Origin of the sequence: Pelagovum pacificum (assembly GCF_016134045.1) — a bacterium.
Classification (GTDB): Bacteria; Pseudomonadota; Alphaproteobacteria; order Rhodobacterales; family Rhodobacteraceae; genus Oceanicola; species Oceanicola pacificus_A.
In genome coordinates, this window is record NZ_CP065915.1 from 329,400 (window position 1) to 383,786 (window position 54,387).

Consider the following 54,387-nt stretch of genomic DNA (forward strand, 5'->3'; position numbering starts at 1 on the left):
GCTCAGCTCTTGGCCTCGTCCGCGTCGTAGGCCTCGATGATTGCGGCGACCAGCGGGTGACGCACGACGTCCTTCGAGGTGAAGTAGTTGAAGCTGATCTTCGGGATGTGACCCAGCAACCGTTCCGCGTCTGCAAGACCGGAGGACACGCCGCGCGGCAGGTCGACCTGGCTGCGGTCACCGGTGATGACCATGCGGCTCCCCTCGCCGAGACGGGTGAGGAACATCTTCATCTGCATGGTCGTCGCGTTCTGCGCCTCGTCCAGCACGACGAACGCCCGGCTCAACGTGCGACCCCGCATGAAGGCGAGCGGCGCGATTTCGATCTGTTTCTCCTCCATCAGCTTCGCGGCCTGCTTGCCGGGGAGGAAGTCGTTCAGCGCGTCGTAGAGCGGCTGCATGTAGGGATCGACCTTGTCCTTCATGTCACCCGGCAGGAAGCCGAGTCGCTCACCCGCCTCGACGGCGGGGCGGGACAGGATGATCTTGTCGACCTTGCCCTGGATGAACATGTTCACTCCGACCGCGACGGCAAGATAGGTCTTGCCGGTGCCGGCGGGACCGATCCCGAAGGCGAGCTCTTTTTCGTAGAGCGATTTCACATAGGCCTTCTGGGCGTCAGTGCGGGGCTCCACCATCTTCTTGCGAGTCTTGATCTCGACCCGGCCGCCCTGGAACATCTCGATCTGTTCCTCGCTCTCGGCCTGCGCCGGGTCCGGCGCCATCCGAAGCTCCCTCTCGATATCGGCCGGCTCGACGGAGCGACCGGACTCGAGCCGGGTGTAGAGCGACTGGAGAAGCTCCGCCGCCGCGGCGCGGCTGTCAGGCTCCCCAAGCAGCGAAAGCTGGTTACCGCGCCTCAGGATCTGGACGGACAGCCGGCTCTCTATGTCGGTGAGATTGCGATCATACTCTCCGCAGAGATCGATCAGCAGAAAGTTGTCTGGAAATTCCAGCACCGTCTCTTCGAGAGGCGGGGCGGCGGTCGGGGGCAGCGTGGTCGTGGCCAATCGGTACTCCTGGCTGGGGGGACCCTGTAGTGATGATTGCAACTGCGGTGGGCAGGTGCAAGCGGCGCCTCGTCATTGTCACGGACCTGAAACGAAAAAGGCCGCGACGTCGGTCGCGGCCCTCTCGGGATTGTCATCTGCCAGCCGGCGGATCAGAGCGGATCCGGGATCGGCGAGCCGGACTGGAACGGGCCAACGACCGTGGTCGGGGCGCCGACACCGGAGCAGACCGGCGTCCCGTCGGGCTGAAGCCGTTCGGACAGGTAGCCTTCGACGCCGTCGTCGATGATCCAGTGGTCACATCCGTTCGGATCAACCCAGACACCTGCCACCATGGTGGAGAGGTCGTGGCTGTTGATGCCGCGGTCGATGGACTTGTCCGGACCCGTGTCGCAGGCCGCGAGGCCAAGCGCCGCGCCGGCGAATACGAGATACTTGATACCGTTCATGTTCGGTCCCTTTCCGTCAGCGCAGGCAGTAGATTTCGACGCGGCGGTTCTGCTGCCACGCCGTTTCGTTGCTGCCCTGCGCGCGGGGCTGAAGTTCGCTGAAGCCCTTCACGTCCACGACGCGGGCACCGACGGACGCCGCGACCTGCGCGACCGCGCGGGCGCGGTTCTCGCTCAGGCGGACGTTGTACTCGTAGGAAGCACGTTCGTCCGTGTGGCCGTAGATGATGTAGCCGAAAGCATTCGCCTGCTGGAAGAAGGAGGCCAGCCGCTGACGGTTCGCACCGCTGATCTGGTAGGAGTCCGTGGCGAACAGCTGTTCGTTCGGCATGACGCCGCAAATTTCCTGACGGTGGCAGACGGGCCGGCCGTCACGCGTGCGGTGCGGGCTCATGTAGCCTTCCGCGCCGTCGTCCATCGCCCAGTGCTCGCACCCGTCAGGGTCGATCCAGATGCCCGGCCGGTAGACCTGCTGGGCTTCAGCCATGGTTCCGAAAGTGGACAGGCCGACGACCATGGCGGACGCCACCGCCCCCAAAGCCGCAACTGCCTTGTTGAGTGTGATTCTGGCCAATGCTTCGTCCTTTGCCTTTTCCCCCGCCGCGCCGATCGCTGGCTCAGCCAGGCATTTTTCGCCGCATAACATTAAAAAGCTTAGCAAATTTCTGACGCAAGGGAAGTGCTTTCCGCCAGATATTGTGGAGCAAGGGGAAACAATGGGGTTTATCTTGACGCCCCAGGCTGTGGACAAGTCAAATTATGAAAACACCGGTTGTATTTGTGGTCTGATGTTAACCTGATCTACACCAATTGTCCGGTCAGCGAATGCGGTGCCGCAGAAGTGATTCGCACGCGAGCGATCTGCCCAGCGAGCTCTTCCGGAGCGTCGGCATGTACCGCGAAAAGGTGATCGGACTTGCCGATCATCTGGCCCGGCAACCGCCCCTTCTTCTCGAACAGCACGCCGACTTCGCGGCCCACCATCGCCTCCTGCGCTTCGGTCTGCTGGCGCGACAGCAGCGCCTGTAGCCGGGCGAGGCGTTCGGCCTTCACGTCCTCGTCGACCTGTGCGCGCTCCGCCGCCGGGGTGCCCGGGCGTGTCGAATATTTGAACGAGTAGGCCTGCGCGTAGCGAACCTCTTCCACCAGATCGAGCGTGGCCTGGAAGTCCTCTTCCGTCTCACCCGGGAAGCCGACGATGAAGTCACCCGACATTGCTATGTCGGGCCGCGCAGCGCGCAGCCGCTCGATCAGCCGGAGGTAGGATTCCGCGTCGTGCTTGCGGTTCATCGCCTTCAGGATGCGATCCGATCCGGCCTGCACCGGCAAGTGCAGGTAGGGCATCAGTTTCTCGCAGTCCCCGTGTGCGGCGATCAGCGCGTCGTCCATGTCGTTGGGGTGACTGGTCGTGTAACGTATGCGGTCGAGCCCGTCGATTTTCGCGAGCTCCCCGACAAGGCCGGCAAGGCCGCCGTCGTGTCCGTGGTAGGCGTTCACGTTCTGGCCAAGCAGCGTCACCTCGCGCACGCCCGCTTCCACCAGCGCCTGCGCTTCTGCAAGCACACGGTCGGAAGGACGGGAGACTTCGGCGCCCCGTGTGTAGGGCACGACGCAGAAGGCGCAGAACTTGTCGCAGCCTTCCTGGACAGTGAGGAACGCGGTCGGTGCGCGGCGCATTTTCGGGCGCTGCTTCAGATCGTCGAATTTGCTCTCGAGCGGAAAGTCCGTATCGACCTGCCGCCCGTCCTTCAGTCGCCGCTCCATCTCGGGCAGGCGGTGGTAGCTCTGCGGTCCGACGACGAGGTCGACCATCGGCTGCCGCCGCATGATCTCTTCGCCTTCCGCTTGCGCGACGCAGCCGGCCACGCCGATCCGCAGGTCGGGCTTCGCCGCCTTCAGCGGCTTCATCCGTCCGAGCTCGGAATAGACCTTCTCCGCCGCCTTTTCGCGGATGTGACAGGTGTTCAGCAGGATCATGTCGGCATCTTCGGCCGAGTCAGTCTGAACATAGCCTTCGCCGCCCATGGCCTCGGCCATGCGCTCGCTGTCATAGACGTTCATCTGGCACCCGTAGGTCTTGATGAACAGCTTCTTCGGTGCATCAGTCATGCGTGCGGCCTTAGCAGAGTTCAGCGGGCCTTGGAACGGGGGAAGACCACGGGACAGCTGTCCGAGAGCGTGTTCGGCAGCGACCCAGGAGAGTTGGCCTGAATCGCAGCGAGGCGGTGCCGCGCATCTCTGAACCCGTCGCCGCCGCGGAGTGAGGCGCGCTTGCCAACTCGGGCGACAGGCGGCACATCTGGGATGAAGCGAGGGAGCGGACCATGCGCCATGCCAGCCTGAAGGCCTTCATCGATTCCGGTGCGCTCGCGCGGGGGCCGGTCGCGCTGATCTTCGCCGAAGACGATGTCGAGGTGCTCAGCACGCTGCGCCATCACCTTGAACGCGGTTTCAAGGTCCTCGTCTTGCTCGCCCCGCGTGAGCTCAGCGTTCCCCCCGAGATCGAGAAGCAGATCCATTTCATCGCTTGTGACACCCTCGCCGACGGGATCCTGACGCGGGTCGTGAACGACTGCATCGCGGCGGCGCCGAACGTCTGGTTCTACTACGGCTACAACGCCGAATACTTGTTCTATCCGTTCTGCGAGTATCGCTCGGTTGCGGAGGTGACGGCCTTCGCCGCGGAGGAACGGCGTGACTCGATCCTCACGTACGTCGTCGACCTCTACGCCGCCGACCTGTGGGAGCATCCCACCGCCGTTTCGATCGACAACGCGCATCTGGACAAGTCGGGTTACTACGCGCTGAACCGCAAGGACCGCTGGAACAATGACAAGGACCGGCAGATGGACTTTTTCGGCGGCCTGCGCTGGCGGTTCGAAGAGCATATCCCCGTTCCGCGCCGCCGGATCGACCGGGTCGGCCTGTTCAAGGCCGCGAAGGGGCTGGAACTGCGCCCGGATCACACGTTCAACGTCGAGGAGTACAACACCTATGCCTGTCCCTGGCACAACAGCCTGACGGCGACGGTCTGTTCCTTCCGCACCGCCAAGGCGCTGAAGCGCAATCCGGGCTCGACCTTCGACATCCCGACCTTCTGGTGGCACAACTCGACCTCCTTCGATTGGCACAGCCAGCAATTGCTGGACCTCGGCCTGATGGAGCCGGGGCAATGGTTCTGACCGGACGCCGGGAATGATCCTGTCCCGAGCGCGGCGCTACCTCTTCGTCCACATCCCCAAGACCGGCGGCACCGCTATGGCGCTCGCACTGGAAGAGCGCGCGATGGCGGACGACCTGATGGTCGGAGACACGCCGAAGGCGAAGCGCCGCAAAGGCCGCCTGAAAGGGGTGGAGACGCGGGGACGTCTCTGGAAGCATTCGACGGTCGCCGATGCCGAAGGGCTGTACGAGAGGGAAGAGCTCGACGGGCTCTTCATCTTCACTTTGGTTCGCAATCCCTGGGACCGGCTGGTGAGCTATTACCACTGGCTTCGGGTGCAGCAATTCGACCATCCCGCCGTCACGCTGGCCCGGACTTTGTCGTTCTCCGACTTCCTGTCGCACCCGCAGACGAGGTCCTCCGTCGCTGCGTCCGACTGTGCCAGCTACCTTCGGGATTCCGCCGGGCAGGAGCGCACAGCGCATTTCATCCGGCTGGAACAGCTTGCATCCGACCTCGTCCCGCTTGAGGCGCACCTCGGGTTCGGCCTGAGACTTCCCATCGCGAATGCCAGCGACCGCCCGCGCGACTGGCGCAATTTCTATTCCGACGCGGACGCGGCACTTGTCGCTCAACTGTGCCGTACGGACATCGAGCGCTTCGGCTACGGCTTCGACGGATAGGTCGTTTCCTTACGAAGAACAGAGAAGCCGAACTGCCGCATATTGTCGGTAATGGTCCGACCCGCGCCATATTTCCGCCCTCGTGCGACCAAAACTCCGTCGTGGGAATCAAATTTGGTCGAAATGTGGCCCGGCGTGGTGCCGAGGGCCAATCCATCGACAGGGACAGGTCATGCTGGATGTGAGGCGTCCATCATGGGAGGACCAACAACCGGTGAATGCCGGGGAATGGGGTTTGCGTATCATGCCATTCACCTCGACCGGGATCGTCGCCGGGACCAAGGTCGCCAGCTCCATGGGCTGGAAGCCGGTCGAGAACCTCTCCGCCGGCGATCTGGTCCTGACCTTCGACGACGGGATGCAGCCCCTGCGGGCCGTCCGCCATCAGGTTCTGAAGATCGAGACCGACCGCCGTGGTGCCGACTGGCCCCTGCGGGTGCCGCAGGGCGCGCTCGGCAATCAGTCGGAGCTCTACCTGCTGCCGCAGCAACCCGTCCTGATCGAGAGCGACACGGCAGAAGCGATGTCCGGCGATCCGTTCGTCCTGATCCTCGCCGGTGTGCTGTGCGGGGTTCGCGGTATCGAGCAGGTCGGCCTTTCCGGACGCGTCGAGGTCACGACGCTGGAATTCGCGGACGAGCAGCTGGTCTTCGCCAACGTCGGCACACTGTTCCATTGCGCTGCCCCAGCCACCGACAAAATCTCAACCCGGAGCTACGAGGTCCTGAGCCGGGAAGACGGCGAACTCATCGCCGCCTGCCTTCAGGACGAGGACTGGTCGGTAGACGCCGCGGTACCCCGCGCCGCCTACGCCTGACGTATCAGGCCGCTGCCTGCGCCTCGGGTCCGAACCGGCCGTAGAAGGTCTGGCCCTTCTCCGCCATCTCGCGCAGCAGGGCAGGGCAGCTGAACCGCGGGCCAAAACTCTCGGCCAGCTCATCGACCCGTGCGGCAGCGTAAGGCGTGCCGATCATGTCGAGCCACGAGAACGGACCGCCCGACCACGGCGCGAAGCCCCAGCCGAGGATCGCACCGACATCGCCTTCGCGGATGTCGGTGAGCACGCCTTCCTCCAGCGCCTTCACCGCTTCGAGCACCTGCGCGAACATCAGGCGATGCTGCACATCGAGCAGGTCCGGCTGATCGTCGGCAACCGCGTGCCAGTCCGACAGGCCGTCCCAGAATCCCTGCCGCTTGCCGGCCTCATCGTAGGCATAGAAGCCGGCCTTCGCCTTGCGACCAAGGCGGCCCTCGTCTGCCATGCGGAACATCAGTTCATCTACCGGGGCAGCCTCGGCGGGGTAGGCATCGCCCATGGCCGCCTTGGTCGCCTTGGCGATCTTCACGCCGAGGTCGATTGAGGTCTCGTCGATCAGTTGCAGCGGGCCGAGCGGGAAGCCAAGAAGCTTGGCGGCGTTCTCGATCAGCGCGGGCGAGACACCCTCCGTCACCATCCGGGCACCTTCGTTGAGGTAGGGGATGATGCAGCGGTTGGCGTAGAAGAACCGCGCGTCGTTGACCACGATCGGTGTCTTGCGGATCTGGCGGACGTAGTCGAGCGCCTTGGCGACTGCGCGGTCGCCCGTCTCCTTGCCCTTGATGATCTCGACCAGCGCCATCCGCTCCACCGGGGAGAAGAAGTGGATGCCGATATACTGACCGGGCCGCGAGGAGGCCTTAGCGAGGTCCGTGATAGGCAGTGTGGAGGTGTTGGTCGCGAAGATCGTGTCCTCGCCGATCACAGCTTCGACGCGGCCAGTGATCTCCGCCTTGACCTTCGGGTCCTCGAACACCGCCTCGATGATGAGGTCGCACCCGGCGAGGTCATTGACGTCGTCGGTCGGCGTGATGGCCGCGAGCATGGCGTCTGCCTTCTCCTGCGTGGTCTTGCCCCGCTTGATGCCCTTGGCGGTGTAGTCGGCGGTATAGGCCTTGCCCTTCTCGGCGGCCTCCTTGTTCTGGTCGAGCAACACGACCTCGATCCCCGCCTGCGCGGAGACGAGCGCGATCCCGGCGCCCATCATGCCGGCACCGAGCACGCCGACCTTCTTCACCGTCTGGTCAGGTGCATCGGGCCGGTTCGCACCCTTCTCGAGCGCCTGCTTGTTCAGGAACAGCGACCGGATCATGGCCGACGAGGTCGGGTTCATCAGCACGGACGTGAACCAGCGGGCCTCGATCCGGATGGCGGTGTCGAAATCGACCTGCGCGCCCTCGTAAATCGCCGAGAGCAGCGCCTTCGCCGCCGGGTAGACGCCTTGTGTCTGGTGATTGATCATCGCCGAAGCGCCCACGAACGTCATGAAGCCAGCCGGGTGATAGGGCGCGCCACCGGGCATCTTCCAGCCCTTCTGGTCCCACGGCTTGACGATGTCGGCGTCCTTCGCCTCGAGCACCCAGGCTTTCGCCTTGGCGAGCAGTTCGTCCGGGGCGACGACCTCGTCGATCAGCTGGGCGGACTTGGCGGCTTTCGGCGCCTGCATCTTGCCTTCAAGCAGCACCGGCGCGGCCTGCATCGCGCCGACCATTCGGGAATAGCGTGTCGTGCCACCCGAGCCGGGGAACAGCCCGACGAGGATTTCCGGCAGGCCGATCTTGCCTTTGCCGTCCGCCATGAAGCGGCGGTGGCAGGCGAGCGCGATCTCCATGCCGATCCCGGCGGAGGTGCCGGGAATGGCGCAGGCCACCGGCTTGCCGCCCTTGTTGGTCTTGGGGTCGAGGCCCGCACGCTCGATCTTCCGCAGCACGCGGTGGCCCTGCATGGTGAAGTCGAAGAGCGCCTGCGCCGGCTCGTCGCCTGCCTCCGCCCGGATGCGGGCGAGCACGTTCAGGTCCATGCCCCCCGCGAAGTCCTTCTTGGCGGAGGTGATGACGATGCCCTTCACGGTGTCGTCGGCAAGGGCCTCGTCCATCAGGCTGTCGAGCGTCTCGAACGCCTCGCGGGTCATCACGTTCATCGAACGCCCCTCGGCGTCCCAGCTGATGACGGCCACGCCGTCCTCGTCACGGGTCAGGGTGAAGTCGGTCATGCGCTCTCTCCTCCGGGAGGTGTGAATTTCGGCCAGGGCGTGCCGTCGAGGTGCGTGTAGCCCTCGGGCGTGGCGAGCAGGTCGAGGCCGGGGTAGTGGCAGATGTTCTCCGGATCGCGGGTCCCCATGATGAGGTAGACCGCGTCCCGGTCAGTGTGGTTCTTCAGGGTGTGCGCGACCTCGACACCGGCGGGCCAGCAGCAGCTGTCACCGGGGCCGATGATCGTCTCGTCGCCGTTCTCGACCACGGTAAGATTGCCCTCGAGCATGTAGAGGAACTCATCCTCGTGGCTCTCCCAGTGCATCTGGCTGGACTGGCCGCCGGGATGCAGTGTCTCGAGCGCGACACCGTACTGGCTCAGGTGGCCCTCCGTGAGGTGCCGGTAGGACAGGTTGCCCCGCCCCTGGTTGTAGGGCTCGGGGTAGTTCGAGACGCCTGGAGTGAGCGCGACGGAGTTCTTGCGGATGATCATCTGTCTTCCTCTCCTGGGTAGGATGGGGCGGGCCCCATCCTACGTTCCGGCCCCTGTTTTCGGGGGATAGGGCGTTCCGTCCACATGCGTGAATCCCGCACCGTCGCGCCTGTTCAGCACGAGGTCGACGCCCGGATAATGCACGAACTCGTCCCGTCGCCGGGTCCCGGTGATCAGATAAGTCGCGCGCCGGCTGCCCATGTTCCGCATCTCGTGAGACACCGGTACGCCCGCCGGCCAGCAAGCGGCTTCACCGGCCCGCAGGACGTGCGGCACGTCGTCCTCGAACACGGTCAACTCGCCGTCGAGCAGGTAGAGGAACTCATCCTCCGACTCGTGCCAGTGCGCCAGTGCGCCGTGCTCTCCGGGATCGAGCCATTCCACGCAGGCACCGAACTGTTCCAGCTTGCCCGCGTAGGACAGCGGGATCGTATGGCAGAGCCCGCCCGGATCGACCGCGTCCGGGTAGTTGGAGGGCAGGTGCTCCGCCTCGACCGATCCGGCTTTCAGGATCATCGTGCGCCTCAGACCCGCTCGATGATGGTGGCCGCGCCCATACCCGACGCCACGCAGAGCGTCGCGAGTCCGGTCGACTTGCCCTGCCGCTCCATCTCGTCGAGCAGCGTTCCAAGGATGATCGCGCCGGACGCGCCAAGAGGGTGGCCCATGGCGATCGCTCCACCGTTCACGTTCAGCTTGCCGTGGTCGACGTCGAACGCCTGCATGAAGCGCAGCACGACGGAGGAGAACGCCTCGTTCACCTCGAAGAGGTCGATGTCGTTGATCGACATGCCGGATTCGGCGAGGATCTTCTCGGTCACCGGCACCGGGCCGGTCAGCATGATCGTCGGATCGGTGCCGATCTTGGCCGTCGCTCGGATGCGGGCCCGCGGTTTGAGGCCGAGCGCCTCGCCCCATTCCTTGCTGCCGACCAGTACGCCGGCGGCCCCGTCGACGATCCCGGACGAGTTGCCGGCATGGTGAACGTGGTTGATCCTCTCGAGGTGCGGGTACTTCATCAGCGCGACCTTGTCGAAGCCGGGCATCACCTCGCCCTGGTCCTTGAAGGACGGCTTCAGCGCGCCGAGCGCCTGCATGTCGGTGCCGGGACGCATGTGCTCGTCCCGGTCGAGGATGGCGAGCCCGTTCACGTCGCGCACCGTGATGACGCTGTCGCCGAAGCGCTTCTCGTCCCATGCCTCGGCGGCACGCTTCTGGCTCTCGACGGCGAAGAGGTCGACGTCGTCCCGGCTTATGCCGTACTGCGTCGCGATGATGTCGGCACTGATGCCCTGCGGGACGAAGTAGCGTTCCATTGCCACGGTCGGATCGACCGCGACCGCCGCTCCGTCCGAGCCCATCGGCACGCGGCTCATGCATTCCACGCCGCCGGCGATGTAGCCGCCGCCCGCGCCGCCCCGAACCTGGTTCGCGGCGAGGTTCACCGCCTCGAGGCCCGAGGCGCAGAAGCGGTTGATCGACAGGCCGGGGATGCGCTCGTCCAGATCGCTGGCCAGAACGGCGGTCCGGGCAAGGCAGCCGCCCTGTTCCTTCACCTGCGTGGCATTCCCCCAGATGACATCCTCGACGGCGGCACCCTCGAGGTTGTTGCGCTGTTTCAGTTCGTTCAGCACCACGGCGGACAGCCGCAGCGAGGTGACTTCGTGCAGCGAGCCGTCGCTGCGCCCCTTGCCGCGCGGCGTGCGGATCGCATCGAAGATGTAGGCGTCGGTCATTGGCTCCTCCGGAGGTCAGCTCGCGGGCGGAAAGGCCCGCTGCATCAGGTCGTATGGGGGCTTCCAGCCCGGCAGCGCCGACAGTCGGTCGAGCCAGGCATCGATGTTGGGCCACTCGCCGCGGTCGAAGGCGAACGGCTCTTCGTAGAACAGGTAGCCGGCGCAGGCGCAGTCGGCGATCGTGACCTTGCCGGAGGCGATCCAGTCGTTTCCTGCCAGGTGGGCCTCGAGGATTTGCAACGCGGCCCTGAAGCGACCGGTCATCCAGTCGATCACCGCTTGGTCGCGCTTGTCCTCGGGCAGGAAGTTCATCATGAACCGCAGCGGCCCGGCCTGGCCCGACAGCTTCTGCGTGTCGAACAGGATCCAGCGGGACACCTCGCGCCGGTCGGCTGCGAAGGTTCCGCCGAGCTCACCGGTGATGGTGCTGATGTAGTCGAGTATGTTGCCGGACTGCGAGACGGTGACATCGCCGTCGACCAGCACCGGAACCTCGCCCATCACGTTGATCTTCCGGAACTCGGGGGACCGCGTCTCGCCGTTGAAGAAATCGACGTGGACCGGCTCCCAGCTCTCGTTGAGCAGTTCGAGCGCGAGCGCGACCTTGTAGGCGTTTCCGCTCTCTCCAAAGCAGTAGAGCTTCATGACGTCACCTCGCTGAAGCTGCGACGCGCCCGGACAGACCCGCCGGCAGAAGTATTTTTGGCCAGATGAGGCGAGCCGTAACGCTTCCTTATGTCCGTCGTGCGAAACGACGGGCACGGTACAGGCTGGAGAGCCGATGACCGTGCCAGGTGACGCCCCGCCGCGCGGATAGACAGGGTTACCAATCCCTTGAGGCCCGTGGCGGGGCGGAGCGCCGCTCTTTCATCTGGCTCCAAATACTCCACCACGACAGCTGTCACATGCGCTCCGCTCATCGTTTCCGTGCCTCCAGCTCCGAATTGAACAACCGCAGCCGATGCTCGAACGTGTCCTCGTTTATGACGCTGTCGAAATGCTCGAACAGAAAAGACAGCGCCTCGCCCTCGTCCAGGCCGGAGTCGGAGGCGAAGCGCCGAAGTCGGCGATAACCGTCTTCCGTCATGGCGACGGGAAAGCGGCGGGTCAGTCTGAAACGCTTTGGCATCGGGACCTCTGCGGGAATGCGTAGGATGGGGAGAGTCCCCATCCCGCAACCTAGAAGTTCGAGGCGTCGAGCGCCATCACCGGCTTGGCTCCGCTCTCGATCCTAGCGAGGTGCATCGCGACCGCTGGAAGCTGGCGCGCCATGAAGTACTTCGCCGTCGCCACCTTGGCCTCGTGGAACTCGGGGTCGGCGGTGCCGGCGGCCAGCGCCTCGGTCGAGACCTTGGCCATCTGCGCCCACATGTAGCCGAGGCAGACGTGACCCATCATGTGCATGAAGTCGTAGCTGCCGGCGAGCGCATTGTTCGGCGCCTTCATGCCGTTCTGCATGAAGTACATGCCGGCCTGCTGAAGCTGTTTTGACGCGGTCTTCAACGGCTCGACGATGTCGCGCGAGAAGTCCTCGTGCCCGGCGTTCTCCTTGCACCAGTCCTTGATGAGCTCGAAGAACGCCATGATCGGCTTGCCGCCGTTCGCGGCGAGCTTGCGGCCGACGAGGTCGAGCGCCTGGATGCCGTTGGTGCCCTCGTAGATCATGGTGATCCGCGCGTCGCGCACGAACTGCTCGATGCCCCATTCGCGCGTGAAGCCGGACCCGCCAAGCGTCTGTTGCGCCAGGACCGTCGTCTCGAAGCCCTTGTCCGTCAGGAACCCCTTCAGGACCGGCGTCAGGAGCGAGGCGAGCCCCTCCGCCTCGGCATCGTCATTGCGTTGCGCCCGGTCGATGAGGATGGCGCCCCAGTAGATCAGCGCACGGGCGCCTTCGACGAAAGCTTTCTGATCCATCAGGTTCCGGCGCACGTCCGGGTGGACGATGATCGGGTCGGCCGGGCCGTCCGGGTTTTTCACACCGGTCACGTCACGGCCCTGGAGGCGCTCCCGGGCGAACCCGAGCGCGTTCTCGTAGGCGACGGCGCCCTGGGCGAAGCCCTGCAGCGCGACGCCGAGACGCGCCTCGTTCATCATGGTGAACATGGCGCGCATGCCCTTGTGCTCCTCGCCGACGAGGAAGCCGGTCGCGCCGTCGTAGTTCATCACACAGGTGGCGTTGCCATGAATGCCCATCTTGGACTCTAGGCCGCCGCAGCTGACTGCGTTGCGATCGCCGAGCGAGCCGTCGTCCTTCACCATGAACTTCGGCACGATGAAGAGGGAAATACCCTTCGTCCCCTCCGGTCCGCCGGGGATCTTGGCGAGCACGAGGTGGATGATGTTGTCGGTCAGGTCGTGTTCACCGGCCGAGATCCAGATCTTCTGGCCGGTGATACGATAGGTGCCGTCCTCCTGCGGTTCGGCCTTGGTCTTTATGAGCCCAAGGTCCGTGCCGCAGTGCGGCTCGGTCAGGTTCATCGTACCCGACCATTCGCCGCTGTTCATCTTAGGCAGGTAGGTCTGCTTCTGATCTTCGGAGGCGTGCGACTGCAGGGCCGTAATTGCCCCGTGCGTCAGCCCCTGGTACATATTCAGAGCCATGTTGGCGGACACGAACATTTCGCCCGTCATGCAATAGCTCATGTAGGGCATGCCCTGGCCGCCATATTCGGCCTGCGTGTCTAGGCCGAGCCAGCCGCCGTCCCGGATTTGCCGATAGCCGTCCTTGAACCCGTCCGGCGTGCGAACCACGCCGTTTTCCAGGGTGCAGCCCTGCTCATCGCCAACGCGGTTGAGCGGGGCGAGAACCTCTGAAGACAGCTTTCCGCATTCCTCGAGGATCGCTTGAGTGGTGTCGCGATCCAGGTCCGCGTAGCCCGGAATATTGAGCGTGCTGATCTTCAGCAAGTCGTGAAGGACGAAATCCATGTCCTTCGTCGGCGGCGTGTAAGTCGGCATTTCCGGTGTTGCTCCCCTCTCCGGTCCGACTCCGCCTCAGGCGACAGCCGGCTTCATGTTCCGTTTCTCGAGCTGTTTCGCACCCCATTCGAGCTGCACTTTCAGCTCGGAGATCGCCTCGTTCAGCTCGTCCCGCTGCGCTTCCATCTCGGCGAGGTGGTGGCGGGCCAGTTCGAATGTGCGGTTCAGTTGCTGTTCGCTCTCGCCCATGTCGTACAGGTCGAGCAGCTGGCGGATCTCCTCGAGGGAGAAGCCGAACCGTTTGCCGCGGAGGATGAGCTTCAGCCGGGCGCGGTCGCGCTTGGTGAAGAGCCGTTTCTGCCCCTGACGGATCGGGGACAGCAGCTCCTTCGCCTCGTAGAAGCGAAGCGTGCGCGGGGTCACCTCGAATGCGTCGCACATCTCGCGGATCGTCATCGTTTCTTCTGTCATGTCGTGCCTCTCGATTACACACGGTAGGTCGGTAACGAGCGGGCAGGTGAACAGTTCGACTTCACCTTACAAGCACTCCTTACCAAGACGTAAACGGAACGCCGCGTCATTTGCGAAATGACGAAAGGTAAGCAAAATCGCCCGCCCCCGAGAGGCAAGATTGTTACCCTTCGCATCGCCATGGTCGGGCGCTTCGAAGAAGTGTAACCTGTCTTATTCAAAAGGTATTGTCGCGGGGTCAGGTGTCGCGGTCGCGACTCTTCGCCGGTCCCGATTGCTTGGGTCGGCGGGTTGTCTCCTACCCGAGGGACTCGGCCGTCCGGTCGCGCAGGGACTTCAGTTCGGCAATCGTCTCGTCCAGCTGCCTTTGTTGCTCACGCAGCTCCACCAGCTGATCGTCCGCTCGCTTCACCCATTCGCGCATCTGGGCCTCGTTGCCTTCGCTCTCGTATATCTGGAGCCACTGGCGGATGTCTTCGAGCGGAAAGCCGAATTTTCGCCCCCGCAGGATCAGCGTCATGCGGGCGAGTTCGCGCGGTCCGTAAAAGCGGGAGCGTCCTTCACGTTCGGGCGACAGGAGCTCGATGTATTCGTAGTAGCGCAGCGTCCTCGGCGTGACGTCGAAACGCTCACACATCTCTTTGAAAGACAGTCGCTCAACGGTCATCGCACACCCTTTCGGGTCGTGATCTAGCGCGCGAGACGCTCCCCTTCAACGGGATCAATTCATGAAGCCGGGCGCGAAGACGTGAAATCCGTAAGCCACGATGACAGCGGGGATCGCGGAATAGAACGTCGCCCAGAACGCTGCTTTGGGGTTGAGAGCAATCGCCGGGAACAGCGCGTCCCCATCGTTGGAGATCGCATTGCCGATCAGCGCGGCGAAGGGGACGAGGCCGTTGATATAGAGCGTCGTCACCAGAACCTGCGGCCCACAGCCGGGCACGAAGCCGATTGCGATGCCGATCAGCGGCAGGATGGGTCCGATCGCCGAGAACCAGCTTGCGAGGTCGAGGCCCGCGAAGACCGTTGCGTATTCATAGAGCGCGAACGCGCCGAGCACCCAGACGGTGATGAACGACGTCTCTTCCGCGGTGCGGGTGACCGGTGCGTCACCGGAGTTAGTCATCGCGTCGACGCTGGAGGTCGACCAGATGAACAGCCCTGTTGCGATGCCGGCGAGCGACAGCACCAGCGGAAGTGTCTCGCCGACGTAATCCGCCGGCTCGATCTGGGCGAGCCCGGCGATGCCGAGCGCGAGGCCGGGGATTGCGAGCGCGATGTAAAGCATGTCGCGCGGGCGGATGTCGCCGATGCGCGGCACCAGTTCACAAGACGGTTGCGGCACTGCTTCGAGGTGCTTCGGGCCCCAGGCGTCGATCAGCCAGCCGGAGATGATGCCGACCACGAAGGAGATCGGCAGCACGACAGCAGCGACTTCCGGCCGCGTGGCGAGCAGCAGGAACGCAGCGTCGCCCATGGTCGCCGTCAGCGTGGCGACCACCGCGCCGAACCGGACGTTGCCGGATGAGTAGGCGGCCACCACCACGACCGCGCCGCCGCAGCCGGGCGTCGCGCCGAGCAGCGAGGCGAGCGGCACCTGCCAGCCCTTCGCGTTGCGAAGGCCTTCGCCAAGGTCGAAATTGAAGAGCCGCTCCGCCCCGTAGAACAGCATAAGCGTCGCCGCGACGAAGACCGCCACGCCGACGTAGGCGTCCATCATCAGGCCGCGGGTGACCTCGCCGAACTGCCCCGGCACTGCCGCCGCGCCCAGCAGAAGCGCGGCCACTGCGAGACGGCGCCACCGGAACGGTCCGAAGCGGCCGCTCGCGGTGTCGCTTGTGCTGAATGCGTCGATGAGGTTTGACATGAGGGCCCGGTTGAGACATTAGTTGAGAATAATTCGCAATTGCACATATATCTCTTGCGCCCGGTTTGGCAAGGGTTTTCCTAGCGGCGATACTGACGACGGGGGCCGAAATGGCGGCACAGACGAAGAAAGAGGCATCCGAAGCTAGGCTTGAACTCGCCCGGAAATTCATTGCTTCGCTGCCGCATTCGCAAGCGCTCGGAATGGCGATTACGGACATCGGACCCGGCACGGCGACGATCGAGATGGGCTATGACGCGCGCTTCGTCGGCGACCCCGATACCGGGGTCATTCACGGAGGCGCCGTCTCCGCGCTGATGGACACCTGCGGCGGCGCGGCGGTCATGGCGCACCCCGACTCTCCCGGCGGCACGGCCACGCTGGACCTGCGCATCGACTACATGCGTCCGGCAAGCGCCGGTCAGCGGATCGTGGCGGAGGCGGAGTGCTACCACCTGACCCGTTCGGTGGCGTTCGTGCGGGCCACAGCCTTTGATGAGGATGCCGAGCGGCCGGTTGCCACTGCGACGGGGGCCTACACGGTTCTCGGGGCAGGGCGCTGATGGCTCGTCCTCCCGAACCCGTTCAGGTCGTGAAACAACGCCGGGATGCGGCGCTCGACTGGCTGGTCGACGGCGTGCCCTACATCCGCTTCCTCGGGATCCGCTTCGACCGGCGCGGGGACGAGTTGACGGCAGTTCTTCCTTATAGTGACCACCTGATCGGCAACCCGGCTCTTCCGGCGCTCCACGGCGGCGTCACGGCGGCTTTCCTCGAGACATGCGCGCAAGTCGTGCTGGCCTGGGAGCTGCTCTGGCCGATGGTGGAGGCAGAGGGCTTCGACATGGCCGCGCCGCCCTCGCGGGCGTGGCCGAAGACCATCGACCTGACCGTCGACTTCCTGCGCTCCGGCCTCCCGCGCGACGCTTATGCGCGGGCCCGGGTCACGCGGTCCGGCCGGCGCTATGCCTCCGTCCATGTGCAGGGTTGGCAGGATAATACCGACCGTCCCTTCGCGCAGGCGACCGGCCACTTTCTGATGCCGTCTCGCGATGAGTGAGATCGCCGCCGCATATCGCCCGGTCACCAACCGCCGGGTCATGAAGATCGCCGGGCCTATCGTGCTGTCGAATGCGACGGTCCCGATCCTCGGCATCGTCGATACCGGTGTCGTGGGGCAACTGGGAGAAGCCGCGCCCATCGGCGCAGTCGGCGTCGGCGCCGTCATCCTGACCGCGTTCTACTGGCTCTTCGGGTTCCTGCGCATGGGCACCGCCGGCCTTGCGAGCCAGGCGCACGGGCGCGGCGACGGGGCCGAGGTCGCGGCGCTGCTGGTCCGCGTGCTGATGGTGGCCGGGACTGCCGGCACGGCGATCATCCTGCTGCAGCTTCCGCTTTTCGCGGGGGCGTTCCTCGTATCCCCCGCTTCGGATGAGGTCGAGCAGCTCGCTCGTGGCTACATTAGCATTCGCATCTGGTCGGCGCCGGCGGCGATCGCGATCTACGGGATCACCGGCTGGCTCATCGCGTTGGAGCGGACGCGCGCCGTGCTGGTGATCCAGGTCTGGATGAACGGCCTGAACATCCTTCTCGACCTGTGGTTCGTCATCGGGCTCGACTGGGGCGTCAACGGCGTGGCGATCGCGACCTTCCTAGCTGAATGGAGCGGTTGCATCGTCGGTCTCTGGCTGTGCCGGGACGCGTTTCGCGGCTCCGCGTGGCGGGACTGGCCGCGTGTGTTCGACCGTGTCCGGCTCAAGCGGATGGCACAGGTCAACACGGACATTCTGATCCGCTCCGTCCTGTTGCAGGCGATCTTCGTCAGCTTCCTGTTGTTTGGTGCGGACTTCGGGGACGTGCAGCTCGCCTCGAACCAGATCCTGCTGCAGTTTCTCCAAGTGACGGCCTTCGGGCTCGATGGGTTCGCCTTCGCGGCTGAGACGCTGGTGGGCCAGGCATTGGGCGCCGGGCGACGGACGGAGCTGCGACGGGCCGCGCTGCTGACCTCCGCGTGGGGTCTCGGAATCGGGGTCGTGCTGGCCCTCGCCTTCGCGACAATTGGCCCGGACCTGATCGACCGGATGACCACCGCGCCGGAAGTGCGGGAGGTCAGTCGGCAATATCTCTACTACATGGTGGCAGCGCCGATCATCGGGGTCGCGGCATGGATGTTCGACGGCATCTATATCGGTGCGACACGCACCCGCGACATGCGCAACATGATGTTGGTATCGACCGCCGCCTACTTCCTCGCGGTCTACCCGCTGATGTGGCAGTTCGGAAACCACGGGCTCTGGATCGGGCTGTTGTTCAGTTTCGTTGTACGAGGGGCGACGCTCGCCTACCGCTACCCCGCGCTCGAGGCCGAGGCGGAGGGCTGATTCGACCGCTTCGACGGCCCTGTCCCCGGATTTGCTGACGCCCGCTGCCGTCCTGCGAGGCACTCCCTGCATCACATCCCGGTCATTCCGGCGGATTGACGCCGGCGTAATCCACGGGATCGGCGGAAGATGCGTGCACCGCATCGTCGGCATGGCGCAAGGAATGGTCCCCGCAGCGCCGGAAGTTGGATGATTTTGCAAAAGAAACGGGACGTACGGCAATTCGCCGTTTGTGTCGTCGGGTCACATTTCCAAAGCACTTGCACTTTTTTGCGTCATTCAATTGGATCGGGTCACCGCTGACCCGGCGGCAGAAGCCGCGCGGGCAAGACGTACGTTCTGCAACAAGAACGACAGACCAGGGAGATTTGGCATGAATATCAGACACACTCTCAAGGCCACGACGGCCGCATTGCTCGTGACCGGGGGCGCCGCGTTCGCCCAGGACGACGCCATGACCGGGCCGAACGGCGAAGCGCTTGCCGAGAACCAGACCTTCACCTACCGCGTGCTCGACGAATTCCCGTCGATCGACCCGAACCTCATCGAGGACGTCGAGGGCTCCGCCATCGGCCGGAACCTGTTCGAAGGTCTGATGAGCCAGAACGACAAGGGTGAGGTCGTCCCCGGCGTGGCCACCGGCTACGAAGTCTCCGAAGATGGCATGACCTACACCTTCACGCTGCGTGAAGACGCGACCTGGTCGAACGGTGAGCCGGTCACGGCCAACGACTTCGTCTATTCCTGGCAGCGTGCCGCCGATCCTGCGACCGCCTCGGAGTACCAGTGGTACATGGGCCTCATGGCCATCGAGAACGTCGATGAAGTCATGGCCGGCGACATGGAGCCGTCCGAGCTCGGCGTTACCGCCGTCGACGACTATACGCTCGAAGTCAAACTGACCCAGCCGCTGCCCTATTTCCCGCAGATGGTGACGCACACCACCACGTTCCCGGTCCCGCAGTCGGTGATCGAAGAGTTCGGTGACGAGTGGACCCAGCCGGGCAACATGGTCGGCAACGGTGCCTACGTTCTCGCCGAGCGCGTTCCGCAGGAATACATCACGCTCACCAAGAACGAGAACTACTGGGACGCCGAGAACGTCTACATCGAAGAGGTCACGGCCCTCATCATCAATGACGAGAACGCCGCCCTGACCCGTTGGGAAGCCGGCGAGTTCGACCAGACCGACGTTCCGGCCGGCCAGTTCCCGCGCCTGAGCGAAGAGTATCCGGACGAGGCGATCTCCGTTCCGAACCTCTGCACCTACTACTACAACGTGAACCTGACCGATAAGGGTCTCGAAGCGCTTCAGGACCCGAACGTCCGGACCGCGCTCTCGATGGCCATCGACCGTGACGTCATTGTCAACAACGTCACCGCCGGCGGTCAGCTTCCTGCCTACTCGCTGACCCACTCGGGTACCGCGGACTTCGAAGTTCCGGAAATCGAGATGGCCGACATGACGCAGGAAGAGCGTAACACCAGGGCGCAGGAGCTTCTCGCCGAAGCCGGCTACGGCCCGGACGGTGAGCCGCTCGAAGTCGAGATCATCTACAACACGTCCGACGCCCACCGCTCCATCGCGGTCGCCATCGGCCAGATGTGGAGCCAGACCCTCGGCATCGAGACGTCGCTCGGCAACCAGGAGTGGCAGACCTACCTGACCACCCGTGGTGAGAAGGACTACCAGGGCGTCGCGCGTGCCGGCTGGTGTGCCGACTACAACGAAGCGTCCTCGTTCCTCGACATCATGCAGTCGGACTCCGGCTACAATGACTCGGGCTTCGAGAGTGCCGAGTACGACGAGCTGCTGGCCGAGGCCCGCACGGCCGAAGACCCGCTGCCGCTCTACCAGCAGGCCGAGGAGATCCTCGTCGCCGAGCAGCCGATCCTGCCGATCTACTTCTACACGACCGTGTTCATGCTCGACAGCTCCATCCAGGGCTGGCCGCTCGAGAACGCGCAGGACAACTGGTACGCCAAGGACCTGTATCGGGTCGCCGAAGGCGAATAATCCGACTTCGTGATTTCTATGCTCGCGCCCCCTTTCACCGGGGGGCGTGAGCCCTTGGCATTTTCGGGTCGGGTCCCCTCATGTTCAGCTACATCTTGCGCCGCCTGCTTGTCGCAGTCCCGACGCTCCTCATCCTGGTGGTCATCTCGTTCATCCTGATGTTCGCGGCCCCCGGCGGCCCGTTCAACAGCGAGCGTCCGCTGCCACCACAGGTTCTTGCCAACATCCAGGCGCAATACGGGCTGGATCAGCCCTACTGGAAGCAGATGGTCGACTACGTCTGGAACGTGGTCACCAAGTTCGACTTCGGTCCGTCCTTCCAGTACCGCGACCGTTCGGTGAACGGCATCATCGCGCAAGGTTTCCCGGTCACCCTGACCTACGGCATCTGGTCAGCGGTCATCGCCGTCATCGTCGGCGTTACGATCGGCATCGCCGCGGCGATCCGCCAGAACACATGGCTCGACTACGTTTCCGTCGGCTTCTCGATCGGCGCGCAGGCGCTGCCGAACTTCGTGATGGCGCCGCTCCTCGTGATCGTCTTCACGCTCTGGCTTGGCTGGTTGCCGGGCGGCGGCTGGCGAGGCGGTCAGTGGGAATACGTCATCATGCCGGTCATCGCCCTGTCCACCTCCTACATGGCGTCGCTCGCGCGGATCACGCGGAGCTCGATGCTGGAGGTCCTGAATTCCAACTTCATCCGCACGGCAAAGGCCAAGGGGCTTCCGATGCGGCGGGTGATCCTGCGGCATGCGCTGAAGCCCGCGCTGCTGCCGGTCATCAGCTACCTCGGCCCGGCCTTCGTGGGCATGATCACCGGCTCCGTCGTCGTCGACGTGGCCTTCTCCACCGGCGGCATCGGGCAGTTCTTCGTGAACTCGGCCTTCAACCGGGACTACGCCGTCATCATGGGTATCACGATCCTGTTCGGGATGCTGACCATCGGGTTCAACCTGATCGTCGACATTCTCTACGCCTGGATCGACCCGAAAATCCGGTATTGAGGAGGCCGAGAGATGAGCAAGCACGCAAATCCCGACGCCGACATGATCGACGACGTCGAGCACACCAACGAAATCCAGGGCCGCTCGCTCTGGCGTGACGCCCGGGCCCGCTTCATGGCCAACCGCGCCGCGCTGTTCGGGCTGGTGGTCCTCTGCTTCGTCGTGATCTTCGCAGCGTTCGGCGGGCTGATCGCGCAGTTCGAGCCGGACTACGTCGACTTCTCGTTGATGGGCTCCAATGCCTACATGGGCACGCCGTCCATCGAGACCGGCCATTACTTCGGCGTCGACTACGATGGGCGCGACCTGTTCGCGCGAACCGTGATGGGCACGCGCATCTCGCTGCTCGTCGGCGTGGTCGGGGCGGTCGTCGCCGTGGTGGTCGGCACATTGTATGGCGCCGTCGCCGGCTATGTCGGCGGTCGGGTCGACAATGCCATGATGCGGACCGTCGACATCCTGATGTCGATCCCCTTCATGTTCGTGCTGATCCTGATGCTGGTGATCTTCGGACGCTCGATGCTGATGCTGTTCCTCGGCATCGGCCTGATCTCCTGGCTCGACATGAGCCGGATCGCCCGCGGGCAGACCCTGTCCATCAAGAACACCGAGTTCGTAGAGGCCGCCGTCGCCACCGGCGTCCGGCCCCTGACGATCATCATCCGGCACATCGTGCCGAACCTGCTCGGCATCGTGATCGTCTACTCGACGCTTCTGGTGCCGCAGATGATCATCTTCGAGAGCTTCATCTCCTACCTCGGTCTCGGCATTCAGGAGCCGAACACCTCTCTCGGGGCGCTTATCAATCAGGGCTCGGAGCAGCTGAACAACGGCACGCTCTGGATGCTGACCTATCCGCTTGTATTCTTCCTCATCACGCTGTTCGGCTTCTTCTTCGTCGGAGACGGCCTGCGTGATGCACTGGACCCAAAGGACCGCTGAATGGCGCTGCTCGAAGTCGAGAACCTAACCGTCACGTTCCAAACCAACGACGGCGAGGTCAAAGCCGTCAAAGGCGTGGATTTTCACATCGAACCGGGCGAGTGCCTCGGCATCGTGGGGGAGAGCGGCTCCGGCAAGAGCCAGTCCTCGCTCGCCGCGATGGGGCTTCTGGCCCGCAACGGCGTGGCCGGCGGATCGATCCGTTTCGACGGGCGGCAGCTGCTGACGGCCAAGCCGTCCGAGCTCCGGTCGATCCGGGGCAACGAGCTGTCGATGATCTTCCAGGACCCGCTGACGGCGCTGACACCGCAGCTCACTATCGGTCAGCAGATGACCGAGGTGCTGCAGATCCACAAAGGCATGAGCCGCCGGGAGGCAGCGACCGCCTGCGTCGACTGGCTCGAAAAGGTCCGCATCCCCGAGGCGCGGCGCCGTCTGAAGCAGTACCCGCACGAACTGTCGGGCGGCATGCGTCAGCGGGTGATGATCGCAATGGCGATGCTCTGCGGGCCGCGGATGCTGTTCGCGGACGAACCGACGACCGCGCTCGACGTGACGGTGCAGGCGCAGGTGCTCGACCTGATGGACGAGTTGAAGCGCGACACCGGCACGGCCATCGCCCTCATCACGCACGACATGGGCGTCGTGGCGCGGATGTGCGACCGGATTATCGTCATGCGGCACGGTGAAGTGGTCGAGACCGGGACGGCCGACGACATCTTCTACAACCCGCAGCACGAGTACACGAAGATGCTCCTCGACGCCGTGCCACGCATCGACGATCCCGACCGTGGCGACCGCCCGGCGATCGACCCGATCGACGACGAGACGGCGGAGACGCTGCTGACTGTCGACGACATGAAGATCCATTTTCCGATCCGCATGTCGAAGGGTCTGTTCGGCACCACCAAGATGCTGCGCGCCGTGGATGGCGTGTCGTTCGATCTCCGCAAGGGCGAGACGCTTGGCGTCGTCGGCGAGTCGGGCTGTGGCAAGTCCACCCTGGCACGTGGCGTGCTGAACCTGATCCCGCCGACGGACGGCTCCGTCGCGTGGATGGGACGCAGCATTTCCGGCGCCGAGAAGTCCGAGATGCGCAAGATGCGCAAGGACCTCCAGATCGTCTTCCAGGACCCGCTGGCGAGCCTCGATCCCCGGATGACGATCGGTGCCTCCGTCGCCGAGCCGCTGAGGGTCCACCAGCCCAAACTCCGCGGCAAGGAGCGCGAGGCCGAGGTCCGCAAGATGCTCGATCGTGTCGGGCTCAACCCCAACATGATCAACCGCTACCCGCACGAACTGTCCGGCGGGCAGAACCAGCGGGTCGGAATCGCACGGGCGATGATCACGCGACCTAAGCTCGTGGTCTGCGATGAGGCAGTGTCCGCGCTCGACGTCAGCGTTCAGGCCCAGGTGGTCGATCTGCTGATCGACCTGCAGAAGAGCATGGGCCTGACGATGATCTTCATCAGCCACGACCTGTCGGTCGTGCGAGAGGTCAGCCACCGGGTTATGGTGCTCTATCTCGGACGGGTGGTGGAGTTCGCCGACCGCGACGAGATCTACCGCAATGCGGTCCATCCCTACACCAAGGCGCTGATCGCCGCCGTGCCGCATCCCGACCCGAAGGTCGAACGAAACCGCGATGCCGTGCGTCTGCAGGGCGACCTGCCGAGTCCGCTCGACACGCGCGCGCCGCTCCGCTTCCTGAAGTCCGAGCTGATCGACGACCCCGATGCGCAGCAATATCAACCCAAGCTGGTGGAGATCTCGCCGAACCACTTCGCGGCGGAGCATGACGCGTTCCTCGGCAGCGAAGGGCTGAGGGCCTGAGGCGGTGCCGATAGATCCGGCCGCCTTCCGGCATCATCCGGCCCTGGAAGGACGCATCGTCGATCCCGACGTCTCCTTCTACCGGACGATGCAGCCCGCCGACATGGACGAACGCATGGCGGAGCACGGCGTGGGCCCCGACTGGCGCCACACCGACGAGCATCGCGAGGCGACCCGCCGTGCGTTCTTCGATCGGCGTGAGGATCGCGGCGACCTCTGGGTCTTCGCCTATGGCTCTCTGATGTGGGACCCGGGCTTTCGCTTTCAGGAGGTCTGCCGCGCACGGGTGATCGGCTGGTCGCGGAGCCTCTGCCTTGTCGACCGGTTCGGCGGACGGGGCACGAAAGAGGCGCCGGGTCTGATGGCCGCCCTCGACCGGGGCGATCATTGCGACGGGCTGGCGTTTCGCATCAGGGCCGACGAGGTCGAGCATGAGACGGAGATCCTCTGGCGTCGCGAGATGATCGCGCCCTGCTATCTGCCGGTCTTCGCCCGTGCCGAGACGGTGCTTGGCGAGATCGACGTGCTGACCTTCGCCGCCGACTACGACGCCTACATGATCGAGGCGGAGATCACCCGCCCCGAACAGGTGCAATACCTGCGCACCGGGCAGGGCTGGCTCGGCACGAGCCGGGAGTACCTCGAAAACCTGCTCGACCAGTTCAAGGCGCTGGAAATCCGGGATCCAGAGCTCGAGTCGCTGATGGAAGAGGTGGATTCCCTGACCTGACGCGGGCGGCATGCCATGTGATCCCCATCTGTGTCATAGTCGGCGCAAGAGGGGATCAGTGATGTCGGACGCGAAGTTCTGGAACCGCATGGCCAGGCGTTACGCCCGAAGCCCGGTCGGCGACGAAGAGGCCTACCGCGCAAAGCTGGCGAAGACGCAGGAGTTTCTTGGTCCGGGGAGCGAAGTGCTCGAACTGGGTTGCGGGACGGGGACCACGGCGATTCACCACGCGCCGATTGTGCGTCACATCGACTGCGTCGACTTCGCGGAAGGTCTGCTCGATATCGCGCGGCAGAAGGCGCGGGACGCCGGCGTGACCAACATCACCTTCATCCAGTGCGCGGCGGGGACCTATCCGGTCAAGCCGGCCGCCTACGACATGGTGATGGCGCATTCTCTGCTGCATCTGCTGCGGGATCGGCAAGCATTGCTTGGCCGGATACATGACATGCTCCGGCCCGGCGGCCGGTTCGTGTCCAGTACCGCGTGTCTCGGCGACAACCGTCTGTTGTCGACCGTCCTGCCGCTCGGCAGCAAGCTCGGCCTGTTGCCGGCGCTCGCTTTCTTCACCGAAGACGAGCTGATCGCGGAGGTCGAGGCGGCGGGGTTCGAGGTCGAACATCGCTGGACCCCGAAACCCAAAGCCGCGATGTTCCTCATCGCAAGGAAACCCTGAGGAGGGCGCCATGCCGCGATATCACGGCTCCTGTCATTGCGGGGCGGTCAGGTTTGCCGTCGACGGCGAGATCACCGAACTGACGCGCTGCGACTGCTCGCTCTGCCGCCGGAAGAACGCGCTGATGGGCGCCGTGCCGGAGGCGGCGTTCGAAATGCTGTCCGACTGGGAGACCGTGGCGCTCTATCAGTGGAACACGAAGGTGGCGCGGCATTATTTCTGCAAGACCTGCGGGATCTACACGTTCCATCGGAAGCGCTCCGCTCCGGATCACTACGGCTTCAACGTCGAGTGTCTCGACGACTTCGATCCGTCCGGGGTCCCGGTCCGGCAGGCCACCGGATCGACCATGTCGGTCGAGGGGGCGCAGGCGCGAAAGGCGTAGAGCGGACCAAGGAAACGGCGACGTTTTCGCGTCCAACTTCAATGGCTTGTTAACCCACCCTGCTTTCAAATTTTCGTCGAAAATTTGGGGCGGGGACCCTTGTTGGCGGCGCCGGGCGATCCCCGTCAGATCACCCGGCAGCCGAAACTTCTTCCATACCGCATCACCCCCGTCGTGCGGCACCGCCGTACAACGCGAACTTGCACGGCCAAGCCAAGACGTTTATAGGCCCCCGGTGGCCCGGAACGGGTCCGAATCCAAACCAAGAAATGCCGTGTCCCTCCCAAGATCGCTTCGGGGAGGTTTTCCGGCGAAGGAGAAGCGACATGAAACTGAACGAACTCCGGGACAATCCCGGCGCTACCAAGAAACGCATGCGCGTTGCCCGTGGTCCCGGCTCTGGCAAGGGCAAGATGGGTGGCCGCGGTATCAAGGGCCAGAAGTCCCGTTCGGGTGTGGCCATCAAGGGCTACGAAGGCGGCCAGATGCCTCTCTACCAGCGTCTGCCGAAGCGCGGCTTCAACAAGCCGAACGCCAAGAGCTACGCCGTCATCAACCTCGGTCTGATCCAGAAATTCATCGACTCGGGCAAGCTCACCGGTGACATCACCGAAGAGAGCCTCGTCGAATCCGGCGTCGTCCGTCGCAAGAAGGACGGTATCCGCGTCCTCGCCAAGGGCGATTTCAATGCCAAGGCCAACATCACCGTGACCGGCGCGTCGAAAAGCGCCATCGCGGCTGTAGAGAAGGCCGGTGGCACGCTGACCGTCGCACAGGCGGCAGCCGCCTGAACCGGGTTGTGAGCGGGCTCTCGCCCGCTTACATCATGGCCTATCCTTTTCGCGCCGCCATCCGAGGGTCCGGACTGGCGGCGCGTTCCTGACCAGAGAGCGCCAATGGCATCAGCAGCAGAGCAAATGGCTTCCAACATGAGCTGGGGGGCCTTCGGAAAGGCCACCGAGCTCCGGCAGCGGATTTTCTTCACCCTCGGACTCCTGATCGTATACCGGCTCGGGACCTATATTCCCGTTCCCGGTATCGACGGCGGTGCGCTGCGACAGTTCATGGAAGACGCGGCCTCGGGCCTCGGCGGCATCCTGTCGATGTTCACCGGCGGCGCGCTCAGCCGGATGGGCATCTTCGCCCTCGGCATCATGCCCTACATCTCCGCCTCCATCATCGTGCAGCTGCTCGGGTCGATGTACGAACCCTGGAAGCAGCTGAAGAAGGAAGGCGAGCAGGGCCGCAAGAAGCTCAACCAATATACCCGCTACGGCACCGTGCTGCTGGCGACGTTCCAGGCCTACGGGCTGGCCGTCTCTCTCGAGGCGGGTGATTTCGCGTCCGATCCCGGCCTGTTCTTCCGTGCGTCGACCGTCATCACGCTGGTTGGCGGGACGATGTTCCTGATGTGGCTGGGTGAACAGATCACCAGCCGCGGCATCGGCAACGGCATCTCGCTTATCATCTTCGTCGGCATCATCGCCGAGATCCCGACCGCGCTCGCCCAGTTCCTGAGCCAGGGTCGTGCCGGCGCGATCAGCCCGGCCGTTATCATCGGCGTGATCCTGATGGTCGTCGCGGTGCTGACCTTCGTGGTCTTCATGGAGCGTGCGCTCCGAAAGATTCACATTCAGTACCCGCGTCGTCAGGTTGGCATGAAGGTCTATGACGGCGGCTCCAGCCACCTGCCGATCAAGGTGAACCCGGCGGGCGTCATCCCGGCGATCTTCGCCTCCGCGCTGCTGTTGCTTCCGACGACGATCTCGACCTTCTCGGAATCGGACACGGGCCCGGTGATGTCGACGCTGCTGGCCTACTTCGGGCCGGGGCAGCCGCTCTACCTGGTGTTCTTCGCCGCGATGATCGTGTTCTTCACGTTCTTCTACACGAAGGAAGTCAGCTTCAAGGTCGACGACGTCGCCGACAACCTGAAGAACCAGAACGGCTTCGTTCCGGGCATCCGGCCTGGCAAGCGCACTGCGGAATACCTCGACTACGTCGTGACCCGCATTCTCGTGCTCGGCTCCGGCTACCTGACGCTCGTGGCGCTGCTGCCCGAGATCCTGCGCAGCCAGCTGGCCATCCCGTTCTACTTCGGCGGTACGTCGATCCTCATCATCGTGTCCGTCGGCATGGACACGATCCAGCAGGTGCAGAGCCACCTGCTTGCCCATCAGTACGAGGGCCTTATCGAGAAAAGCCAGCTGCGCGGACGTCGCAGCGGCTCCACAGGGAAGAAGCGAAAAGGACCTGCGCGTCGATGAACATCATTCTGCTGGGCCCCCCGGGGGCAGGGAAGGGGACCCAGGCACGGCGCCTGGTTGAAGAGCGGAACATGGTGCAGCTCTCCACGGGAGACATGCTGCGTGACGCCCGGACGTCGGGTACCGAGATGGGCAAGATCGTCGCCGATGTGATGGATCGCGGCGATCTCGTCACCGACGAGATCGTCATCGGCCTCATCCGCGAGAAGCTGACCGAAGGCGGCGCCACCGGCGGCTACATCTTCGACGGCTTCCCCCGCACGCTGCCGCAGGCCGACGCCTTGGCCAACCTGCTGTCCGAAATGAACGAGACGCTGGACGCCGTGATCGAGATGCAGGTGGATGACGAGGCGCTCGTCGCCCGCATCACCGCGCGCTCCACCTGCGGCAATTGCGGTGAGGTCTACAACGACGAGACCAAGCCGATCCCGTCCGACGGCAAGTGCCGGAAGTGCGGCCATACCGAATTCAAGCGTCGCGCTGACGACAATGCCGACAGCCTGAAAACCCGGCTTCTGGCATATTACAAGCAGACATCGCCCCTGATCGGCTACTACTATGCCAAGGGCGACCTGCAGACGATCGATGGTCTGGGGGAGATCGAGGACGTCGCAAAATCGCTGTCGGGCATCCTCGACGCCTGACGGTTCGAACTGGGGGGAGGATTCGGACCATGACGAAATTTCTATGGGGGGCCGCGCTCGCGGTCCTGCCGTTCTCTGCGCTTGCGCAGGACGATTCCGTTCTGGTCAGTGACCCGGACGCCTGCCAGTGGATGCAGGAAGTCCATCCCGAAGAATACATCATGCGCGTGGTCAGTCTGGGCAACGCCTACGCCCTGACCTCCATCGCGATGTCCGGTCCCGAGGTCGATTGCGTCTTTGATCGCGAACTGACCTTCGACTGGGCGAACTTCAACCGCCAGATCAGTGCCGGCTACTGCGTGTCGTCGGAGCATGTCAGCCCGACCGTCTTCGTGATCGAGACGGTGCCGGAACTGCCGGGCGAAGTCCGCATCTGGCAACAGGGCGTCGACGAGCCGGATGTCTTCTACACCTGCGAAGACTGAGTGCCGGTCGATCCGGATTGACCGGGCCATGACCGCCGGGTGAAGATGCCCTTGGGTAAGATCAGGAAAACTGCCATGCGTGCCAAGCTGCTGACCGCCGCCGTTGCCATCCTGCCGGGGCTTCCGCTTCTGGCTCAGGACATGGTTCTGGTCGACAATCTTCAGGCCTGCGAGGGCTGGGACCCCGACGCCGACAGCGCGATGATGGACCTGATCGGCGAGTACAACACGATCCTGCGCGCCGACGGCACCGATACGATCGAGTACGGCTGTACCTTCGAAGAGCCGGTCGAATTCGTCTGGCATGACGAACCGCAGGTCCGGACAGGCTACTGCATGGAGCCGGGGCCGTTCATCCATCCGACGGTCTTCGTCCTCGGGCTCTGGCCGGGCGAGGAAGACCGCGCCTACCTCTGGCAGAGCGATGCGTCCGGTCGCGGCGAACCCCATGTCTTCTACGTCTGCGATGGCGAATAGAAACCGCCTTGACAGGGGGGTTGACCCAAGAGGCGTTCACAACTAGTTAGCCCCATCCCGAAAGGGAGAATCATGGGACTACCGGGTCGCGCCCGGTCCTACCGATCACCTCAGAATGACATCGGCCCGCGTCCTTAATTGCGCGGGCTTGACGTTGTGAAAAAAGGGCCTGGCACGACGGGCTCGCAACGAAAGGACGCATACCTTGGCACGTATTGCCGGCGTGAACATCCCGACTGCAAAGCGGGTTCCGATCGCTCTCACCTACATCACCGGTATCGGCCCCTCCTCGGCGAAAGCCATCTGCGAGGCCACCAACATCGACCTTACGCGCCGCGTGAACGAGCTCTCCGACTCCGAAGTGCTCGCCATCCGTGAGCACATCGACGCGAACTACACCGTCGAAGGCGACCTGCGCCGTGAAGTGCAGATGAACATCAAGCGCCTGATGGACCTCGGCAGCTACCGCGGCCTGCGCCATCGTCGCAACCTCCCCGTGCGTGGTCAGCGGACCCACACGAACGCCCGCACCCGCAAAGGCCCCGCGAAGGCCATTGCCGGCAAGAAGAAATAAGGGAGGTCCGGACACATGGCACGCGATACCCGCCGCAACACCGGCAAGAAGAAGGTTTCCAAGAACATCGCCGCTGGCGTTGCTCACGTGAACTCTTCCTTCAACAACACCAAGATCCTGATCTCCGACGTCCAGGGCAACGCGATCGCGTGGTCCTCGGCCGGCACCATGGGCTTCAAGGGCTCGCGGAAGTCGACGCCGTTCGCCGCCCAGATGGCTGCCGAAGACGCCGGCAAGAAAGCCCAGGAGCATGGTGTAAAGACGCTCGAAGTCGAAGTTCAGGGCCCCGGCTCCGGTCGTGAGTCCGCGCTCCGTGCGCTGGCCGCCGCCGGCTTCAACATCACGTCCATCCGCGACGTGACGCCGATCGCTCACAACGGCTGCCGCCCGCCGAAGCGCCGCCGCGTCTGATCCGACGAGTTATTGGTGGGGCCCGCGATCCGCGCGGCCCCACTCCGCCTTTTTGAAACCTCGGGAGTCCGGACTCTTGGTCATGGAGACCGGACAAGAATGGAGGGACGCATGATCCACAAAAACTGGGCCGAGCTGATCAAACCGACCCAACTGGACGTCAAGCCCGGTAACGATCCCATGCGGCAGGCCACCGTGGTCGCCGAACCGCTCGAGCGTGGCTTCGGTCTGACGCTCGGCAACGCGCTGCGCCGCGTGCTGCTGTCCTCGCTCCAGGGCGCTGCCATCACCGCCGTTCAGATCGACAACGTCCTGCACGAGTTCTCGTCCGTCTCCGGTGTGCGCGAAGACGTGACCGACATCGTGCTGAACCTCAAGGGTGTGTCGATCCGTATGGATGTCGAGGGTCCGAAACGCCTGACCGTTCAGGCCAAGGGTCCGGGCGCCGTCACTGCTGCCGACATCTCCGAGACGGCCGGGATCGAGGTCCTCAACAAGGACCACGTGATCTGCCACCTCGACGAGGGCGCGGACCTCTACATGGAGCTGACGGTCAACACCGGCAAAGGTTACGTCGCGGCTGACAAGAACAAGCCGGAAGATGCGCCGATCGGCATGATCGCCATCGACGCGATCTACTCGCCGGTGAAGAAAGTCAGCTACGACGTGCAGCCGACCCGTGAGGGCCAGGTGCTCGACTACGACAAGCTGACGATGAAGCTCGAAACGGACGGCTCGCTGTCGCCGGACGATGCCGTGGCCTATGCCGCGCGGATCATCCAGGACCAGCTGTCGATCTTCGTGAACTTCGACGAGCCGGAATCGGCTACCTCGACCTCCGACGACGACGGGCTGGAATTCAACCCGCTGCTGCTGAAGAAGGTCGACGAGCTCGAACTTTCCGTGCGCTCGGCGAACTGCCTGAAGAACGACAACATCGTCTACATCGGCGACCTCATCCAGAAGACCGAAGCCGAGATGCTCCGCACCCCGAACTTCGGCCGCAAGTCGCTGAACGAGATCAAGGAAGTGCTGTCCGGTATGGGTCTGCACCTCGGCATGGATGTCGAGGACTGGCCGCCGGACAACATCGAAGACCTGGCCAAGAAGTTCGACGATCAGTTCTGATCGTCGGCGGGGTGCGCATCAAGCGCGCACCCTACGCGGCCGGCCCTCGGGTGTGCATGTAACACGCACCCATCGGTCCGGACTGCACCACCCGTAGGGTGCGCGCTCGATGCGCACCCCACACCAAAGACCCGGGCATTCCGCCCCAAGGAGAGTCGGTGACACGCATCGCCGGCCAGACAAAGCAAAACGCGATTAGGAGATAACCCATGCGTCACGCCCGCGGATACCGCCGCCTCAACCGTACCCATGAGCACCGCAAGGCGCTCTTCGCCAACATGTCGGGCTCGCTGATCGAGCACGAGCAGATCAAGACGACCCTGCCGAAAGCGAAAGAGCTGAAGCGCGTCATGGACAAGCTGATCACTCTCGCCAAGCGCGGTGACCTGCATGCGCGTCGCATCGCCGCCAGCGAGCTGAAGCAGGACATGCACGTCGCCAAGCTGTTCGACGTTCTCGGCCCGCGCTATGCGGAGCGGAACGGTGGCTACACCCGCGTCCTCAAGGCCGGCTTCCGCTACGGCGACATGGCCCCGATGGCGATCATCGAGCTGGTCGACCGCGACCTCGACGCGAAAGGCGCTGCCGACCGTGAGCGCCTCGCTTCCGAAGACGCGATGGCCGAAGAAGAATAATCCGGACCCCATTGTCCAGCGAAAGCCCCGCCAGACGGCGGGGCTTTTTCGTTTGCGGCTCCCCGCTTTCCCTGACCCAGCACAGGCCTTATCTCTGGCTCATGTCCGACCTGTTCGATCAGTCCCCAGGCACGCGCCCCGACCGCACCGGCGAGGCACCGAGACCGCTCGCCGACCGGTTGCGCCCGCAAACGCTCTCCGAGGTCATCGGGCAAGAGCAGATCCTCGGTCCCGACGCGCCGCTCTCGACGATGCTCGAATCCGGCGCCCTGTCGTCGCTGATCCTTTGGGGGCCGCCGGGCGTGGGCAAGACGACCATCGCGCGGCTGCTGGCCCACGAGACGGACCTGCATTTCGTCCAGATCAGCGCGATCTTCACCGGCGTTCAGGAGCTGCGGAAGGTCTTCGACGCCGCGCGGATGCGGCGCCAGAACGGGCAGGGGACCCTGCTGTTCGTCGACGAGATCCATCGCTTCAACAAGGCCCAGCAGGACGGCTTTCTGCCCCACATGGAGGACGGCACGATCCTCCTCGTCGGTGCAACGACGGAGAACCCGAGCTTCGAGCTGAACGCCGCCCTGCTGTCGCGTGCGCAGGTCATGGTGCTGAACCGCCTCGACCTCGCCCGGATGGAACTGCTCGCGCAACGCGCGGAGTCGGAGGTGGGCCGCAAGCTGCCCCTCGACCCCCGCGCCCGCGAGGCACTGCAGGAGATGGCCGACGGCGACGGTCGGGCGCTGCTGAACCTCATCGAACAGGTGATGGGCTGGAAGATCGAGGGCACGCTCGACGTCGCTGCGCTGAACAAGCGGCTGACCAAGCGGGCCACGCACTACGACAAGTCGGGTGAGGAACATTACAACCTCATCTCCGCGCTGCACAAATCCGTGCGCGGCTCCGATCCGGATGCCGCGCTCTACTGGTTCGCGCGGATGCTGGCAGGGGGCGAAGACCCGCGCTTCCTCGCGCGCCGGATCACCCGGATGGCGGTCGAGGACATCGGCCTTGCCGACCCGCAGGCCCAGACCCACTGCATCGATGCGTGGGAGACTTACGAGCGGCTCGGCTCACCGGAAGGGGAGCTCGCGCTGGCCAACGCTGTTGTCTACCTCGCCCTCGCGCCGAAATCGAACGCGGCCTATGTCGCCTACAAGGCGGCGATGGACGCCGCCCGCAAGTCGGGCTCGGAGCCGCCGCCGAAGATCATCCGCAACGCGCCGACCAAGTTGATGAAAGAGCAGGGTTACGGCGACGGCTACCAGTATGACCACGATGCCGAGGATGGTTTCTCGGGCCAGAACTACTTTCCCGACGGCATGAAACGAGGCGTCTACTACGTGCCGGTCGAGCGCGGGCACGAGCGCGAGCTGAAGAAGCGGCTCGACTATTTCAACAAGCTCCGGCTGCAGCGGAACGGCTGAGCCGGCCAAACTTGACATCGACCACACGAGGTCAGAGAGAGCGCAGATGTTGTCCACCACCCTCCAGGTCGCCCTCGGCGGCGCGATCGGCGCTTCGGCCCGCTACCTGTCGGGGGTCGGTATCGGACGATTGTTCGGGATCACGGGATTTCCGCTCGGCGTCATCGCGGTCAACGTGCTCGGCTCGTTCCTGATGGGCCTCTTCGCGGGGGCTCTGGCCCGCCGGGGCCTCGCCCATCTGAACCCTTTCCTGATGACCGGCGTCCTCGGCGGCTTCACGACGTTCTCGGCCTTTTCGCTCGAAGCGGTGACGCTGTACGAGCGCGGCGCGGTCGGGCAGGCAGCTGTCTACGTGATCGGCTCCGTCGTTCTGTCCATCGGGACCCTGATCCTTGGCCTCACCCTCGCGAGGAGCTTCGCATGAGCGGCGTCCAGACCATCACCGTAGGCCCGGACGAGGGCGACCAGCGCATCGACCGCTGGCTGCGCCGGCACTTTCCTCAGGTCACGCAGGGCCGGATCGAGAAGATGTGCCGCAAGGGAGAGCTGCGCGTCGACGGCGGGCGGGTGAAGAGCTCGACCCGTATCACCTCGGGCCAGCAGGTTCGGATACCCCCGCTGCCCGACACTGCGGACCCGACGCCCCGGCGCGAGACGATCAGCGATGCGGATGCGAAGATGATCCGCGATTGCGTGATCTACCGCGACGACCATGTCATCGCTCTGAACAAGCCACCGGGACTGCCGACGCAGGGCGGCAGCAAGCAGACGCGCCACGTGGATGGCCTCGCCGAGGCGCTGCGCTTCGACTACGACGACAAGCCGCGGCTGGTGCACCGGCTGGACAAGGACACCTCCGGGGTGCTGCTGCTGGCGCGCACGCATCGGGTGGCGCAGGAGCTGACAGCAGCGATCCGGCATCGCGCGACCCGCAAGATCTACTGGGCGCTCGTGGCCGGCGTGCCGACGCCCTATCTCGGCGAGATTCGCTTTGGCCTCATCAAGGCCCCGGGCCATGGCGCCGCCGGCGAGAATGAGAAGATGCGCGCGGTGCATCCCGACGACGTGCAGAAGACCGAGGGCGCGAAGCGGGCGCACACGCTCTATGCCACACTCTACCGCGTTGCAGGCCGTGCGTCCTGGGTCGCGATGGAGCCGATTACCGGACGCACGCACCAACTTCGCGCGCACATGGCCGCTATCGGACATCCGATCATCGGCGACGGAAAGTACGGCGGGTCCGGGCAGGAGAATCTCGGTGACGGCTGGGGCGCGCAACTTGGCGGCGTCATCAGCAAGAAACTTCATCTTCATGCCCATTCCATGACCTTCCAGCATCCGGTGACGAAAAAGTCGGTCACCGTCTCGGCGCAGCTGCCCGAACACATGGCGCACAGCTGGGAGACGTTCGGCTGGACCGAGGATCTCGCTGCCGACGACCCGTTCGAATCCCTCTAGGAGACGACCATGAGTGAGTGGAAAGCGAAGCGGTTCTGGAAAGAAACGGCCGTAATGGAGGCGGAGGGTGGCTATTCCATCGCGCTGGACGGTCGTCCGGTCCGCACGCCGTCGAAGGCCATGCTCACCATGCCGACCCGCGCGATGGCAGAGGCTGCGGCACGTGAATGGGACGCGCAGACGGACGTTATCGACCCGCGCACCATGCCGGTCACGCGAGCCGTGAACACCGCGATCGACCGCGTCGTCCCGGAGTTCGAGGCCGTGGCCGAAATCATCTCGGAATACGGCGCGACGGACCTTCTATGCTACCGCGCAGACGCGCCGGACGAGCTGGTGCAACGCCAGTCCGATCAATGGGATCCGCTGCTGGACTGGGCTGACGAGGCGCTTGGCGCGCGGCTGAAACCGGTCGAAGGCGTCATGCACGTCGAGCAGGACCGTGCCGCGCTCGAGAGACTCGCGGAACAAGTCCGGGCACTCGATGCCTATAGATTAACCGCATTCCACGATCTCGTCTCGCTTTCAGGGTCGCTGATCCTCGGCTTCGCGGTGACGGAGAAGGCCCGTTCGCCCGACGAGGCATGGCAGATCAGCCGGATCGACGAGAACTGGCAACTGGAACAATGGGGTGACGATGAGGAAGCCGCCGCGATGGCCGAAGCAAAACGGCTGACATTCCTGGACGCGGCACGCTTCTTCCAGCTTTCAGAGACTGACTAATCGGTCAATCAATCGGCCTAGTTTGCCGAAGAAATGAGCAGTCGTCACGGTAGGCAGCAAAGGAAGCCTTGACCTATCTGCTCTATTTCGACCACCTTTACCCCGTTGAGAGGTGGCACCTCTCAGGACTCGCGCGCTCTTCGGAGCGGCGATCACCAAGCCCCAACGGCAAGAGGGGCACAGACAGGAAGAGGTAATCAATGAAGAAATCTGTATTTCTCGGCGCACTGACCGTGGCCGGCCTTTGCGCCGGTGCGTCTGCTGCGGCGACGCTGGACGATGTGACGGCCCGTGGCACGCTGAACTGCGGTGTTACGACCGGCCTCGTCGGCTTTGCCGCGCCTGACGCGAACGGCGTCTGGGAAGGTTTCGACGTCGGCGTCTGCCGCGCTGTCGCCGCCGCCGTCCTTGGCGACCCGACCGCTGTCGAATTCGTCCCGACGACGGGTCAGACCCGTTTCACCGCCCTCGCTTCCGGCGAGATCGACATGCTGGCCCGGAACACCACCTGGACCTTCAGCCGTGACGTCGACCTGAAGTTCGAATTCACCGGCATCAACTACTACGACGGTCAGGGCTTCATGGTTCCGCGTGAGCTGGGCGTCGCCTCGGCCAAGGAACTCGACGGCGCGACGGTCTGCATCCAGACCGGCACCACGACCGAGCTGAACCTCGCGGACTTCTTCCGCGTGAACAACATCAACTACGAGCCGGTCCCGATCGAGACCAACGCCGAAGCCCAGCAGCAGTACCTTGCCGGTGCCTGCGACGTCTACACGACGGACGCTTCCGGTCTCGCCGCCACCCGCGCGACCTTCGAAGCTCCGGCCGACCACGTCATCCTGCCGGAGATCATCTCGAAAGAGCCGCTCGGCCCGCTCGTTCGCCACGGCGACAACGAATGGGGCGACATCGTTCGCTGGACGCTCAACGCGCTGATCGCTGCCGAAGAACTCGGCGTGACTTCGGCCAACGTCGAGCAACTGGCCACCGAAGGCACCGACAACCCGGAGATCAACCGTCTCCTGGGCACCGAAGGTGAACTCGGCGCGATGTTCGGCCTCGACGCCGACTGGGCTGTGCAGGCCATCATGGCCGGCGGCAACTACGGTGAACTGTTCGAACAGAACATCGGCGAATCCACTCCGATCGGTCTGGCCCGTGGCCTGAACGCACAGTGGACCGAAGGCGGCCTCCTCTACAGCCCGCCGTTCCGGTAAGACCATCCGAAGGGCCCCGCGGAGAACCGCCGGGGCCCTTCTCCTTCATGACCAACGAAAGAGTTTCCGAGGAAGGGCGGACCTCAGCGAAGTCAATTCGCGAGGCATCCGGGGAAAGAAACGGAAACCGGGGGAAAAACGATGACGACGATTTCGGATCCGCCGGCCCGACAGGGGTTCCGGCCAAGCCAGCTCATCTACGACACGCGCTACCGATCTCTTACGATCCAGGTCGTCGCGATGATCCTGCTGATGCTGGCAGCGTCCTGGCTGGTGTCGAACACCATCCAGAACCTTGAATCGCTGGGCAAGGACTTTGACTTCGGGTTCCTCGGCCAGTCCGCGGGCTACGATATCAACCAGCGGCTCATACCTTACGAGAACCAGGACACGCATGGACGTGCCGCGCTCGTCGGCATCCTGAACACCATCCTCGTCGCGTTCATGGGATGTGCGCTCGCGACGGTTCTCGGCGTGATCGCGGGCGTTCTGCGCCTCTCGAGCAACTGGGTCGTCTCGCGGCTCATCTCGGTCTACGTCGAAGGCTTCCGCAACGTGCCGCTGCTGCTGTGGATCATCCTGATCTTCGCGGTGGTGAACGAATCCATGCCGCACCCGAGGGACTTCGCCTCGACGTCGGACATGTTCCTGAACTCGATCGCAGTGACCCGACAGGGCACGTGGCTGCCCGCGCCGATCTTCGGCAACCTGTCGGGCATCCTGCTGATCGTCTTCCTGGCCTCGCTCGTCGCGATCTACGGGTTCCGCTACTGGGCTCGCAAACGGCAGGAAGCGACCGGGGAAATCCTGCCGGTCTTCCGCATCTCGCTCGCCCTCTTCATCCTGCCGACACTGATCGCCTACTTCATCCTCGGCATGCCGATTTCCCTCGACTATCCCGAGCCGGGCCGCTTCCGCTTCGAGGGCGGACTGCTCATCCGGAACTCGCTGATCGCGCTCTGGCTGGCCCTGTCGCTCTATACCGGCGCCTTCATCGCCGAGATCGTCCGCTCCGGCATCCTCTCCGTCTCCAAGGGACAGTCCGAGGCGAGCTTCGCGCTTGGCCTCCGGCCGAACCGGACGATGAACCTCGTCATCCTGCCGCAGGCGATGCGGGTGATCGTGCCGCCGCTGATCTCGCAATTCCTGAACCTGACCAAGAACTCGTCTCTGGCGATCGCGGTCGGCTACATGGATGTCCGCGCGACGCTCGGCGGGATCACCATCAACCAGACGGGGCGAGAGCTCGAGGGCATGCTGCTCCTCGGCCTGTTTTACCTCGTGCTGTCGCTGGTCATCTCGGGCGTGATGAACCTCTACAACAATCGCGTCAAACTGAAGGAGCGGTGATATGAGCGACACACACGCACAAACCGTTCCCTTCGTCCGCGAGAGCATGCTGGGAGAGCAGCCTCCGCCCATGGGCGAGACGGGCGCGATCAAGTGGGTTCGCGAGAACCTTCTGTCGGGACCGATGAACATCTTCCTGACGCTGGCCTCGATCCTCGTCGTCTACCTCGTGCTGTCGAGCCTGCTGCCGTGGTTCTACTATTCGGTCTGGGATGCGCGCTCGCTGTCGGAGTGCCGCGAAGTCTTCCTCGCCGTCGGGTCGCCCGGTGGTGGAGGGGCCTGCTGGGCCGTGCTGCAGGAACGCTGGGTCCAGCTGATCTACGGGTTCTATCCGTCCGACCTCTACTGGCGGCCGAACCTCGCGTTCATCCTGTTCTTCGTCGCGGTCGGGCCAGTGCTGTTTGCCGACCGGTTCCCGCCGCAGATGCTGCGTTTCACGGCGATCTACCCCTTCATAATGCCATGGATCCTCTGGGGCGGGGCCTTCTGGCTGCCGATCCTCGTGATTGCCGGCCTCGGTGTCGGCTACCTCGCGTGGATGCTCGCCAGCCGCTTCGGTGGGCCGATCCTCGGCGTAGTCGCGGGCATCGTGATTGCGGTGCTTTGGTGGCTGTTCGCGGTGCCGACGCTCAACAACGCGATCCATCAGACGGTGGCCAATGCCCGCATGGGCGCGATCATCGCCAACGCGGAGGAAACCCTCGAGGAGATACCGCCGCAGATCGCGGATCTGCGTGAGCAGCGCGGCGTGCTGATCGAGGAGGCCGACGAATGGGAGGCGATCAAGGCCGAATCCTTCGAGCCCATCCAGACCTCGGTTGCCGCAGCGCGTGAAACCGCTTTGGCGAACTATTGGGACGAACTCGGCGTCGATCCCGAAGGCGAAACTGCGATCCCGCCGTCCGCCCGGGAAGAGGCGGAGCATGTCGCGACCAACGCCGCGATCGTCGCAGCGCGCGCCGGCAGCCTCTCCGAGGACCGCACGGTCTTCCTCGAAGCCGTCGGCGAACTCACCGAACTGCGCAACCAGATCAGCGCGCTGAACTCCGAGATGAACCTGCTGGGCGAGGAACGGTCCGCCGCGTCCTCGATGCTGCAGAACATCAACCAGCTCGATGAGCGCGAAGACCGGATCGGTGTCCTTCAGGGGCAGGTTGCGGGTCTTCGCAACGACGTGCCCTCGGAGCTGCGTGAGTTCCAGGACACGCAGTACGTCCCCCCCGGTACGCCGGATGAGGACGTCGAGGCACTGGGAGCGTACCTGTCGGCGAACACGGAACTGGCCGGCCTGCACAACGCCGTCGACCAGACCTACAAGGAAGCCGGACGCATCGGGCTCGATCCCGTCAACAGCCGCGACTTCGGTGGGTTCATGCTGGCGCTGATCATCGGTCTCAGCGGGATCATCCTGTCGCTGCCGCTCGGCATCCTTCTGGCGCTCGGACGTCAGTCGGACCTGTTCATCATCAACAAGATCTCGGTGGTCTTCATCGAGACGATCCGTGGCGTGCCGCTGATCGTCTGGCTGTTCACCGCGCAGTTGCTGCTGAACTACTTCCTGCCGCCGGGCACCAACTTCGACTTGCTGCTGCGCGTCATCATCATGGTGACCCTGTTCGCTTCGGCCTACATCGCCGAGGTGGTCCGGGGTGGCCTCGCCGCGCTGCCGAAAGGCCAGTACGAGGCGGCGGATGCGCTTGGCCTCGACTATGGCCGGTCGATGCGACTGATCGTTCTTCCGCAGGCACTGAAGATCTCGATCCCGGGGATCGTGAACACCTTCATCGGCCTGTTCAAGGACACGACCCTGGTCGTGTTCATCGGTCTGCTCGATCCGATCGGCCTGTCGAACGCGATCCGCGCCTCGACCGAGTGGAACGGCATCTACTGGGAACTCTTCATCTTCATCGGCCTGCTGTTCTTCATCTGCTGCTACAGCATGGGCCGCTATTCCATGTCGCTCGAGCGCAAGCTCAGCCGCGGACACCGCTAAGGAGACTGACAATGACCGACGTTGCCATCGACGCACCGCGCACCGCCGATCCGAGCCTTATGAAGGTCTCCGACGAGGTCGCGATCGACATCTCGGGGATGAACAAGTGGTACGGCCAGTTCCACGTGCTCCGGGACATCAATCTGACCGTCTACCGGGGGGAGCGGATCGTCATCTGCGGCCCCTCGGGGTCGGGCAAATCGACGATGATCCGCTGCCTGAACCGGCTGGAAGAGCACCAGCAGGGCAAGATCGTGGTCGACGGGACGGAGCTGTCCTCCGACCTGAAGAACATCGACAAGATCCGCTCCGAGGTCGGGATGGTGTTCCAGCACTTCAACCTGTTCCCGCACCTCACGATCCTCGAAAACTGCACCCTCGCGCCGATCTGGGTTCGCAAGATCCCGAAGAAAGAGGCCGAGGAAACGGCGATGCACTACCTGACGAAGGTGAAGATCCCCGAGCAGGCCAACAAGTATCCCGGCCAGCTCTCGGGCGGTCAGCAGCAGCGTGTGGCTATCGCGCGCAGCCTCTGCATGCGCCCGCGCATCATGCTGTTCGATGAACCGACGTCCGCGCTCGACCCCGAGATGATCAAGGAGGTGCTCGACACCATGATCGAGCTCGCCGAAGAGGGGATGACGATGCTCTGTGTGACCCACGAGATGGGCTTCGCGCAGGCCGTGGCCAACCGGGTCATCTTCATGGACGCCGGTCAGATCGTCGAACAGAACGAGCCGCGGGAGTTCTTCAACAACCCGCAGTCCGAGCGGACCAAGCTGTTCCTCAGCCAGATCCTCGGGCACTGATCACGGGTAGGATGGGCCCTGGCCCATCCTACGCCGACGGCGGCGACGTCTCCGCGATCCGCGCCATGCCGGCAATCAGCGGTCTGGCCTTGGAGATCGCCGCCTGCACCTGTTCCAGATCCAGCGATGCCATGTGGGCATCCGGACTGTCCCAGACCTCCGTCACCCAGATCGTCACCGTGTCCGTGCTGTCCGCAGCCACGACGTAGCTGTGGCAGCCCGGCATGTCGCGGCTCCCGTCCACGAGGTGGCGCATCAACTCGTCCCGTGCGCCGTCGGTCGCCGTGAATTTTCCGATCAATCCGTACATTGCCCTCACTCCGATACCGACGGCTGCCGTAGTCTTCCGCATGAGACCACCATGAGGATACTGCACGAGATGAAGCTCCTTGGAATACGTTTCGCTCACGTCGCACCGGGGGAAGACGCCGACGGCATTGCCGATGCGCTGAAAGGGCTGGGGCTCGCCACGGCCGACTTCCCCGAGGCCGAAGGGATGCCCGGCGCCATCTTTCCGACCACCGACCAGTCGAGCTGGGTGGAGGTCTGGCACGCGGGGGAGGGGATGCCGCCCGGCACCATGCTTCAGCTGATCGTCGAGGACGCCGACGCGGCCGCCGCCACGGCGAAGCGAAGCGGCCTCAATCCGCAGGGCCCGATGGACGCGCATGGCGAGCGGATCTACTTCCTCGCGCTTCCCGGCGGGCTGCAGATGTCGTTCCAGTCGAAGCTCTGATCAATCCTCGAGGTCGCGCGGCACCACGAAATCGACCACGACGCCGGTGCCGCCCTGCACGTCTCTCCAGTGATCGACAGGAAAGTCGAACACGGTCGTCGCGCAGGTCGGATAATCGCGAAAGCGCGGATGATCCGGACCATCTTCGGCCAGCCAGCGGGCGAGTATCCCGATCCCCGGATTGTGGGCCAGCATCAGAACGCAATCGCCGGACGCCTGCTCCAGCACGGCGAACATGGTTTCCGGATCGGCGTGGTAGAGCGCGGGAATTGCCATTGCCTCTGGTGGATCGGACAATTCGGCAGCGATCCTTTCCCAGGTCTCAAGCGTGCGGGCGGAATCTGAACTCAGAACCTGATCCGGAACGATACCGGTCTCCGCCAGCCACGTGCCGATGGCGGTGGCGGAGGCGCGGCCCCGCTCGTTCAGAACGCGCGCGTGGTCGTCCGCCTCGGGATCGTCCCAAGCGGACTTGGCATGTCGAATGAGGATCAGGCGACGCGTCACTGGCGATACCAGCTGCGGGGCATCGAGCCCGGCCCGCCGTCCGGCTCGAACGCCATGCCGGCGTCAGTGCAGCCGTATATCCCGGACGCGCCGGCGAGGTATTCGTTGGCGCCTGTGAAGGGGACCTCCATGCGCGTCCCAAGGAAGTCCGCCGTGCCGACGAGCGAATAACTTTCGCCCTCCATCCAGTAGGAGTTGCCCGAGGTCTGGAATCGGCCTGTCAGCGCCCCCGTCACGCTGACCGTCATCGGCGGTGTGTTCGGGATGAGCGTGTCGAGTTCGAAGTTGCGGGGCTGCATCGTCGCCCGTCCGTCCGGAGCGACGGTCAGCACAATGTCACCGCGCGCCGTAACGTCCGTGGCGTTCATCGTACTGGCGTAGACTTCGGCGACGTCGAGCATGTCGGCCTTCCACGTTCCGACAAGACACGGGTCGAGATCGGCGAGGGCGGGGCCGGCGAACAGGGTGAGGGCGAGAATACGGACAGACATGGCAAGACCTTTGATGAATGGGATGAGCGACAGTAGCAATCGCCGCTTGCCGCGATAGTCAGGCTTTCCTCACCGGGCGGTGAAACGCCGACATGTGAAATGCCGATTGCTGCGGGTCCCGGAGGTCGGCCCCCACAGGGCAGGCACGCCGGACCAGGCAGCCGTTGTCGCGACAATCCCGGCCCTCGGGCCTATCCAGCCAGGACTTGCAGAGCGGCACGTCGTAGCTGCCCCCGGCGAAGGCGCCGACCGGGCAGGCGGTCGCACAGGGGCGGGAGCATTCCTCGCAAGGTGGTGCGGCCGGGGGGGTGTCGTCGAACGTCTCGGCCAGGCCGATCGCCCCGCGATAGGAGATGAAGAGGCCCGCGCTGTCGTGCACCAAAAGACCCACGGGGGAGGACCAGGCACGGCCCGACCGCAAGGCCCAGGCGATGAAAGGATGCCAGGGAGGGCCGCCGAAAGGGAAGACAGGCGTGCCGCCGACAGCTTCAGACAATTGTCCGATAACCCGGGCCGACCATCGGTCGAGCGGGTCGGCCTCCCCGTCGAGATACTCGGCGCTTTGCCGGAACAGCGTCCAGAAGCGAGGTTCATCCGGCGAGAGCAAGGCGAGGCTCTTCACCGTCGGTGGCAGGCCGTCTTCGGGGCGGATGGACAGGTGTCCGGAAACGAACAGCCCTTCGGCAGCCGCGCCGTCGGCGAGCGTCACGTCTCGCGCGGCTTCACCCGCGGTTCGGTCGAACGGATGATCGAGCCGGCACCATGGTCGGTGAACAGTTCCAGCAGGGTCGCGTTCGGCAGGCGCCCGTCAAGGATCACCACGGCGCGCACGCCGTCCTCGATCGCCTTCAGCGCGGTTTCGACTTTCGGGATCATGCCACCAGAGATCGAGCCGTCACCCACCATGCTGCGGACCTGGTCGGGGGTCAGCTGCGTGACGACCTCACCCTGCGCGTTCTTCACACCGGGCACATCGGTCAGCAGTAGCAGGCGGTCGGCCTCCAGCGCACCGGCGATGGCGCCGGCTGCCGTGTCGCCGTTCACGTTGAAGGTCTCGTTGGCGTCCATACCCGTCGCAACGGGGGCGATCACCGGGATGATGCCGGCGTCGAACAGGTCCTTTAGGACCTGCACGTTCATCTCGATCGGGCGACCGACGAAGCCGAGCTCGGGATCGTCCGCCTCGCAGACCATGAGGTCGTCGTCCTTGCCGGACAGGCCGACGGCGCGACCGCCCTCATCCATGATCGCCTGAACGATGCGCTTGTTGACGAGACCGGTGAGGACCATCTCCACGACTTCCACGATCTCTTTCGTGGTCTTGCGCTTGCCTCGCACGAACTCAGACTCGATGCCGAGCCGGCCGAGCAGATCGTTGATCATCGGCCCGCCGCCATGGACGACGACCGGGTTCATGCCGACCTGTCGCATCAGGACGATGTCGCGGGCGAACTCGGCCATTTCCTCGACCCCGCCCATGGCGTTGCCGCCGAACTTCACGACGACCACCGCGCCCGAGTAGCGCTGCATGTAGGGCAGCGCCTCGCTCAGTGTCCGCGCCGTCGCAATCCAGTCCCGGTCCATCGTCTGTGTCCTCATCGCCTGCATCCTTCAGGAGAGCCCGGCCACGATCGACCGGAGCGTCTCGATCCCATCGCCCTTTTCGGACGAGGTCAACACGATCTCCGGATAGGCGGCGGGATGGCGGGCGAGCGCCGCCCGCACCTGGTCCAGCACTTTCTCGCGGTCGGTGGCCTTAACCTTGTCGGCCTTCGTCAGGACGCACTGGAAGGTCACGGCGGCGCTGTCGAGCAGGCTCATGATCTCTTCGTCGACTTGCTTCACGCCATGACGGTGGTCGACGAGAACGAAGGCGCGACGCAGGGTCTGGCGCCCCTGCAGGTACTGCTTCAGCAGCGCCTGCCATTTCGCGACCACGGCGACAGGTGCATTGGCGAAACCGTAGCCCGGCAGGTCGACGAGGTAGCAGGCCTCGCCGATGGTGAAGTAGTTCACTTCCTGCGTCCGTCCGGGCGTGTTCGACGCCCGCGCCAGAGCCTTGCGGCCGGTCAGAGCGTTGATAAGCGTACTTTTCCCGACGTTGGAGCGGCCGGCGAAGCAGACCTCGACACGGTCGGCGGGGGGCAGACCGGACATGGCGACCACGCCCTTCAGGAACTCGACCTCACCGGCGAACATCTTGCGGCCGGCCTCCCGGGATTCATCGTCCGGGGTTTCGGCGAGGGGAAAGGGGAGGGACGTCATGCGAGCACCGCCGTATCGCCGAGCTTGAGAGTGCCGGGAGCCTTCACGACCACGCCGACGGTGAAATCCCTATGGCCGAACGTGTCGAGCACGTCGAGCGTGCGCACGTCGCGCTCTCCCGTCTCGGGGCTCGCGGCTGTCGACTGGCAGCGCCCGATCCGCTCGATCACCTCGACTTGGGACGTGCCAAGACGAAGGGATTTGCCGACCCACTCGAACTCTTCCCAGGGGGCGAGGCCGTCGAGCCAGACGTTGCAGCGAAAGCGATGCTCCGACAGGTCGGTGCCCGCGCGCTCGGACAGATCACGCAGGCTGGCGAGGTTGCCGACGGAGATCGTCGGTTCCTGTGCATCGGTCATACCACGCGCGCCGGAGCGGACGACCTTCACCGGCGCGGCACGGCCCTCCCCGACCAGCGGAGTAAGCCAGTCGATCAGCGTGGTCTCGTCCGCGACAGGATCCACCGTGATGGTCGGGCGGTCGGGGTGGCGCAGCTCGATCCGGTCGCCCACGCTCTTCGCTTCGACCGCCATGAGGGCCGGGGACGATGCGGCGCGGATGAAGTTCGGGCAGCGCGACCATTCACCGTCAACTGCGGTCCCCGCTTCGTGCAGGATGGCCCAAAGCCGATCGCCGGGGAACGTCTCCCCCGGCGACAGCGCGGCTTCGCTCACGGCTTCGCGTCCGACGGCCTTGATCGGATGCCGCCACAAGGACGCGATGGTCATCGTCATTTCTTGGCCGCGTCCGCCGGTTTGCCCCGGATATTGCCGAGGATGTCCGGTTTGTAGCCGTGGCTGCGCATGATGAGGTACTGCTGCAGGAACGTGATCGTGTTGTTGGTGATCCAGTAGAGCACCAGGCCGCTGGCGAAGCTGCCGAGCATGAACATGAAGACCCACGGCATCCACGCGAAGATCATCCGCTGCGTCGGGTCCGGCGGGGCCGGGTTCAGCTTCTGCTGCAGGAACATCGAGATCCCGAGCAGGATCGGCAGAATGCCGAGCGACACGATGAAGAAGATCGAGCCCGGATCCGGAGTGTCGTAGGGCAGCAGGCCGAACAGGTTCAGGATCGACGAGGGGTCGGGCGCGGACAGGTCGCGGATCCAGCCGATCCACGGCGCGTGACGCAGCTCCAGCGTGACGAAGATCACCTTGTAGAGCGAGAAGAAGATCGGGATCTGCAGCAGGATCGGGAGACAGCCCGAAGCCGGGTTCACCTTGTTCTTCTTGTAGAGCTCCATCATCCCCTGCTGGAGCTTCTGACGGTCGTCGCCGGCACGCTCCTTGAGCTTCTCCATCTCCGGCTGGAGCTCCTTCATCTTCGCCATGGAAGAGTAGGACTTGTAGGAGAGCGGGAAGAGTACACCCTTGATGATGACCGTCAGCAGGATGATCGACCAGCCCATGTTGCCGATCAGCTGGTTGAGGAAGTGCAGGACCGCGAAGATTGGCTTGGTCAGGAAGAAGAACCAGCCCCAGTCGATCGAGTCGATGAAACGGTCGATGCCGCTGGCCTGATAGTCGCGGATCGTCTCCCACTCTTTTGCACCGGCAAAGAGCAGGCTCTCGTTCGTCGCGGTCTGGCCCGGGGCGACTTCGACAGCGGGGAACACGCTTTCCGTCAGGAAGATGCCGTTTACCTCGCGCGCGACGGAGCGGAACGCCGTGCCGGGCGCGGGGATGAGGGTGGTCATCCAGTACTTGTCGGTGAAGCCGAGCCAGCCGTTCTCGGTCACCTCGATGCGGGACTCCTCGGCGATGACATCGGGAAGGTCGTCGTAGTCGATCTCTTCGAGCTCACCGTCGGACATCCGCACGACACCCTCGTGCAGGATGAAGAAGGGACGCGAATCCGGCTGACCGTGGCGGCGGACCTGGCCGTAGGGCTGGAGGCGGATCGTGTCTTCGGTGGTGTTCTCGACCGTCTGGTCGATGGTGAACATGTACTTGTCGTCGACGGAGATCGTCTTGCGGAAGATCAGGCCGTTGCCGTTGTCCCAGGACAGCGTGATCGGCTGGTCGGGCGTCAGCGTTTCGCCGTCCTCGATCTCCCAGACGGTGCTGTCACCGGGCACGTCGACGTCGCCCGCGCCGGAAAGCCAGCCGTGGACGGAATAGTAGGGCGTGTCGCCGCCGACGGGCGAGAGCAGCTCGACGAGGGGGGAGTCCGGGTCCAGCTCCTCGGTGTAATTCGAGAGGGAAAGGTCGTCGAACCGGCCGCCGAGCGTGTTGATCGAGCCGACGATGCTCGGCGTTTCGATCGCGATACGGGGGGCTTCGGGGGCCTCTTCGCTCGGCGCAGCGGGCTCGCCCGTACCGGATGCGGTGCCGGATGGGTCCAGACCGTCCTCGGTCGGCGGCGCGAGGTCGTCGCTGCCGGCATCGACCTGTTCGATCGGCTGACCATCGGAATCGGTTGCACCGGGCGCCTGCTCCGGCGGGGGGAAAACGAGGAACCAGACGAGGATCACCACGAAGCTGAGCGCCGTGGCGAGAAGAAGGTTCCGGTTCTGATCGTCCATCGAGACGCCCTTTATTTCTTGTGCGCGAGCCGTGCTGAGAGGGTAGGGCGGTTCAACAGACCGAGCGCCCAAAGGTCAAGGGGGTACGCGCCGTCTCGGCGAGGTGCGACATCACCTGCGCGTGCATGGGCGCACCGCGACGGCATGAGGCGGGTCTTCCTGCGCGGCAAATGGGGGACGTGGGCCTGTTCGGCGGCAACGAACGTCGGTTCGGTCCGCCCTGGTTAGCGACTCTCGCAAGGCGCTGGTTGATCGGGATCAGACTACGGCACTGTTATTTGCCGTGCGCGGAGGCTGCCTCGTGGGCGTCGGCCTTGGGGTCTCATGCAGACGGTTCGAATTGAGACCCTCGCCAGTCACTGCGATCCCCGGTCCGCTCGACCATAAGCCCTTAGCCCACGTCCCGCACGGTCTCTTCCCCGCTCGGCGGCCTCGTCCGCAGCCAGGTTGTCATGTCCTCCATCATCATCGGCCTGGTCAGAAGAAATCCCTGCATCTGAGCACAGCCGAGCCTTGCGAGCGCGCTTCGCTCCGCTTCCGTTTCCACGCCTTCCGCGAGCGTCACCAGGCCGAGGCGATCCGCCATGGTCAGGATCGCCTGCAACATCGGCTCCTGCTCCGGCTCGCGGTCGAGATCGCGCACGAAAGTCCGGTCGATCTTGATGCGCCGGATCGGCAGACGCCGCACGGTCGTGATGGAGCTGCTCCCGGTCCCGAAATCATCGAGGTCCAGCAGGCAACCCATGTCCGCAAGCCGCGCGAGGTTAAGCGAGACGCGCGGGTCCGACCCGTCGGTCATGACGGTTTCGAGCACTTCGACGGTCAGTCGGTCGGGCGAAAGACCCTCCGTCTCCAGCGCGCCGACGACACGCGCCGCGAGGGTCGGGTCCGACAATTCGGTGGTAGAGAGGTTCACCGCAACCGTCGGGACATGGAGGCCCTGCGCGTCCCACGTCCGAAGGGCCCGCAGCGCCTGCTCGAGAATCCGCTGGCCGAGGGCCGGCATCAGGCCCGACTCCTTCGCGGCCGGTAAAAAGCTGGCGGGCAGTGCGATTTCCTGATCGGAGGTCCGCCACCGGGCCAGTGCCTCTACTCCGGTAAGCCGGGCATCCTCCAGCGCGATCTGCGGCTGGAAGACGGCGACGATCCGGTCGGTTCGAAGTGCCTCCCTCAGGTCCTCGGCGAATCGGTAGCGCGCCGCGATCCGGTCGCGCAGCACCGGGCTGTACTGGACAAGCTGGCCGGGACCGGACTTGGCCGCACTGATCTGGGCGAGCGTCGCGCCTTGGAGCAGGGATGCTCCGGTTTCGCTTTCCGTGACGTCGGACCTCGCCGCTCCGATGGAGATCGCCGGTCGGAGGTCCACACCCGACACGCGGATCGGTTCCGTCAGGGCCGCGAGTAGCCGCTCGGCGAGCCGGGCGAGATCCTCGTCATTCAAGGGCGTGGTCGGCGAGAGGGCGAGGCCAAAGGTCGGTCCGTCCAGCCGCGCCCAGCAATCGACGCCACGCACCGCGCTCGAGAAGCGCCTGCTGACCGCGTCGAGCAATTGGTCGACGCCAATCCGCCCGAACCGTTCCTGTAGCGACTTGAATTCATCAAGCTCCACCACGAGCGCGGCGGTCACGAGCCCCTCCGCCCGCGCGCGTGCGAGCGCGAGGTCCAGTGACCGCTCCAGCGTGTCGCGGCGCACGAGGCCGGTCACGTTGTCCGTGTCCGCTGCGGCGGTATCGCGATGCGAGCCATAAATGCCGACCGCCAGTACCGCCGGCAGAAGAAACGCCGCGATAAGAAAGCCGGGTTGTTCAAAGACAAGCCAGCCCGCCACCGCAACAAGAGGTGCGATCGCGAGGGCGCGGGCCCGCAGAGGTGCGGGGCTGCCACGTATGCCGATCCGGCCAACTATTCGGTCGATAAGGCGCATTGAGTCCCCGCACAGCTCCCTCGGACCATAAGGCTCCGAGGTGAGTAACGGGTTAACGCAAGGACGGGGTCTCGTCGGATTCCTTCGCTTCGGACAAGGTAAGTCCGGCGAAATCGAACAATTTCGGGTCGAGCAGATGCGACGGGCGTGCATTCATCAGCGCCCGGAACATCACCTGCCGCCGGCCGGGCGAGTTCTTCTCCCACCCGTCGAGGATCTGTTTCACCTGCTGACGCTGCAGCCCGTCCTGGCTACCGCAGAGATCGCAGGGGATGATCGGATAGTTCATCGCCCTAGCGAAACGCTCGCAATCCGCCTCGGCCACGTGGGCGAGCGGGCGGTACAGGAACAGGTCGCCCTCTTCGTTCACCAGTTTCGGCGGCATCGTGGCGAGCCGGCCGCCGTGGAACAGGTTCATGAAGAATGTCTCGAGGATGTCGTCGCGATGGTGGCCGAGCACCACGGCAGAACATCCTTCTTCCCGCGCGATCCGGTAGAGATGCCCACGCCGAAGCCGCGAGCAGAGCGCGCAGAACGTCCGGCCCGCCGGAATCTTGTCCATCACGACGGAATAGGTGTCCTGGTACTCGATCCTGTGGGGCACGCCCATCTTCTCGAGGAACTCGGGCAGGACCGTCGCCGGGAAACCGGGCTGGCCCTGGTCGAGGTTGCAGGCGAGGAGTTCAACCGGAAGCAATCCGCGCCACTGCAACTCGTGCAGCACGGCGAGCAGGGTGTAGCTGTCCTTGCCGCCGGAAAGACAGACGAGCCATTTCGCACCGCGTTCGACCATGCCGTATTGCTCTATCGCCTCGCGGGTGTCGCGGACGATACGCTTGCGCAGCTTCTTGAACTCGGTCGAGGACGGTGCGCCCTCGAAGAGCGGATGGATGTCGTCGGCATTGTCGAACATGGGGCGGGATATGGCAGACGCGCGCGGTCCGGCAAAGGGAAAACTGCGTTATCCCGGGGCGGGTCAAGCGCCGCACGAGGCGCTCGCCAGAAGGTCCTACGAAGCGCCTTGCCACCCTCCGACGGGCCGCGGTGCCGCCTTTCAATCGGGGACGTTGTCGATGCCCGAGCCGCCCCACGGATGGCAGCGCAGTATGCGCCGCGCGGCCAGCCATCCGCCCTTCAGCGCGCCATGTTTTTCGAGCGCTTCCATGGCATAGGCGGAGCAGGTGGGCGTGTAGCGGCAGCCGTGCCCGACCCACGGCGACCACAGCAGCCGATAGGCCCGGACGGGCAGGGACAGAAGGAAGGCGGCGGGGCTCACCTGTGGACCTCGGCCAAGGCGGCGCGAAGATCCTCGCGCATGGTGGCGAAGTCATGGTCTGCAGTCGCCTCGCGGCGGCCGATCAGCACGTAGTCCCATCCGGGCTGGCCGTAAGCGGGCAGTTCTAGGCGGGCGATCTCCCGAAGGCGACGCTTGGCGCGATTGCGGGCCACGGCATTGCCGACCTTCTTGGAGCAGGTGAACCCGGCGCGCATGGTCGCATCGCCATCGTCGCGCTTTAGCGCCTGCAGATGGAAGCCGGGCGTGCCCTTGGAGCGTCCGCGATGCTGGCAGGCGAGGAAATCGGCACGTTGGCGGAGGCGTTCGGGGCTGGTCATAGGGAATCCCTCGCCTGGCGGTCTCCGCAATAACGCCGGATCCAGTCGAGGCTCACCTCGTCCGAAAGCCGGGCGACGCCGGGCGCAACAACTGCGGGTGCGAGCAGGTCGAGCGCCGTGCAGAGGCGAGCGAGCTCTACCGCAGGACTCATGCGCCGTTGCCTTTTGCCGGGCGGTCGACCGGACAAACGGAAACCGCCGCAGGCGAGGCCTCGGCGGTTCGGATCTCTTGCGCGATCATGTCGGCCGCATCGTGAGTGACCTCACGATGCAACGCGGGATCAGGCGCTGAGCTTCTTCCGGCCACGGGCGCGGCGGGCATTGAGGACCTTGCGGCCTGCCTTGGTCGCCATGCGGGCGCGGAAACCGTGACGGTTCTTGCGAACCCGGTTCGAAGGCTGGAACGTGCGCTTCATCGCGTCTCTCCATCGGTTGTCGCCGATTCCGCTGTGACCGGAATCAAGGCTGTCATGTAATTCGAAGCCCGTCCCATAAAGAGCGCTTCACGGCCTGTCAACGCGCTGACCGGGCGAAATCTGCAACATTCGCGGTCCATCGCCACTATGTAATGTTACAGGACCGGCATCCTCCTGGCCTAATCCATCAATGCGGCGTGAACGCGGTGGGTCGGGCCTCCTCACCGACCCATGTGACTGCCAGACAGAAGCTCTGCAACGCTGCGGGAGACGGAGACGAAATGACCGACATGCCCCGGGATCAAGACACCTCTCCATGGCTCAGGCGCCTTCCGCTCATTGCAGTGGTAATCGCGGCGGCACTCGGGGCGTTTTTCCTGCGCGACCAGCTGTCGTTCGACGCGCTGGCCGAGAACCGCGAGGCGTTGCTGCAGTTCCGCGACGACAATTACGTGCTGACCGCGCTCGGTTTCGTCGTGATCTATGCTCTTGTGGTGGCCTTTTCGCTGCCGGGGGCCACGGTGATGACCCTGACGGGCGGGTTCCTGTTCGCGACCTTTCCGGGTGTGCTCTTCAACGTCACGGCCGCGACGATCGGTGCGATCGGCATCTTCTCTGCGGCGAGGCTGGGGCTCGGCGACCGGCTCGCCGCGCGCATGGAGGCGGGCGAGGGGCTTGTGAGGCGCATCAAGGACGGCATCGACGAGAACCAGTGGTCGATGCTGTTCCTGATCCGGCTGATCCCCGCCGTGCCGTTCTTCGTTGCCAACCTCGTGCCTGCGTTGGTGGGCGTGCCGCTGTCGCGCTTCGCGATCTCGACGTTCCTCGGCATTATTCCCGGAGCGCTGGTCTACACGTCGGTTGGAGCCGGGCTGGGCGATGTTTTTGCGCGGGGCGAGACACCGAACCTCGGCATCATCTTCGAGCCGCACATCCTGCTGCCGATCCTCGGGCTCTGTCTGCTCGCGGCATTGCCGATGGTGCTGAAGGCCGTGCGCGGCAAGAAAGGGTTGTGAGCATGGAACGGATCAAGACCGACATCTGCATCATCGGTGCGGGATCGGGCGGGCTCTCCGTCGCGGCGGGCGCCAGCCAGATGGGCGCGAAGGTCGTTCTGCTCGAGGCGGGGGAGATGGGCGGCGATTGCCTCAACTACGGCTGTGTTCCGTCGAAGGCGCTGATCGCGGCTGGCAAGCAGGCCCACGCGGTGCGCAGCGGCGGCTACGGCGTCGCCCCGGTCGAGCCGGAAGTCGACTATGCCGGGGCGAAGGATCACGTCGCCCGCACCATCGCCGCCATCGCCCCGGTCGACAGCCAGGAACGCTTCGAGGGGTTCGGCGTCCGGGTGATCCGGGAGCACGGCCGCTTCATCTCCGAGACCGAAGTGCAGGCGGGCGACACCGTGATCGAGGCACGGCGCTTCGTCGTCGCCACCGGGTCTTCACCGTTCGTGCCGCCGATTGAGGGGCTCGACGGGGTCGAGGTCCACACCAACGAAACCATCTTCGATCTGCGCGACCGGCCGGAGCATCTGCTCATCATCGGTGGCGGCAATATCGGGATGGAGATGGCGCAGGCCCATGTGCGGCTCGGCTGCAAGGTGACGGTGATCGAGGGCAGCACACCGCTCGCCAAGGACGATCCGGAGCTGACGGCCATCGTTCTCGACCGGCTGCGCGCCGAAGGCGTCGAGATCGTCACGGGCGCGCAGGCCAACCGGGTCTCCGGCGGAGAGGCCATCACGGTCCACACGGAGAAAGGCGATTTCACGGGCTCGCATCTGCTGATGGCAGTCGGCCGCAAGGTGAATGTCGAGGGGCTCGACCTCGACAAGGCCAATGTCACGTGGAGCAAGACGGGTGTGGAGGTCGGCGACGACCTGCGCTCGACCACGAATCGCCGGGTCTATGCCGTCGGCGACGCGGCGGGGGGGCTGCAGTTCACCCATGTCGCCGGCTACCACGGCGGGATCGTCGTGCGCTCTGCCGTGCTGGGGCTGCCCGCGAAGGCCAAGACCAGTCATATTCCGTGGTCGACCTACACCGACCCGGAGCTGGCGCAGGTCGGGCTGACCGAGGCGCAGGCGCGGGAGCAGCATGGCGACAAGCTTACCGTCGTGCGCGCGAATTATGACGAGAACGACCGCGCGCAGGCGGAAGCCAAGACCACGGGCTTGCTGAAGGTCATGGTGGTGAAGGGCCGACCCGTCGGCGCCTCGATCGTCGGGGCACAGGCGGGGGAAATGGTCGGCTTCTGGTCACTGGCGATCGCCAACAACCTCAAGATGTCGGCAATTTCCAACAGCGTGCTACCATATCCCACGATCGCCGAGATTAACAAACGCGCCGCGGGCGCCTATTTTAGTCCGAAGCTCTTCGAGAGCGATCTTGTAAAGAGGGTGGTTCGCGTCGTTCAGAGGTGGCTGCCCTGAACGAAGGATAGTCATGCTCAACTCGCTGTCCGGGCGTTTCCTGATCCTCACCACGGTCTTCGTTATGTTGGCCGAGGTGCTGATCTTCGTGCCCTCGGTCGCGCGGTTCCGCGAGGATTACCTTCTCCTGCGCCTCGAACGGGCGCAGATCGCTTCCCTCGCGCTTTTGG

General features: G+C 64.6%; 62 protein-coding genes and 1 pseudogene (1 of these 63 cut by a window edge). 35 read left to right on the forward strand and 28 right to left on the reverse strand.

Translation table 11 applies throughout. From position 1 onward, the window contains the following. Positions 1 to 2 precede the first annotated feature (2 nt). The 3 genes from I8N54_RS01735 to I8N54_RS01745 form a co-directional block, all read right to left on the reverse strand. The gene (locus I8N54_RS01735; protein WP_140194231.1) at positions 3 to 1,010 is read right to left on the reverse strand and encodes a PhoH family protein; all 1,008 of its coding nucleotides are present in this window, start codon (positions 1,008 to 1,010) and stop codon (positions 3 to 5) included. A 152-nt stretch (positions 1,011 to 1,162) separates the two neighbouring features. Then, complete coding sequence (locus tag I8N54_RS01740; protein WP_140194230.1) at positions 1,163 to 1,459, reverse strand: hypothetical protein; 297 nt, start codon at positions 1,457 to 1,459, stop codon at positions 1,163 to 1,165. 16 nt (positions 1,460 to 1,475) lie between these two features. Beyond that, positions 1,476 to 1,976 carry an OmpA family protein gene (locus I8N54_RS01745; protein WP_140194229.1) on the reverse strand — a complete coding sequence of 167 codons (501 nt, stop codon included), beginning with the start codon at positions 1,974 to 1,976 and terminating at the stop codon, positions 1,476 to 1,478. On the opposite strand from I8N54_RS01745, the gene I8N54_RS01750 reads away from it, so the two are divergent. Continuing rightward, a complete protein-coding gene (locus tag I8N54_RS01750) occupies positions 1,975 to 2,259 on the forward strand; it encodes a hypothetical protein (protein ID WP_140194228.1) in 285 nt (94 codons plus the stop codon). The genes I8N54_RS01745 and I8N54_RS01750 overlap by 2 nt on opposite strands. 1 nt (position 2,260) lies before the next feature. Here the strand turns inward: I8N54_RS01750 and miaB are convergent, their stop codons facing one another. Further along, on the reverse strand, positions 2,261 to 3,568 hold the full coding sequence (gene miaB / locus I8N54_RS01755) for a tRNA (N6-isopentenyl adenosine(37)-C2)-methylthiotransferase MiaB (RefSeq protein WP_140194227.1): 1,308 nt from the start codon (positions 3,566 to 3,568) through the stop codon (positions 2,261 to 2,263). A gap of 215 nt (positions 3,569 to 3,783) precedes the next feature. Between miaB and I8N54_RS01760 the strand changes: the two genes are divergently transcribed. The 3 genes from I8N54_RS01760 to I8N54_RS01770 all read left to right on the forward strand — a co-directional run bounded on the left by I8N54_RS01760 (position 3,784) and on the right by I8N54_RS01770 (position 6,122). Next, the gene (locus I8N54_RS01760; RefSeq protein ID WP_140194226.1) at positions 3,784 to 4,641 is read left to right on the forward strand and encodes a hypothetical protein; all 858 of its coding nucleotides are present in this window, start codon (positions 3,784 to 3,786) and stop codon (positions 4,639 to 4,641) included. 13 nt (positions 4,642 to 4,654) lie between these two features. Further along, on the forward strand, positions 4,655 to 5,305 hold the full coding sequence (locus I8N54_RS01765) for a sulfotransferase family 2 domain-containing protein (RefSeq protein WP_140194225.1): 651 nt from the start codon (positions 4,655 to 4,657) through the stop codon (positions 5,303 to 5,305). Between the two features lie 244 nt (positions 5,306 to 5,549). Further along, entirely contained in the window at positions 5,550 to 6,122 is a 573-nt protein-coding gene (locus I8N54_RS01770; protein ID WP_197097539.1) for a Hint domain-containing protein, read from the forward strand. Between the two features lie 4 nt (positions 6,123 to 6,126). Here I8N54_RS01770 and I8N54_RS01775 read toward each other — a convergent pair whose 3' ends face one another. The 10 genes from I8N54_RS01775 to I8N54_RS01820 all read right to left on the reverse strand — a co-directional run bounded on the left by I8N54_RS01775 (position 6,127) and on the right by I8N54_RS01820 (position 15,803). Continuing rightward, positions 6,127 to 8,334 carry a 3-hydroxyacyl-CoA dehydrogenase NAD-binding domain-containing protein gene (locus tag I8N54_RS01775; protein WP_140194223.1) on the reverse strand — a complete coding sequence of 736 codons (2,208 nt, stop codon included), beginning with the start codon at positions 8,332 to 8,334 and terminating at the stop codon, positions 6,127 to 6,129. Beyond that, complete coding sequence (locus I8N54_RS01780; RefSeq protein ID WP_140194222.1) at positions 8,331 to 8,807, reverse strand: cupin domain-containing protein; 477 nt, start codon at positions 8,805 to 8,807, stop codon at positions 8,331 to 8,333. Before I8N54_RS01780 ends, I8N54_RS01775 begins: the two co-directional genes overlap by 4 nt. A gap of 39 nt (positions 8,808 to 8,846) precedes the next feature. After that, a complete protein-coding gene (locus tag I8N54_RS01785) occupies positions 8,847 to 9,323 on the reverse strand; it encodes a cupin domain-containing protein (protein WP_140194221.1) in 477 nt (158 codons plus the stop codon). Positions 9,324 to 9,331: 8 nt separating this feature from the next. Further along, a complete protein-coding gene (locus I8N54_RS01790) occupies positions 9,332 to 10,543 on the reverse strand; it encodes an acetyl-CoA C-acetyltransferase (RefSeq protein WP_140194220.1) in 1,212 nt (403 codons plus the stop codon). A gap of 15 nt (positions 10,544 to 10,558) precedes the next feature. Then, a complete protein-coding gene (locus I8N54_RS01795) occupies positions 10,559 to 11,188 on the reverse strand; it encodes a glutathione S-transferase family protein (RefSeq protein ID WP_140194219.1) in 630 nt (209 codons plus the stop codon). A 271-nt stretch (positions 11,189 to 11,459) separates the two neighbouring features. Beyond that, positions 11,460 to 11,672 (reverse strand): hypothetical protein, encoded by a 213-nt coding sequence (locus tag I8N54_RS01800; RefSeq protein ID WP_140194218.1) that lies wholly within the window; start codon positions 11,670 to 11,672, stop codon positions 11,460 to 11,462. Between the two features lie 50 nt (positions 11,673 to 11,722). Further along, the gene (locus I8N54_RS01805; protein WP_140194217.1) at positions 11,723 to 13,501 is read right to left on the reverse strand and encodes an acyl-CoA dehydrogenase C-terminal domain-containing protein; all 1,779 of its coding nucleotides are present in this window, start codon (positions 13,499 to 13,501) and stop codon (positions 11,723 to 11,725) included. A gap of 36 nt (positions 13,502 to 13,537) precedes the next feature. Then, positions 13,538 to 13,933 carry a MerR family transcriptional regulator gene (locus I8N54_RS01810; protein WP_140194216.1) on the reverse strand — a complete coding sequence of 132 codons (396 nt, stop codon included), beginning with the start codon at positions 13,931 to 13,933 and terminating at the stop codon, positions 13,538 to 13,540. 298 nt (positions 13,934 to 14,231) lie between these two features. Beyond that, positions 14,232 to 14,600: a MerR family transcriptional regulator gene (locus tag I8N54_RS01815; RefSeq protein WP_140194215.1), complete on the reverse strand. Its 369-nt coding sequence runs from the start codon at positions 14,598 to 14,600 to the stop codon at positions 14,232 to 14,234. 54 nt (positions 14,601 to 14,654) lie between these two features. After that, entirely contained in the window at positions 14,655 to 15,803 is a 1,149-nt protein-coding gene (locus tag I8N54_RS01820; protein WP_140194214.1) for a putative manganese transporter, read from the reverse strand. A 110-nt stretch (positions 15,804 to 15,913) separates the two neighbouring features. On the opposite strand from I8N54_RS01820, the gene I8N54_RS01825 reads away from it, so the two are divergent. From I8N54_RS01825 to I8N54_RS01955, 27 genes and pseudogenes are all read left to right on the forward strand, one after another. After that, positions 15,914 to 16,366: a PaaI family thioesterase gene (locus I8N54_RS01825; protein WP_140194213.1), complete on the forward strand. Its 453-nt coding sequence runs from the start codon at positions 15,914 to 15,916 to the stop codon at positions 16,364 to 16,366. Then, a complete protein-coding gene (locus tag I8N54_RS01830) occupies positions 16,366 to 16,863 on the forward strand; it encodes a PaaI family thioesterase (RefSeq protein ID WP_140194212.1) in 498 nt (165 codons plus the stop codon). Before I8N54_RS01825 ends, I8N54_RS01830 begins: the two co-directional genes overlap by 1 nt. Further along, complete coding sequence (locus tag I8N54_RS01835) at positions 16,856 to 18,184, forward strand: MATE family efflux transporter (RefSeq protein WP_140194211.1); 1,329 nt, start codon at positions 16,856 to 16,858, stop codon at positions 18,182 to 18,184. Before I8N54_RS01830 ends, I8N54_RS01835 begins: the two co-directional genes overlap by 8 nt. Positions 18,185 to 18,557: 373 nt before the next feature. Next, on the forward strand, positions 18,558 to 20,201 hold the full coding sequence (locus tag I8N54_RS01840) for a peptide ABC transporter substrate-binding protein (RefSeq protein ID WP_140194210.1): 1,644 nt from the start codon (positions 18,558 to 18,560) through the stop codon (positions 20,199 to 20,201). Between the two features lie 80 nt (positions 20,202 to 20,281). Then, the gene (oppB, locus tag I8N54_RS01845; protein WP_140194209.1) at positions 20,282 to 21,205 is read left to right on the forward strand and encodes an oligopeptide ABC transporter permease OppB; all 924 of its coding nucleotides are present in this window, start codon (positions 20,282 to 20,284) and stop codon (positions 21,203 to 21,205) included. A 12-nt stretch (positions 21,206 to 21,217) separates the two neighbouring features. Continuing rightward, positions 21,218 to 22,147, forward strand: coding sequence for an ABC transporter permease subunit (locus tag I8N54_RS01850; RefSeq protein WP_197097538.1), 930 nt, complete (start codon positions 21,218 to 21,220; stop codon positions 22,145 to 22,147). Continuing rightward, the gene (locus I8N54_RS01855; protein WP_140194208.1) at positions 22,148 to 23,980 is read left to right on the forward strand and encodes an ABC transporter ATP-binding protein; all 1,833 of its coding nucleotides are present in this window, start codon (positions 22,148 to 22,150) and stop codon (positions 23,978 to 23,980) included. Between the two features lie 4 nt (positions 23,981 to 23,984). Continuing rightward, positions 23,985 to 24,710 carry a gamma-glutamylcyclotransferase gene (locus I8N54_RS01860; protein WP_140194207.1) on the forward strand — a complete coding sequence of 242 codons (726 nt, stop codon included), beginning with the start codon at positions 23,985 to 23,987 and terminating at the stop codon, positions 24,708 to 24,710. A 61-nt stretch (positions 24,711 to 24,771) separates the two neighbouring features. Beyond that, positions 24,772 to 25,386 carry a class I SAM-dependent methyltransferase gene (locus tag I8N54_RS01865; protein WP_197097537.1) on the forward strand — a complete coding sequence of 205 codons (615 nt, stop codon included), beginning with the start codon at positions 24,772 to 24,774 and terminating at the stop codon, positions 25,384 to 25,386. Between the two features lie 10 nt (positions 25,387 to 25,396). Further along, on the forward strand, positions 25,397 to 25,771 hold the full coding sequence (locus tag I8N54_RS01870; RefSeq protein ID WP_140194205.1) for a GFA family protein: 375 nt from the start codon (positions 25,397 to 25,399) through the stop codon (positions 25,769 to 25,771). A 326-nt stretch (positions 25,772 to 26,097) separates the two neighbouring features. Continuing rightward, the gene (rplO, locus tag I8N54_RS01875) at positions 26,098 to 26,562 is read left to right on the forward strand and encodes a 50S ribosomal protein L15 (RefSeq protein WP_140194204.1); all 465 of its coding nucleotides are present in this window, start codon (positions 26,098 to 26,100) and stop codon (positions 26,560 to 26,562) included. 105 nt (positions 26,563 to 26,667) lie between these two features. After that, complete coding sequence (secY, locus tag I8N54_RS01880; RefSeq protein WP_140194203.1) at positions 26,668 to 28,038, forward strand: preprotein translocase subunit SecY; 1,371 nt, start codon at positions 26,668 to 26,670, stop codon at positions 28,036 to 28,038. Beyond that, entirely contained in the window at positions 28,035 to 28,682 is a 648-nt protein-coding gene (locus tag I8N54_RS01885; protein WP_140194202.1) for an adenylate kinase, read from the forward strand. The genes secY and I8N54_RS01885 overlap by 4 nt, the downstream gene beginning before the upstream one ends. A 29-nt stretch (positions 28,683 to 28,711) precedes the next feature. Further along, positions 28,712 to 29,107, forward strand: coding sequence for a hypothetical protein (locus I8N54_RS01890; RefSeq protein ID WP_140194201.1), 396 nt, complete (start codon positions 28,712 to 28,714; stop codon positions 29,105 to 29,107). A gap of 75 nt (positions 29,108 to 29,182) precedes the next feature. After that, positions 29,183 to 29,584 carry a hypothetical protein gene (locus I8N54_RS01895; RefSeq protein ID WP_140194200.1) on the forward strand — a complete coding sequence of 134 codons (402 nt, stop codon included), beginning with the start codon at positions 29,183 to 29,185 and terminating at the stop codon, positions 29,582 to 29,584. A gap of 205 nt (positions 29,585 to 29,789) precedes the next feature. Continuing rightward, complete coding sequence (gene rpsM / locus I8N54_RS01900) at positions 29,790 to 30,158, forward strand: 30S ribosomal protein S13 (protein WP_140194199.1); 369 nt, start codon at positions 29,790 to 29,792, stop codon at positions 30,156 to 30,158. Positions 30,159 to 30,173: 15 nt separating this feature from the next. Beyond that, positions 30,174 to 30,569: a 30S ribosomal protein S11 gene (gene rpsK / locus I8N54_RS01905; RefSeq protein ID WP_140194198.1), complete on the forward strand. Its 396-nt coding sequence runs from the start codon at positions 30,174 to 30,176 to the stop codon at positions 30,567 to 30,569. Positions 30,570 to 30,680: 111 nt separating this feature from the next. Next, complete coding sequence (locus I8N54_RS01910; RefSeq protein WP_197097536.1) at positions 30,681 to 31,697, forward strand: DNA-directed RNA polymerase subunit alpha; 1,017 nt, start codon at positions 30,681 to 30,683, stop codon at positions 31,695 to 31,697. Between the two features lie 209 nt (positions 31,698 to 31,906). Beyond that, positions 31,907 to 32,332 (forward strand): 50S ribosomal protein L17, encoded by a 426-nt coding sequence (gene rplQ, locus I8N54_RS01915; protein ID WP_140194196.1) that lies wholly within the window; start codon positions 31,907 to 31,909, stop codon positions 32,330 to 32,332. 101 nt (positions 32,333 to 32,433) lie between these two features. Continuing rightward, entirely contained in the window at positions 32,434 to 33,753 is a 1,320-nt protein-coding gene (locus I8N54_RS01920) for a replication-associated recombination protein A (RefSeq protein ID WP_140194195.1), read from the forward strand. A 46-nt stretch (positions 33,754 to 33,799) separates the two neighbouring features. Continuing rightward, positions 33,800 to 34,177, forward strand: coding sequence for a fluoride efflux transporter CrcB (crcB, locus tag I8N54_RS01925; protein WP_140194194.1), 378 nt, complete (start codon positions 33,800 to 33,802; stop codon positions 34,175 to 34,177). Next, complete coding sequence (locus tag I8N54_RS01930) at positions 34,174 to 35,211, forward strand: RluA family pseudouridine synthase (RefSeq protein ID WP_140194193.1); 1,038 nt, start codon at positions 34,174 to 34,176, stop codon at positions 35,209 to 35,211. The genes crcB and I8N54_RS01930 overlap by 4 nt, the downstream gene beginning before the upstream one ends. A gap of 9 nt (positions 35,212 to 35,220) precedes the next feature. After that, on the forward strand, positions 35,221 to 35,934 hold the full coding sequence (locus I8N54_RS01935) for an ATP12 family chaperone protein (RefSeq protein ID WP_140194192.1): 714 nt from the start codon (positions 35,221 to 35,223) through the stop codon (positions 35,932 to 35,934). 200 nt (positions 35,935 to 36,134) lie between these two features. Further along, positions 36,135 to 37,154, forward strand: coding sequence for an amino acid ABC transporter substrate-binding protein (locus tag I8N54_RS01940; RefSeq protein WP_140194191.1), 1,020 nt, complete (start codon positions 36,135 to 36,137; stop codon positions 37,152 to 37,154). Between the two features lie 141 nt (positions 37,155 to 37,295). Next, positions 37,296 to 38,504, forward strand: coding sequence for an amino acid ABC transporter permease (locus I8N54_RS01945; protein ID WP_140194190.1), 1,209 nt, complete (start codon positions 37,296 to 37,298; stop codon positions 38,502 to 38,504). Between the two features lie 1,336 nt (positions 38,505 to 39,840). Beyond that, positions 39,841 to 40,497 (forward strand): annotated as a pseudogene (locus I8N54_RS20110) (amino acid ABC transporter permease); the annotation flags it as partial. 11 nt (positions 40,498 to 40,508) lie between these two features. Continuing rightward, positions 40,509 to 41,306: an amino acid ABC transporter ATP-binding protein gene (locus I8N54_RS01955; protein ID WP_140194188.1), complete on the forward strand. Its 798-nt coding sequence runs from the start codon at positions 40,509 to 40,511 to the stop codon at positions 41,304 to 41,306. A 28-nt stretch (positions 41,307 to 41,334) separates the two neighbouring features. Here the strand turns inward: I8N54_RS01955 and I8N54_RS01960 are convergent, their stop codons facing one another. After that, a complete protein-coding gene (locus tag I8N54_RS01960) occupies positions 41,335 to 41,616 on the reverse strand; it encodes a putative quinol monooxygenase (protein WP_140194187.1) in 282 nt (93 codons plus the stop codon). Between the two features lie 51 nt (positions 41,617 to 41,667). Between I8N54_RS01960 and I8N54_RS01965 the strand changes: the two genes are divergently transcribed. Further along, positions 41,668 to 42,042: a hypothetical protein gene (locus I8N54_RS01965; protein WP_140194186.1), complete on the forward strand. Its 375-nt coding sequence runs from the start codon at positions 41,668 to 41,670 to the stop codon at positions 42,040 to 42,042. Here I8N54_RS01965 and I8N54_RS01970 read toward each other — a convergent pair whose 3' ends face one another. The 13 genes from I8N54_RS01970 to rpmH all read right to left on the reverse strand — a co-directional run bounded on the left by I8N54_RS01970 (position 42,043) and on the right by rpmH (position 51,786). Continuing rightward, complete coding sequence (locus I8N54_RS01970; RefSeq protein WP_140194185.1) at positions 42,043 to 42,549, reverse strand: SixA phosphatase family protein; 507 nt, start codon at positions 42,547 to 42,549, stop codon at positions 42,043 to 42,045. Next, entirely contained in the window at positions 42,546 to 43,040 is a 495-nt protein-coding gene (locus I8N54_RS01975) for a hypothetical protein (protein ID WP_140194184.1), read from the reverse strand. Before I8N54_RS01975 ends, I8N54_RS01970 begins: the two co-directional genes overlap by 4 nt. Before the next feature lie 58 nt (positions 43,041 to 43,098). Next, a complete protein-coding gene (locus I8N54_RS01980; protein ID WP_140194183.1) occupies positions 43,099 to 43,749 on the reverse strand; it encodes a ferredoxin in 651 nt (216 codons plus the stop codon). Next, entirely contained in the window at positions 43,746 to 44,639 is an 894-nt protein-coding gene (argB, locus tag I8N54_RS01985) for an acetylglutamate kinase (RefSeq protein WP_140194182.1), read from the reverse strand. Before argB ends, I8N54_RS01980 begins: the two co-directional genes overlap by 4 nt. A gap of 12 nt (positions 44,640 to 44,651) precedes the next feature. After that, positions 44,652 to 45,305, reverse strand: a complete 654-nt coding sequence (yihA, locus tag I8N54_RS01990) for a ribosome biogenesis GTP-binding protein YihA/YsxC (protein ID WP_140194181.1) — start codon at positions 45,303 to 45,305, stop codon at positions 44,652 to 44,654. Beyond that, positions 45,302 to 46,033 (reverse strand): MOSC domain-containing protein, encoded by a 732-nt coding sequence (locus I8N54_RS01995; protein WP_231592535.1) that lies wholly within the window; start codon positions 46,031 to 46,033, stop codon positions 45,302 to 45,304. Before I8N54_RS01995 ends, yihA begins: the two co-directional genes overlap by 4 nt. Positions 46,034 to 46,035: 2 nt before the next feature. Beyond that, a complete protein-coding gene (gene yidC, locus I8N54_RS02000; protein WP_140194179.1) occupies positions 46,036 to 47,832 on the reverse strand; it encodes a membrane protein insertase YidC in 1,797 nt (598 codons plus the stop codon). Between the two features lie 391 nt (positions 47,833 to 48,223). Further along, positions 48,224 to 49,756 (reverse strand): putative bifunctional diguanylate cyclase/phosphodiesterase, encoded by a 1,533-nt coding sequence (locus I8N54_RS02005; RefSeq protein ID WP_197097535.1) that lies wholly within the window; start codon positions 49,754 to 49,756, stop codon positions 48,224 to 48,226. Between the two features lie 52 nt (positions 49,757 to 49,808). After that, a complete protein-coding gene (gene ttcA / locus I8N54_RS02010) occupies positions 49,809 to 50,669 on the reverse strand; it encodes a tRNA 2-thiocytidine(32) synthetase TtcA (protein WP_140194177.1) in 861 nt (286 codons plus the stop codon). Between the two features lie 141 nt (positions 50,670 to 50,810). Then, positions 50,811 to 51,032 (reverse strand): membrane protein insertion efficiency factor YidD, encoded by a 222-nt coding sequence (gene yidD / locus I8N54_RS02015; protein WP_140194176.1) that lies wholly within the window; start codon positions 51,030 to 51,032, stop codon positions 50,811 to 50,813. After that, the gene (gene rnpA, locus I8N54_RS02020; RefSeq protein WP_140194175.1) at positions 51,029 to 51,370 is read right to left on the reverse strand and encodes a ribonuclease P protein component; all 342 of its coding nucleotides are present in this window, start codon (positions 51,368 to 51,370) and stop codon (positions 51,029 to 51,031) included. The genes yidD and rnpA overlap by 4 nt, the downstream gene beginning before the upstream one ends. Continuing rightward, positions 51,367 to 51,522: a hypothetical protein gene (locus tag I8N54_RS02025; protein ID WP_197097534.1), complete on the reverse strand. Its 156-nt coding sequence runs from the start codon at positions 51,520 to 51,522 to the stop codon at positions 51,367 to 51,369. The genes rnpA and I8N54_RS02025 overlap by 4 nt, the downstream gene beginning before the upstream one ends. 129 nt (positions 51,523 to 51,651) lie before the next feature. Further along, positions 51,652 to 51,786 (reverse strand): 50S ribosomal protein L34, encoded by a 135-nt coding sequence (gene rpmH, locus I8N54_RS02030; protein WP_140194174.1) that lies wholly within the window; start codon positions 51,784 to 51,786, stop codon positions 51,652 to 51,654. Between the two features lie 281 nt (positions 51,787 to 52,067). On the opposite strand from rpmH, the gene I8N54_RS02035 reads away from it, so the two are divergent. The 3 genes in view from I8N54_RS02035 to I8N54_RS02045 are tightly spaced (at most 13 nt apart) and all read left to right on the forward strand, a layout consistent with a single transcriptional unit that may run on beyond the window. Continuing rightward, positions 52,068 to 52,802: a TVP38/TMEM64 family protein gene (locus I8N54_RS02035; RefSeq protein ID WP_140194173.1), complete on the forward strand. Its 735-nt coding sequence runs from the start codon at positions 52,068 to 52,070 to the stop codon at positions 52,800 to 52,802. A gap of 2 nt (positions 52,803 to 52,804) precedes the next feature. Beyond that, positions 52,805 to 54,217 carry a dihydrolipoyl dehydrogenase family protein gene (locus tag I8N54_RS02040; protein WP_140194172.1) on the forward strand — a complete coding sequence of 471 codons (1,413 nt, stop codon included), beginning with the start codon at positions 52,805 to 52,807 and terminating at the stop codon, positions 54,215 to 54,217. 13 nt (positions 54,218 to 54,230) lie between these two features. After that, positions 54,231 to 54,387 carry the 5' end (the start) of a sensor histidine kinase gene (locus I8N54_RS02045; protein WP_140194171.1) on the forward strand. Its footprint extends 1,244 nt past the window's final position, so the window shows 157 of its 1,401 coding nt (coding positions 1-157); the start codon lies at positions 54,231 to 54,233; its stop codon lies off the right edge, out of view.

Bases quoted from the DNA above. Each gene is read 5' to 3' on its own strand.
- argB (WP_140194182.1), bottom strand. From the start codon at position 44,639: ATGAGGACACAGACGATGGACCGGGACTGGATTGCGACGGCGCGGACA.
- secY (WP_140194203.1), top strand. From the start codon at position 26,668: ATGGCATCAGCAGCAGAGCAAATGGCTTCCAACATGAGCTGGGGGGCC.
- I8N54_RS01855 (WP_140194208.1), top strand. From the start codon at position 22,148: ATGGCGCTGCTCGAAGTCGAGAACCTAACCGTCACGTTCCAAACCAAC.
- I8N54_RS01975 (WP_140194184.1), bottom strand. From the start codon at position 43,040: ATGTCTGTCCGTATTCTCGCCCTCACCCTGTTCGCCGGCCCCGCCCTC.
- rpmH (WP_140194174.1), bottom strand. From the start codon at position 51,786: ATGAAGCGCACGTTCCAGCCTTCGAACCGGGTTCGCAAGAACCGTCAC.
- I8N54_RS01820 (WP_140194214.1), bottom strand. From the start codon at position 15,803: ATGTCAAACCTCATCGACGCATTCAGCACAAGCGACACCGCGAGCGGC.
- oppB (WP_140194209.1), top strand. From the start codon at position 20,282: ATGTTCAGCTACATCTTGCGCCGCCTGCTTGTCGCAGTCCCGACGCTC.
- I8N54_RS01890 (WP_140194201.1), top strand. From the start codon at position 28,712: ATGACGAAATTTCTATGGGGGGCCGCGCTCGCGGTCCTGCCGTTCTCT.
- I8N54_RS01960 (WP_140194187.1), bottom strand. From the start codon at position 41,616: ATGTACGGATTGATCGGAAAATTCACGGCGACCGACGGCGCACGGGAC.
- I8N54_RS02025 (WP_197097534.1), bottom strand. From the start codon at position 51,522: ATGAGTCCTGCGGTAGAGCTCGCTCGCCTCTGCACGGCGCTCGACCTG.
- rnpA (WP_140194175.1), bottom strand. From the start codon at position 51,370: ATGACCAGCCCCGAACGCCTCCGCCAACGTGCCGATTTCCTCGCCTGC.
- I8N54_RS01885 (WP_140194202.1), top strand. From the start codon at position 28,035: ATGAACATCATTCTGCTGGGCCCCCCGGGGGCAGGGAAGGGGACCCAG.
- I8N54_RS01830 (WP_140194212.1), top strand. From the start codon at position 16,366: ATGGCTCGTCCTCCCGAACCCGTTCAGGTCGTGAAACAACGCCGGGAT.
- miaB (WP_140194227.1), bottom strand. From the start codon at position 3,568: ATGACTGATGCACCGAAGAAGCTGTTCATCAAGACCTACGGGTGCCAG.
- rpsK (WP_140194198.1), top strand. From the start codon at position 30,174: ATGGCACGCGATACCCGCCGCAACACCGGCAAGAAGAAGGTTTCCAAG.
- I8N54_RS01785 (WP_140194221.1), bottom strand. From the start codon at position 9,323: ATGATCCTGAAAGCCGGATCGGTCGAGGCGGAGCACCTGCCCTCCAAC.
- I8N54_RS01815 (WP_140194215.1), bottom strand. From the start codon at position 14,600: ATGACCGTTGAGCGACTGTCTTTCAAAGAGATGTGTGAGCGTTTCGAC.
- I8N54_RS01810 (WP_140194216.1), bottom strand. From the start codon at position 13,933: ATGACAGAAGAAACGATGACGATCCGCGAGATGTGCGACGCATTCGAG.
- I8N54_RS01910 (WP_197097536.1), top strand. From the start codon at position 30,681: ATGATCCACAAAAACTGGGCCGAGCTGATCAAACCGACCCAACTGGAC.
- I8N54_RS02040 (WP_140194172.1), top strand. From the start codon at position 52,805: ATGGAACGGATCAAGACCGACATCTGCATCATCGGTGCGGGATCGGGC.
- I8N54_RS01770 (WP_197097539.1), top strand. From the start codon at position 5,550: ATGCCATTCACCTCGACCGGGATCGTCGCCGGGACCAAGGTCGCCAGC.
- I8N54_RS01795 (WP_140194219.1), bottom strand. From the start codon at position 11,188: ATGAAGCTCTACTGCTTTGGAGAGAGCGGAAACGCCTACAAGGTCGCG.
- I8N54_RS01965 (WP_140194186.1), top strand. From the start codon at position 41,668: ATGAGGATACTGCACGAGATGAAGCTCCTTGGAATACGTTTCGCTCAC.
- I8N54_RS01850 (WP_197097538.1), top strand. From the start codon at position 21,218: ATGAGCAAGCACGCAAATCCCGACGCCGACATGATCGACGACGTCGAG.
- I8N54_RS01895 (WP_140194200.1), top strand. From the start codon at position 29,183: ATGCGTGCCAAGCTGCTGACCGCCGCCGTTGCCATCCTGCCGGGGCTT.
- rplQ (WP_140194196.1), top strand. From the start codon at position 31,907: ATGCGTCACGCCCGCGGATACCGCCGCCTCAACCGTACCCATGAGCAC.
- I8N54_RS01760 (WP_140194226.1), top strand. From the start codon at position 3,784: ATGCGCCATGCCAGCCTGAAGGCCTTCATCGATTCCGGTGCGCTCGCG.
- I8N54_RS01945 (WP_140194190.1), top strand. From the start codon at position 37,296: ATGACGACGATTTCGGATCCGCCGGCCCGACAGGGGTTCCGGCCAAGC.
- I8N54_RS01825 (WP_140194213.1), top strand. From the start codon at position 15,914: ATGGCGGCACAGACGAAGAAAGAGGCATCCGAAGCTAGGCTTGAACTC.
- I8N54_RS01920 (WP_140194195.1), top strand. From the start codon at position 32,434: ATGTCCGACCTGTTCGATCAGTCCCCAGGCACGCGCCCCGACCGCACC.
- I8N54_RS01940 (WP_140194191.1), top strand. From the start codon at position 36,135: ATGAAGAAATCTGTATTTCTCGGCGCACTGACCGTGGCCGGCCTTTGC.
- I8N54_RS01930 (WP_140194193.1), top strand. From the start codon at position 34,174: ATGAGCGGCGTCCAGACCATCACCGTAGGCCCGGACGAGGGCGACCAG.
- I8N54_RS02035 (WP_140194173.1), top strand. From the start codon at position 52,068: ATGACCGACATGCCCCGGGATCAAGACACCTCTCCATGGCTCAGGCGC.
- I8N54_RS01870 (WP_140194205.1), top strand. From the start codon at position 25,397: ATGCCGCGATATCACGGCTCCTGTCATTGCGGGGCGGTCAGGTTTGCC.
- I8N54_RS01995 (WP_231592535.1), bottom strand. From the start codon at position 46,033: ATGACCATCGCGTCCTTGTGGCGGCATCCGATCAAGGCCGTCGGACGC.
- I8N54_RS01835 (WP_140194211.1), top strand. From the start codon at position 16,856: ATGAGTGAGATCGCCGCCGCATATCGCCCGGTCACCAACCGCCGGGTC.
- I8N54_RS01790 (WP_140194220.1), bottom strand. From the start codon at position 10,543: ATGACCGACGCCTACATCTTCGATGCGATCCGCACGCCGCGCGGCAAG.
- I8N54_RS01865 (WP_197097537.1), top strand. From the start codon at position 24,772: ATGTCGGACGCGAAGTTCTGGAACCGCATGGCCAGGCGTTACGCCCGA.
- I8N54_RS01750 (WP_140194228.1), top strand. From the start codon at position 1,975: ATGGCGGACGCCACCGCCCCCAAAGCCGCAACTGCCTTGTTGAGTGTG.
- I8N54_RS01805 (WP_140194217.1), bottom strand. From the start codon at position 13,501: ATGCCGACTTACACGCCGCCGACGAAGGACATGGATTTCGTCCTTCAC.
- I8N54_RS01775 (WP_140194223.1), bottom strand. From the start codon at position 8,334: ATGACCGACTTCACCCTGACCCGTGACGAGGACGGCGTGGCCGTCATC.
- I8N54_RS01935 (WP_140194192.1), top strand. From the start codon at position 35,221: ATGAGTGAGTGGAAAGCGAAGCGGTTCTGGAAAGAAACGGCCGTAATG.
- I8N54_RS01800 (WP_140194218.1), bottom strand. From the start codon at position 11,672: ATGCCAAAGCGTTTCAGACTGACCCGCCGCTTTCCCGTCGCCATGACG.
- I8N54_RS01765 (WP_140194225.1), top strand. From the start codon at position 4,655: ATGATCCTGTCCCGAGCGCGGCGCTACCTCTTCGTCCACATCCCCAAG.
- I8N54_RS01955 (WP_140194188.1), top strand. From the start codon at position 40,509: ATGACCGACGTTGCCATCGACGCACCGCGCACCGCCGATCCGAGCCTT.
- I8N54_RS02005 (WP_197097535.1), bottom strand. From the start codon at position 49,756: ATGCGCCTTATCGACCGAATAGTTGGCCGGATCGGCATACGTGGCAGC.
- yihA (WP_140194181.1), bottom strand. From the start codon at position 45,305: ATGACGTCCCTCCCCTTTCCCCTCGCCGAAACCCCGGACGATGAATCC.
- I8N54_RS01740 (WP_140194230.1), bottom strand. From the start codon at position 1,459: ATGAACGGTATCAAGTATCTCGTATTCGCCGGCGCGGCGCTTGGCCTC.
- ttcA (WP_140194177.1), bottom strand. From the start codon at position 50,669: ATGTTCGACAATGCCGACGACATCCATCCGCTCTTCGAGGGCGCACCG.
- crcB (WP_140194194.1), top strand. From the start codon at position 33,800: ATGTTGTCCACCACCCTCCAGGTCGCCCTCGGCGGCGCGATCGGCGCT.
- yidC (WP_140194179.1), bottom strand. From the start codon at position 47,832: ATGGACGATCAGAACCGGAACCTTCTTCTCGCCACGGCGCTCAGCTTC.
- I8N54_RS01745 (WP_140194229.1), bottom strand. From the start codon at position 1,976: ATGGTCGTCGGCCTGTCCACTTTCGGAACCATGGCTGAAGCCCAGCAG.
- I8N54_RS01780 (WP_140194222.1), bottom strand. From the start codon at position 8,807: ATGATCATCCGCAAGAACTCCGTCGCGCTCACTCCAGGCGTCTCGAAC.
- rplO (WP_140194204.1), top strand. From the start codon at position 26,098: ATGAAACTGAACGAACTCCGGGACAATCCCGGCGCTACCAAGAAACGC.
- I8N54_RS01840 (WP_140194210.1), top strand. From the start codon at position 18,558: ATGAATATCAGACACACTCTCAAGGCCACGACGGCCGCATTGCTCGTG.